This window comes from Lacrimispora sp. 210928-DFI.3.58 (assembly GCF_020554865.1).
GTDB lineage: Bacteria > Bacillota > Clostridia > Lachnospirales > Lachnospiraceae > Enterocloster.
Window position 1 is genome coordinate 1 of sequence record NZ_JAJCIC010000029.1, and the last position, 57102, is coordinate 57102.

A 57102-nucleotide genomic window follows, 5' to 3' on the forward strand; every position below is an offset into this window, starting at 1 on the left:
CAATTATCTCGAATTATCGAGTTGAAGGAAAGTCGACGAGTTATATACCATTTACGAAACGATTTTGAATATCGACAGACAGAAACGGCAGGAACAGGAGAAGAAAACTGTCCGCTAATAAGAAATGCCACGGCTGTTGCTCCGAAAATGGAGTAGCAGTCGTGGCTCTTTTTTATTTGCAAAATTATTTCTGACTGTCCAAAAAGTAGGTTAAGAAGCGTTATAATATATAAAAGAATATTGGAGGTACAATGTAAAAAAAATAAGCAGTTTTACATTTAAATCCGCAATCCTTTGTCTTATATGGACTGTACATTACTATGCCAAACGATATACAGGTGGTCTTGTAGATGAACAAGACAATATCGTTTGCGGTATTGTTTGTTTTGTGTGTATTGTAGTCATTTTAGTAAAAATTGTTGGTATCTGCAAAGACAAAAAAAGGGTTAAGGCATTACATGGTAATCGCCAGGATGCCATGCAGCATTACCATCATAAGGATAATAAGGGACGTAGGAACCAGCCCAAGAAGAATAATTAGCGAGGCCGGCCATGTGCGAACACCAGCCGACCTCATATCATTAATTTACTTTTATCATACGGTAACCCACGCCAATATGTGTTTGGATGTATTGTGGGGACTCCTCTGTTGGCTCCAGCTTTTTCCGCAGTGTTGCCATAAATACCCGCAGAGAAGCTACATCGTTATCCCAACTGCGGCCCCAGATGTTTTGTGTGATAAAGGTATGGGTCAGTACCTTGCCAACATTCTTGGACAGCAGGCACAACAACTTATACTCAATGGGCGTCAGGTGCAGTTCGTTCTCTCCCAGATAAGCGCATCCCCCAGCATAATCCACTTTCAGTTTACCATTAACAAATACAGAACTGGCGGTTACCATTTCCGCCGTCATCAGGGCGAGTCTGCGCTGCGTCACCCGAAGTCGAGCCAATAATTCTTCAACAGAAAAAGGTTTTGTCAGATAATCGTCAGCTCCGGCATCCAATGCATGAATTTTGTCATCATCTTCACTTCTGGCGCTAATTACAATGATGGGGGCGTTGGACCAGGAGCGTACCGTTTGAATGACTTGAACGCCATCCATATCCGGCAAGCCCAAATCCAGCAAGATGATTTCAGGATTGTGCGATGTGGCCTCCATAATGGCTGTCGAGCCATTGGGCGCTACCACATAACGATAATCATTTGTTTTCAATGTGGTTGTAATGAGATTTCGTACAGATGGGTCATCCTCAACCACTAATATCAAAGGTTTATTCATGAAGTTCTACCTCCCCGGCGGGTAATGTAAATGTGAACACAGTGCCATTGGGCTGATTGTCTGATACGGAGATTGTGCCGCCGTGGGCGGTCACGATCGACTTGCAGAGGGACAGCCCCAATCCAAGGCTTCTACGGCTATCGACCACTTTGTTGGCCCCACTATAAAACATGTCGAAAACACGAGGCTTCTGCTCATCGGGAATCCCAGGCCCATTATCGGCAACTGAAACGATGACCCATTTGTTCTTCTGCTCAGTGTGTATTTCGATTACCGAACCGGCAGGGGTATATTTGATGGCGTTATCCACCAAATTGATAATAACCTGAACGATCAGCTTCGCATCAATGTGGGCAAGGATAAAGTCTTTACCGCTGGTCACACGAATGGTGTGTTCTTTACTCTTTCTGTTGATGTGCTTCAGTGCTTCAGAAACGACCTCATCCATGAGTTCGATACTTCGAGTTAGATTGACCTGTCCGCCCTCAATTCGTGTGACTGCCAACAGGTTTTCAACGAGATTAATCAGCCACATGGAATCGTCATAAATATCGGTAAAGGTCTGCTCCCGCAATGCATCGTCCATCTTTTTATAATTTGCAAGCAAATTGCCTGCGCTGCCAGAAATCGCTGTCAAAGGGGTTCGAAGATCATGAGAGATTGCCCGCAGCAGGTTAGCACGAAGCTGTTCATTTTGCGCCAGAACAGCCGCTTCCTCTTTTTCTTTGGCGTTTTTGATGTTTTCAAGTGCCAAAGCGCACTCGCCCAGAATAGAGAGGAGTACGCTGTTTTCGAAAGAGTCCAGCGGAATACCGTTCACCGCAATACCAGCCACTCCATATACATGCTGGTTGACCCGAATCGCAAGGTATAAACACTTTGCACTGGATAATGTATCTGTTGTGGCACCGGCGTGTTTATTGTTTCGGAAGACCCAATCGGCGACTGCTTTCTCGTTCTCAGAAATTAAATCTTCCTGAATGCTATTAACAGCACGAAAAACGTTAGGGGTGGCAAGTTCTTTACCATCAGACAGGTAGACGACAATATCTTTTTTCAGTAGCTTCATGAGCTGCCCTGCCGTAGCGGTGATTACCGCATTCTCATCCTGCTCTTTTTGCAGAAGCTGGTTGGTTTCAAAAAGAATCTTTGTACGGTAAGCTGTATGGGCAGATTGTTTCGCATTTTCTTTCAGCCGGGTAGCGAGAGATCCGGAAAGCAGTGTTACTATAAACATAATGGTAAAGGTAACAATATAGTTCGGATCGTCAAAATGGAATGTCAGTCTCGGAGTGGTAAAAAAGAAATTGAAAACCAGCACACTGACAACCGAGGTCAGAATCCCGCACAGTCGGTTGGTTGTGATTACAGCGGTCACAAGTACGCCTAATATGTAAACTGCGATAATATTACTCTCCGTGAACCCAAGAGCGTCAAAGCCACAGCCAATCAGTGTAGCTACCAGCAATACGACTATACTCTTCAGAACATCACGCAGGGGCATCGCATCTACCTGCGCCTTTCTCTTTTTTTCCTGATAGCTGGTTCCTGTGCTGGCATCCGGTATCACATGAATATCCAGATTAGGTACGCTGGAAATCAGGCGTTCCGTCAAGGTGGGCTTGCTGAAAATATTCTTTCGTGCAATGGTACTTCGTCCAATTACGATTTTTGAGATGCCGGAAAGACGGGCAAATTCCGCAATCTGATAAGGCACGTCATCGCCATAACTTGTCTCAATCGCAGCGCCAAGTTGCTGGGCTAGACGCTTATTATCCTGCAAACGCTTTTTATCATCGTCACTCATCGCCGCTGTATTTGGCGTTTCCACATAAAGAGCGGTAAATGTTCCCCGAAAGGCTCTTGCCATCCTTGCAGCAGTCCGAATGATTTTTGCGTTGGATGGCGACGAGGAAAGACATGCCAGAATGCGCTCGTCTGTATGGTAATCGCCTCGGCTCTGTACTCTGGCGCTTTCCGTCAGCAAGTTCACCCGGTCGGCGCACCGACGGAGGGCGATTTCCCGCAATGCGGTGAGATTTTCCAGCGTGAAAAAATTAACTGTTGCCCGTTGCGCCTGATCTTCCCGGTACACATTTCCACTTGCCAGTCGTTCCAGCAACTCCGCAGGCTCAATATCCACCAGTTCTACCTGATCTGCTTGATCAAAGGTGGAATCCGGAATGCGCTCCCGCACAAGAATTCCGGTGATAGAGGCTACTGTATCGTTGAGGCTCTCGATATGTTGGACATTTACAGTCGTATAGACATCAATTCCAGTATTTAGCAGTTCCTGAACATCCTGATACCGCTTCGTGTGCCGACTGCTTTCGGCGTTGGTATGGGCAAACTCATCCACCAGTATGAGCTGGGGATTTCGCTTGAGCGCAGCATCAATATCAAATTCACGAAGGGTCATTCCTTCGTAAGCAACTTGTTTCACAGGAAGCTGCTCCAAGCCGTCCAGAAGTGCCATCGTCTGGGGTCGGGCATGGGGTTCTATGTATCCAGCAACCACATCGATGCCACGCTCCTTAGCCTGATGAGCCGCCTGAAGCATGGCATAGGTCTTTCCGACACCTGCGGCATAACCGAAAAAGATTTTGAGTTTTCCGCTTTTCTTAATGGATGCATCGTTACGGATCGCACGAAGAAGCTGATCCGGATCTTGTCTTGGCAGTTCCATTTTAACCCTCCTATCTGTCACTCAAGTAAAAGCGATTCCCTTTTTCAATATTATAACACACAACGTCAAAACCTACATCTGCGACTGATCCACGGCAAATTTGTTCAGGCATCCAATGAAAAAATCGATGACGGGTGATTTTTTAGAATTCCTCCATAGTGCTTTTTGCGTGATTTGATTCTGGGTAATCGGCTCAATGGGCAAGTCAGCATATTCCATCACAACCGGGGCGCAACGAAGAAGCACCATCCGTGCATTATAATGAGTTTTTTCTGATATGTCTGTATTCTCTGGTAAAAAAATTATGTCCAATTTGTGCGTTTCCAGTTCTCTGCACAATTCACTTTCTTCTCCACTGAAAATATGGATAGAGACATCCGGATGCTGCTTTCCGTAAGTCTCAAAAGCATCTGCGAGACCTCCTGCCATTAATGGGTTGGAAAAACCAATTCTCAAGCTGTTTTCGCTGTAGGTCAGAGCGGTTTCCTGCTCATTCCAATTGTTTTCCAGAAAAACATCCAGTTTTTTCATCAGAAAATACCCAAAAATAAATATAGCTGATGTACTTACAAGTAAAATAACATCCTGCATGGATTCACCCCCCATTCCCTTGATTTTTCTTGAAATCAAGTATGAAAGCACTTTTGCAAATTTCTGTTACTTCCCAACGCCAACATGGTATCTCCTGCTTTCAGCACTGTGTCTGAAGAAATAGATAACTCCAGCTTGCCGCTTTTCTTGATTCCCATAATGTTAATGTTGAATTTTTTACGAATATCGAGCTCTCCAATCGAATGGTCCGCCCAATCTTTGGGAATGGGAATCTCAAACATGGCATGATTTTCATCCAGTTCTATGTAATCGAGAATGTGATCCGCACTGTAACGGATTGCTGTCCACTTTGCAAGCTGTTTTTCCGGGTAGACTACTTCATTTGCACCGTTACGCAGCAAAAATTTTTCCTGAACGTCAGTTGCAGCTCTGGAAACTACAAACCTCGCTCCTAATTCACTGAGCAGAGAAGTTGTTTCCAATGAACTTTGAAAGTTGTTGCCGATGGCCACAATGCATACATCATAGTTGCGAACACCGAGAGATTCCAAGAAATCGGCATTCGTACTGTCTCCAATCTGTGCGTTGGTAACAAGGGGCAGAACAGCCTCTACACGTTCCTCCGAAGTATCTACCGCCATCACCTGATGACCCAAATGATTTAAGTGCAGGGCAATATGCTTTCCAAATCGCCCCAGACCAATTAGAAGAATTGATTTCATAATGTCTCCTTTATCCTACTGTTATTTTTTCCTTTGGTAGTTTTGAAACTTTCTTTTGTGCACTGGACAAGGCCGCAAAAATCAATGTAAGGCCACCTACTCGCCCAAAAAACATCAGCAGAATCAAAACACTCCGTGAGAGCAGATTCAGTTCCGGTGTAATCCCCAGAGACAGGCCGACTGTGCCAACAGCCGAGGCAGTTTCAAAAAGGCAGGTAAGCATGGGAAGTCCTTCGGAAACGCTGATGATAAGGCCACCGGTACAACATAGCGTAATATACATTAGCGAAATTGTCGCTGCGTTTTTTACAACATCATCATCGATGCGACGTCCAAAGAGGTGTGCATTTTCTCTGCGCCGAAAGGTGGAAATTGCAGTAGTAAGCAAAACAGCAATGGTTGTTGTTTTCAAACCGCCTGCGGTAGACCCGGGACTACCGCCGATCAGCATCAGCGCAATGGTGATAAATTGTCCGGCCTCACTTAAATCCGTTAATTCCACCGTATTAAAACCCGCCGTTCGTGGTGTCACGGCTTGAAAGAGAGAAGATAAAAGCCGTTCCTTTTGGGTAAGATCAGCAAACTCAAAAAAATAAAAGTACATTGCCGGAACGATCAATAAAACCGCTGTGGTACAAAGAATCACCTTACTCTGCATCCGATATTTGTGAAAATGCAATCGATTTGTCCGAATATCATCCCAAGTCAGAAAGCCAATGCCGCCAAACACAATCAAGAACATAATCGTAAAGTTTATGACTGGATTCGCTGCATAGCTGGTCAGGGAGGAAAAGGGAGTGCGCACACCCAACAGATCAAAGCCTGCGTTGCAAAAAGCGGACACGGAATGAAACAGTGCCATCCAAAGGCCAATTTTTCCGAAGTCACGGCAAAACACTGGTGCCATCACGGCTGCACACAGCAGTTCCATCACCAATGTCACCCTAACGATAAAGCCAGTCAGGCGAACGATTCCTCCTACCTTTGGCGCTGAAATCGCCTCCTGCATGGTACTGCGCTGCATCAAAGAAATCTTCCGCCCGGAAATCATTGCAAAGGATGCGGCTACGGTAATAACCCCCATGCCTCCAATCTGAATCAGCAGTAAAATGACAAACTGGCCGAAGGCCGACCAGTATGTTGCCGTATCATGTATAATGAGTCCGGTTACACAGACTGCTGAAGTAGAAGTAAACAATGCCTCCGAGAAAGGCGTTGCCAGTCCGCTGCGACTGGAAAACGGTAGCATTAAAAGGAAGGTGCCGAAAAGGATCACACCGGAAAACCCGAGGATGATAATTTGAAACGAAGTCAACTTCCTTTTTAACAACACTACTCCCATAACTGCAATCCTCCTTTATACCCCTTTATGTGCCCTTAATCATAAATCAAAGGGCGTAAAGAAGGTAAAAGAGAATGCGTATATGTATTAAGGCCGTCTAAAGATGCAGGACTTATTCTTTTTTATCACGAGCTTGTGCCAGAAATTCAATCAGCCGTTTCCTTGTCAGAATCCCGCATAGAACATTCCGGCCATCAACGATGGGGACAAAATTCTGATTCAGCATTGAAGTTACAACCTGCTCGAAATCTGCATCTATTTGTAACGCAGGGTAAAAATTTCTGCGAACAATGCTGCCAAGTCGGTATCCCTCCTGTACTTTCAAGTCTGTTGTCTGGCAAACAAGAAGGTGGCGGAGGAAATCTCCCTCCGTCACGCTTCCAATATACTGTTCCTGATCATTCAGTACCGGGACAGCGGTATAGCCATGTACCATAAACCGTTCCAATCCCTGACGAATCGTATCCTTTTCATAAAGAAATACAGTGGAGATTTTGGGAATCATGATTTTAGCTATGTTCATTTCACCCCTCCAGAATACCGTCCAGCACCAGATTGACTTCCAGCACATTGACGGTCTCTTCACCAAAGATGCCAAGGAATCGTCCGTCGGTGCAGTTTTGGATGATCTCACGCACTTCATCTTCGGTCATATCATTTGCCTTTGCAATGCGTGCTACCTGATATTCCGCTGCTGCCGGGGAAATATGGGGATCAAGCCCACTGCCGGAACAGGTGACAAGGTCCACCGGAACAGCTGTTTCGTCCATTTCAGGATTTGCATTGCGGAGCTTTTCTACACGTTCTGCCACAAGCTGTGCATATTCCTCACTTGCCGGAGAGAGGTTGGAGGGAGCGGCGTACATCAGTGCCTTTCCGTTTTCATCCGTATAGGTTGAAACATCAATATTCATAATGCGCCCCCACATATGGGCTTCATCTGTATATTGCTGTCCAAGTAATTCACAGCCATATTTTTTCCCGTCTACTTCAATGATACTTCCATTGGCATTATCCGAGAAAATAAGCTGAGCAATTCCTGTGACAACACCCGTATAGATCACGCCGCACAGCAGAGTAAAGATTAAAAAGATCATACCTGCCTTTGGTAATACACTTTTTATTGTTTTCATGATATATCCCCTCCTTATACCAGGCCGGTGAACACCAGCAGAACATCAATCAGTTTCACAAAGATAAAGGGAGCCGCCAGACCGCCCAAACCATAAACAAGCAGGTTCCGTGACAGCAGCTTTCCAGCAGCAACTTCACGATATTTCACACCTTTTAGCGCCAACGGAATTAGCGCAATAATGATGAGTGCATTATAAATAATCGCAGAGAGGACAGCGCTTTGCGGGGAATGTAGCCCCATAATATTCAGAGTAGACAGTCCCGGATAAAGTCCCATAAACAGCGCTGGAATAATGGCAAAGTATTTTGCCACATCGTTGGCAATGGAGAAGGTAGTCAGGCTGCCTCGTGTCATCAAAAGCTGTTTGCCGATGCGAACAATGTCGATCAGTTTTGTGGGTGAAGAGTCCAAATCCACCATGTTACCTGCTTCTTTGGCCGCTTGTGTGCCGCTGTTCATGGCAACTGCAACATCTGCTTGTGCCAAAGCCGGAGCGTCGTTGGTGCCGTCGCCTGTCATGGCGACCAAATGACCCTTGGCCTGAAAATCACGAATCATTGCCAGCTTTCCTTCCGGCGTTGCTTCCGCAAGGAAGTCATCCACACCGGCCTCGGCAGCAATGGCCGCAGCAGTAATCGGATTGTCGCCGGTGATCATAATGGTCTTGATGCCCATTTTCCGCAGATCTGAGAATTTCTCCTTCACACCCTGCTTGATAATATCCTTCAAATAGATAACGCCGAGAATCTTGTGGTTCTTAGCCACAACCAGAGGTGTGCCGCCCTTGGACGCAATAGACTTGACAACTCGATCACAGTCTGGAGAATACATTCCGCCTGCATGGGTCACATAACTCTGCATGGCATCTGCTGCGCCTTTTCGGATTTCGTTGCCGTCAAAGTCGACGCCGCTCATACGAGTCACGGCAGTAAATGGGACAAAGTGCATATTCTTGTCCTGAAGGCTTCTGCCACGAATTCCAAACTGCTCCTTTGCCAGCACAACAACGCTTCTGCCCTCGGGGGTTTCATCGGCCAGAGAAGAAAGCTGAGCGGCATCCGCCAGTTCCTGAATATCAACACCATCTACCGGAATGAACTCCGATGCCTGTCGATTGCCCAGGGTGATTGTTCCGGTTTTGTCAAGCATCAGAATGTCTACATCACCGGCGGCTTCAATGGCACGTCCACTCATGGCCAGAACATTTGCCTGGTTCAGTCGGGACATACCGGCAATACCGATGGCGGAAAGCAAGGCACCAATGGTAGTAGGCGCAAGGCACACCAACAGCGCTACCAGAGTTGTTACAGAGGTGGGATTCTCAATTCCCGCCAGCTTTGCAGAAAAAATGGAATAAGTGTAGAGAGAGACTGTCACCAAGATAAAGATAATGGACAAGGCTACCAGAAAAATCTGCAAAGCAATTTCGTTGGGCGTCTTCTTCCGGGCAGCACCTTCTACCATCGCAATCATCTTGTCCAGAAAGCTTTCTCCGGCTTCGTTGGTCACTCTGACAACAATCCAGTCCGACAGTACAGTGGTGCCGCCGGTTACAGCACTGCGGTCGCCGCCTGCCTCACGAATTACAGGAGCGGATTCGCCGGTGATGGCGCTTTCATCCACAGATGCCGCACCTTCTATGATTTCGCCGTCTGCCGGAATCTGCTCTCCTGCTTTGACAATCACCAGTTCCCCTTTTTTCAGCAGGGCGGATGGAACCACAGTCACGCTTTCCTTCTGCGATACGGAGGGAATTTTATGTGCGTCCACATCCTTTCGGGATGCCCGGAGAGAATCTGCCTGTGCTTTACCACGACCTTCTGCAATGGCCTCGGCAAAGTTGGCAAATAGCACGGTAAACCAAAGGATAATGGCAATCGCCAGTGTATATCCGCTTGGAGCGTCTTTTAACCCGAACAGGGATACCACCCAAAGGATACTGGTCAAGATCGCAGACACAAAAACCAGAAACATGACCGTGTTTTTTGCCTGTGTTTTCGGACTTAATTTCGCAAAAGAATCTTTAATTGCCCTGCCGAGCATTTTCCGGTCGGCAAAAGCACTTTTCTGTTTTGTACGCATATCTGTAAACCTCCTTTACGCAATGCTGCCAAAGAACTCAGCAAGCGGACCAAGGGCAAGCGCCGGGAAGAAGCTCAGCGCACCGATCAGCAATACCACAACAATCAGCAGGAAAACAAACATTCCATTTGTGGTAGACAAGGTGCCCGCAGTCGTAGCAATTTTCTTTTTCCCAGCCAGGCTGCCTGCAATTGCAAGTGTGCCGATGATGGGCAGAAACCGGGCAAAGAGCATCATCAGTCCCAGGCTTACATTCAGAAATACGGTATTCGCATTGAAACCGACAAAGGCAGAGCCGTTATTGCCGCCACAGGATGAGTAGGCATACAGCATTTCAGAGAAACCGTGGGCACCGCCGTTATGCAGGCTATCCATGACAGAGGGTACTACAGCGGCAAGGCCGCTGCCGACCAGAATTGCAATGGGTGTTGCAAGGCAAACCAGTACCGACCATTTCATCTCATAAGGCTCAATTTTCTTTCCAAGGAATTCCGGAGTGCGGCCTACCATCAGGCCAGCAATAAACACCGCCAGAATGGCAAAAGCAAGCATACCGTAAAGACCGCAGCCCACGCCACCGAAAATAACCTCGCCGAGCTGCATCAGCAGCATAGTCACCATACCGGCAAGCGGCGTGTAGCTGTCATGCATGGAATTTACAGAGCCGTTAGAAGCTGCTGTGGTGAAGGCTGCCCAGGTAGAGGACGCTGCAATGCCGAAGCGAGTCTCCTTGCCCTCCATATTGCCGCCTGCCTGTTCTGCCATTGACATATTGACTGCGCCGTTTTGTGCAAGCTGGGATGTTCCAACCTGTTCAGTAACGGCGATGCAGCTCAAGGCAACAACCAGACAGAGAAACATTGCCATAAAGATTGCAATACCCTGCCTCTTGTTCTTTACCGCAGAACCGAATGTGAAACACAGTGCCGCCGGAATCAGTAGAATGGAAAACATTTCGATCAGATTGGTAAAGGCATTGGGATTTTCCAAAGGATGTGCGGAGTTGACGCCCATATAACCGCCGCCGTTGGTGCCGGTCTGTTTGATTGCGACCTGGCTGGCCGCAGGACCCATCGGTACGAACTGCTCGGTGACGATCTGTGCATTCGAAACGATTTCGCCATCTACAGTGACGGTTTCGGTGTCTAAGTCAATTACCGCATCCTCAAGGATTTCGCCTTCTGCACTGACGGCAATCGGTTCTACAAGGGATACTGTTTCTGCACTTTTCAGGTTCTGAATCACGCCGCCGCCTACCAGCAACAGAGAAATGACCAGATTCAGCGGGAGCAGGATGTGAACTACAATGCGGGTCAAGTCCACCCAAAAGCTACCCAACCCGGAGGATTTCACCTTGATAAAGCCACGGATCAATGCAAATAGAACGGCGATACCTGTGGCTGCGGAAACAAAGTTCTGAACAGTCAGACCTAAAGCCTGAGTGAGATAACTCAATGTGGATTCACCGGAATATGCCTGCCAGTTTGTATTGGTAATGAAACTTGCAGAAGTGTTAAATGCCAAATCCCATTTCACACCGGAAAGATTCTGCGGGTTTCCGGGAAGAACTCCCTGCAGAAGTTGAAGCAAGAACAGAAAAACAAGCCCGATACCGGAAAAAATCATTACACTTACTGCATATTTTTTCCATGTCATCTGTTCTTCTCTGTCTACACGCATAACCTTGTAAATCAGGTTTTCGCACGGTGTCAGAACTTTGGACAAAAAAGTTTTCTCGCCGCTCATGACGTTTTTTATGTATGCGCCCAGCGGAATTGCCAAAACAACCAGAATGGCAAGGTATAAAACATACTGAATCATGGTGCTCATGCCTGATCATCTCCCTTCATTAAAATATAGACATACCACAGCAGCATTGCTGCCGCACATACACCTATGAGTGCAATTAGCATTTGCATAAGATTCATCCTCCTTTTTTGCTGTCCCCAATATCATAAAACCTTTCCTCTAAAAATGGCATTAGTCATCTTTTGTGCGTTTAAAGATGAAATAAAGATTACAACCAACCCAAAAGCCATGCCATAGGAAAGGCGATAACGATCGTACTGATACAGACACACGCCAAAACCAGTAAGGGCATTCCAACAAAGATGGAGATGAAGCCAAGTAGCGGATGATGCCAAATAAAGCGCTCCGCTTTTGCGTCAAATCTCTGTTCAAATCTTCTCGCCGCATTTGTTATGCTCATAATTGTTCACCTCATTTCTTTCTTGCAAGGCCATAATACCGCTTAAAGTATTAAATGGGGAAAAGGGTCCTGCAATCGAAACTAAGACTGTATAAGTCTTTAAGAAAAAAAGAGCCAGGCCCGGAAGAGGACTGACTCATTCATATAATGATTTTGAAATTGTATTTTCGAGAAGAGAATGCAATCTGAGCGAACTTCCCAAAGGAGAACTTGCAATTTTGCAACTGATCTCGAATCGGTTGTGCGTAGCTGTTGGCGATCCGCACCGATACGCAGAAACAATTATTGAGTTGGACTGTGGCGGCACAGCGTTCTCCGCAAAGGGAAAAACCATCGTGCAGGATGGATGGAAAGCTCTGATTCAGAAAAATGATTCGACAAAATCCGACGAAAATGTGCAGGCACTCCCTTCTGTTTCCGTTGGTGACGAAATGACCGTCAGCGGTACGGAAATCAAGGAAGGAAAAACTTCTCCCCCAAAACACTTTACTGAGGATACACTGCTTTCTGCTATGGAAACTGCTGGTGCAGATGAAATGCCTGATAAGGTGGAGCGCAAAGGTTTGGGAACTCCTGCGACCCGTGCCGGTATCATTGAGAAGCTGGTTCGTATCGGTTTTCTGGAGCGTAAGGGTGATAAGAAAACCAAACACCTGATTCCGACTCACAAGGGTACGGCTCTGGTAACAGTCATGCCGGAACAGATTCAGTCTCCATCCATGACGGCGGATTGGGAAGAAAAATTGTTGCTCATTGAAAAAGGCGAATATGCCAGCGAGGATTTTATGGACGAGATCAAAGATGTGATTGCCGGTCTGATTCAGAACTATGAAGTGATCCGTGATTCCGAGGTTCTGATGTCGAAAGAAGCCAATTCTATCGGCAAATGCCCGCTCTGCGGCAGTGCTGTAGAGGACAAAGCCAAGGCGTTTTTCTGTTCCAACAGAGCCTGCAAATTTGTCCTCTGGAAAAACAATCGCTACTTTGCGAGCATCGGCAAGAGCATGACTTCTGCCACGGCACAGAAACTGCTCGGTTCCGGCAAGGTAAAGCTCAAAAATTGCAAGTCCGAAAGGACGGGCAACACCTTTGATGCCACCGTGTTTATGGAGGTATCGGAGGATGGCAAAACGAAGTTCAGTATGGAATTTGAAAATTGATGTGCGTTTGGGAGCAACATGGATTGATGCCGATTATATTCAGCAGTTCATGGAGGAAACCTTTGAAACTCCGTATTACCTGCGCCGTTCCATTGAGGTCAAGTTCTCCGAGCTGACCGCAGGGTGGCGCATCAATGGTAAGAGTTCGCCCAACTACAACGATGTGGCGGCGTATGTCACCTACGGTACAGAGCGAGCCAACGCATATCGAATTTTGGAGGAAACGCTGAATCTGAAGGATATTCGTATCTATGATACGATTGAAGATGCGGATGGCAAGCAGAAGCGTGTTCTCAACAAAAAAGAAACGACCCTGGCACAGCAGAAACAGCAGGCAATCAAGGATGCGTTCCGAGATTGGATTTGGAGAGATCCACACAGACGAGAAACCCTTTCCACCAAGTACAATGAACTTTTCAACTCCACCAGACCTCGTGAGTATGATGGCTCTCATATCCGTTTCGGCGGCATGAACCCGGATATTACCCTCCGTGAACACCAGAGAAATGCTATCGCTCATGTGCTTTATGGTGGAAATACGCTGCTTGCACACGAAGTTGGTGCGGGCAAGACCTTCGAGATGGCAGCATCGGCTATGGAGAGTAAGCGGCTTGGACTGAGCCAGAAATCCCTGTTCGTTGTGCCGAATCACCTGACCTTACAGTGGGCAAATGAGTTCCTGCACCTCTATCCGAGTGCCAAGCTCCTTGTTGCCACCAAGAAGGATTTTGAAACAGCAAACCGTAAGAAGTTTTGTGCGAGAATCGCCACCGGTGACTATGATGCGGTTATCATCGGTCACAGTCAGTTTGAAAAAATCCCGCTTTCTGCCGAACGACAGGAACGGCAGCTTCGAGAGCAGATTGATGAGATCGAAGGTGCGATTGCGGAGCTGAAATGGCAGCGTGGCGAAAACTTCACCATCAAGCAGATGGAAAAAACACGAAAATCACTGGAAGCCAGACTGGACAAGCTCCTCGCCGCCGACAAGAAGGATGATGTCATTACCTTTGAACAGTTGGGTGTAGACCGGCTGTTTGTAGACGAAAGCCATGCGTTCAAGAATTTGTTCCTCTACACAAAAATGCGAAATGTGGCAGGTCTGTCCACCTCCGAAGCCCAGAAATCTTCGGATATGTTTATGAAGTGCCGCTATATGGATGAGCTGACCGGCGGGCGTGGCGTGATTTTCGCAACCGGTACTCCCGTAAGTAACTCGATGACCGAGCTTTATACGGTCATGCGCTATCTCCAGTACAGTACACTCCAGCAAAAGAACCTGACCCATTTTGATTCCTGGGCATCGACCTTCGGAGAAACGACAACTGCGATTGAGCTTGCACCGGAAGGAACCGGCTATCGTGCCAGAACCCGATTCGCAAAGTTCTTCAACCTGCCTGAGCTGATGAATATGTTCAAGGGAGTTGCCGACATCAAGACCTCTGACCAGTTGCATAGAATTGGCTTCAGCCATTTTTTAATATTTTCTTTCATCTCATATTCCTCCTGCTAAATATTCCTCTGCATAGTGAACAGCGGTTGCCCCATCGGCTACAGCAGTCACGACCTGCCGCAATGCCTTTGTGCGGACATCCCCAACGGCGAATACACCGGGGATGTTGGTGCAGGTACTCTCATCTGCGATAATGTATCCAGCCGGATCAATCGTAATCTGATCTTTCACCAATTCGGTGGAAGGTTTTCTTCCGACGCTGACAAACACACCGTCGCAAGCAAGCGTGCTTTCCTCTCCGGTTTTCACATTCCGAGTCCGGATACCGGTCAGCTTTTCGTTATGGAGCAGTGTGACGATCTCACTGTCCCAGAGGAATTCTACATTTTCCGTTTTCATCAAAGGCTCATGGTAGATCTTTGTTGCTTTTAAGGTATCTCTCCGGTGAACGACGATGACTTTTTTGCAGATACGGGAGAGGATAAGGGCATCCGCCGCAGCGGTATTGCCACCTCCTGCGATGACAACCGTTTTGTTCCGATAGAACATTCCGTCACAGGCTGCGCAGTAGTGGACACCTTTGCCGATTAACTCCTGTTCACCATCAACACCCAGCTCTCTGGGGCCAGCTCCGGTAGCGAGCACAATGGTCTTTGCGTACATAGGGCCTTCGCTGGTCACCGCTTTCTTTATAGAACCGGACAGTTCCAGGGACAGCACCTCAGTCAGCTTGGTTTCCACTCCAAATCGTTCCGTTCCTCGCTTCATCTTTTCTCCCAGGGAGAAGCCGTCGATACCATCCTCGAAGCCGGGATAGTTGTCGATTTGCTCGGTCAGAGCCATCTGCCCACCAGCGGACAACTTCTCTAAAACCACGGTGTTCATACCTGCTCTGGCGGCATAAAGGGCTGCGGTATAGCCGCCGGGACCACCTCCTACCACGATCATGTCGTAAATATGCTGCACAGTAGTTGCTTCCTGCGTCTGGTGCTGTAAAGTTTCTTCAATGAACGCCACCAACTGCGCCCTGGATTCCGGAGCGACGATAGAGCCAAGAGCCTGTCCGCTGTGATAGATCAGCAGAGTAGGGACAACTTCTATAGCTTCGGCCTCAGCCAATTCCGGCTCATCATCAATGTTAACCGCAGTGAATACCAGCGTATCCTTATATTCCTCAGCCACGCTTTCCAATGCCGGAGCCAGACGGCGGCAATATACGCACCAAGGGGCTGAAAATTCCACCAGAACAGTTTTTCCGCTATGCACCATTTCTTCAAATTGATTTCTATTGATATTGATAACTGCCATATTGCCAGCTCCTTTCCTTTGTTTGATCATAGTATAGCCAATCTAAAATAACATTTCGGTGATGATATCACATAAAAAGAGCGGCATTGCTGCCGCTCTAAACTTTTTCGCTATTAAGTAATTCGAGGATATGTTCACTGGAACGGATGATTTGAGACTGCTTTTCTTTTATGGATGTTTTTCTTGTCTCCTCCAGCGAGAGAGAAGCATATAAATGAACCGTGTTTGCTTCCTGCCGGAGAGAATCGCTATACTGTTCAGCGGCAAGATCTTGCTTCTCAAGTATACTAATTTTACTCCGGAGATCACTAATCTGCTGTTGAAGTGATATCACTTTTTTCTTTTGGACATAGAGGAAATAAGCAAGAAGCAACAGGATGAGTGAAAAGATAATAATAATCATTCTTAGTTCTTATCCTCCTTTGTCAAAAGATAAGCCTTAACTGCATTACGGAGAGTTTCCGGTAGAACAGGCAAGGGCAAGACGGTCAATTTACCCGCATTCTTTTCAATCGCTATTTCCGATTCCGGTTGATTGGACAGAAGAATCACGGGTGTTCTTTTATCTGCCCTCCATGGCTGATCTGGCTGTTTTGTCAGAGGTTCTGTAACAATCCAAAGCATAGGCTTTTTCTTGCCAAGTTCTTTTCTTGCAGCTTCCGGGGTTTCAAATACAAGGATATGTTTGGATAAGTTTTGAAGTACCAGTCTCAGTCCGTTCCCATAGGCTGAATCACTGCACATAATAGCAATCGTGGCATTTGATTGCTCATCTTGTGATGCCTTTATAAAATCAAGAACTGGCGTATTATAAAGGTTGAAATCTTTCTCTGTATGTACTGCTTCATAATAAGCTCTGGCCGCTCGGCACATTCTTCGGCAAAACTGTTCAATATCAATACGGATGTCCGTGAGGCTGTTGGCAGAACTTATTCTATCCAGTTGGCAAACTGAGGTTCCGCAATTCACACCCAAGTGAAAACGAATCGAGGTATTGTCCTCAGTATTTGCAAAGCCTTTGTTCTGGTGCAGGTATTCGCATCGAAGCTGCCAGCATCGTTCTCCGCAGATATAGGGAGAGATATCCTGCGCAGAGACTTTAAAGAAAGGTGCTGCGTATGTATCAAACCAACGAATATATTGATTTCCTACATCACGGGTTGGTCTCTGATTTCTGTCCAGAACAGCACGCCCATCCCGATAACGCTTTACAATTTCTGGGAAAGCAATGCCGCCGCAAATATCAGGCAAAGTCAGCGCCAATGCCAAAGCAGATTGCCAGCGTCCATCCTCAATGTTCAGTTCTACTTCCTCTATGCGATGTAAAAAGGTAAAGCTGGCATTGTCTTGACTCATAGGTATCCTCCTGAAAAAACCGCCTGCCGGAAACCGACAGGCGGCATACTTTTTACACTTCAGTCATCCACAGGCCGTGGAGATTGCAATAGGCGTAAACCGCAACCGCTTTATCATCTCCCAAGCAGAAGGTGACATTGGGTTTGTCATCGGGTTTCAGAGCCTTGCGCTGCCCACCGTTTTCGGTCTGGACATAGACCCACTCAATGAAGTGTTCCGAAAGCATCGGATGATCCACGCTGCCCACATTGACGGTGACGGTATTGCCCTCTACCTTAACCACAGGCTTGTGTTTCTCGCCGCTGGCTTCTACGGTGTTGGGTACCAGAGCAGTCATTTTCTGACCGCAGCACATCATAGGAACACCTGCATCATGGATCATACCCACCAGATTGCCGCAGTGTTCACAGACAAAAAACTTTGCCCCCATTTTCATTTCCTCCGTTTTATCAATAGTTTTCCGCACGCACTTCGAAGAATGCCTGAGGATGCTTGCAGACAGGGCAGATCTCAGGAGCCTTGGTTCCTACTACGATATGTCCGCAGTTACGACACTCCCAGATGGTAACGCCGCTCTTCTCAAATACCTGCATAGCCTCGACGTTACTCAGCAGCTTGCGGTAGCGCTCCTCGTGCATCTTCTCAATGGCAGCTACGCCACGGAATTGTTCAGCCAGATCATGGAATCCTTCCTCGTCAGCCTCACGGGCCATGCGGTCATACATATCCGTCCACTCAGCGTTCTCGCCTTCGGCAGCATGGAGAAGGTTCTCGGCAGTATCGCCCAGTTCGCCCAGAGCTTTGAACCACAGTTTGGCGTGCTCCTTCTCGTTCTCTGCGGTATGTAGGAACAGAGCAGAGATCTGTTCGTAACCGGCTTTTTTGGCTACGGAAGCAAAGTAGGTATACTTGTTGCGGGCCTGAGATTCCCCAGCAAAAGCTTCCCACAGATTCTTCTCGGTCTTGGTACCTGCATAGGGATTTTTTGCCGGAGCTGCAGCATCCTCAATCTTCACAAACTTGTCGGCAGGCTGCTTGCAGATGGGACACTTAAAATCAGGTGTCATAGGGCCTTCGTGAATGTAACCGCAGACTGTGCATTTCCATTTTTCCATTTTCTTTTCCTCCATTTTTTCATTGAATAGAATGTTTTTTAACAGAGATTCCACAGCATCCACCGGAATGCCGGGATACGTTTTAATGCTTTCCAAGAATGCCCTGGTGTTACCGCTCTGAGGCAGCATAAAGCCGGCTTCCCTGCACAGATCCTCAGCCATCAAGCGAGAAGATTTTTCCACAGCGACGCTCAAGACATCGGGAAGCTGCGAAGCAATGTTCTCTGCATTGGCTTTGCTTTGAACTAAGCCACGAAGTGCTTCGACAACTTTTTCTTCTTTCGGCTGCTGGGGCGGAAGTTCTTTTGGAACCATAGAGATTGCAGAGGATGGACAGGCTTCGGCACAGGCACCGCAGCCGATACACTTTTCAGGATCAATGATGCTGTTCTCTGTATCAGTCGCTCCGGTAGGGCAGACATAGAGGCAAAGGCAGTCCTTAGTACATAAGCGAAGATTTCTTACTGCATATTTTTCAGCCATAGTTATGCCCTCCCTTCCACTTTTTCAAATTTCCAACTGGGAACCTTACACACGGGACAAAGCTCTGGGGCTGTGTCGCCCACATAGACAAAACCACAGACCGTACAAACCCAGACACCGGTGTTTTCCAACATCTTATCTCCCTCAGATTCATAGCGGGTCAGCAGAGACTGGAGCATTCGGGTAACCTTTTCGCTCCACACCTGACAGCGCAGACCACCCCGATCCAGCTTTTCACCGGCTACTGCATTGCCGTAAGGATATCCCACTGAGAGATCCTGTTCGATGAGTTCCAGCAGCCTGGCAGTGCTGGCCTCCTCGACGGGCACAGCCTTGCTCCTGAAGAACTCTGCCAGTTTTCTGAAATCATCTGCCTGCTGGGGCAGATACTGCTTTTCGCAGCCACGGGCCAAGTTTGAGCAGATGACGCTCATTTCCATGGGAGAGAGCTCCTTGTCTACATGAGGCTTTTCGAGGATCTTCTGGGATGTTGTTTTTTCTTCTTTGGGTTTGAAAGCGTCTTTGCCTGCTCCGCAGAGGGGACACTTCCAATCGGTGGGTAGGTCTTCCCACTTGCCACTGACAGCTTCATCGTGAACGTAGCCACAAATGCTGCAAACATATTGTTTCATAGATTTTACAGCCTCCTTTGTCTATATTTTGCCAAATCACGACACAAATTCCGTGACTTTATCACCTATTCAGCCGCAGGAGTGATGATCGCAGCCGTGGGAACCGCAAGAGTGACCTTCCCCATGGTGGTCGTGATGATCACACCGGACATTGGGGTTGAAGTCCAGCTCACCTGCTACCAGTGCTTCTGCTGCTACATCAGCGCTGCCGGAAACACCACCGTAAAGTCGGATACCCGCATCGCTGAGTGCTATCTGTGCACCGCCGCCAATACCGCCACAGATCAGGGCATCCACCTTCAGGGCGCTCAGAACTCCTGCCAGCGCACCATGGCCGCTGGTGCCCGCATCCACAATCTCAGACGAAATGATATTTCCATTTTCCACATCATAGATTTTGAACTGTTCGGTGTGACCGAAGTGCTGAAAGATTTCTCCGTTTTCGTAAGTGACTGCTATTCTCATAATATGATCTCCTTTCGGTTTTTCGTGCATCGGATGGATTTTTTTCTGATAGCAATTTCTGCACCCGTAGGCTGCGCTGTTTCCGCTGCAGAGCGCAAAATCCCCTCCCTCGATTCGCAGAGGAAGTCCTTCAACCAGCGCATCCGCAAGTTTTTTACGGGCAGCTACATAAATCTGCTGAACCGTTGTTCTGGCAATACGCATATATTCTCCGCATTGCTCCTGAGAAAAACCTTCACGGTCAATCAGGCGAATGGCTTCATACTCATCCACATTCAGGACAATGGGAGTCAGTTCCTCGCCGCCACGAACCGGAACAAAACCATCATTATCCGGCAGACAACATACTTTTCTACATTTTCTCGGTCTTGGCATAGATTCACCTCCATATTATTTGCGGCATATGCCATTTATACAATCATTGTACATCTCCCTTTCCCATATGTCAACGGAATTATTGACATATGCCATAAATTATTTTATACTATGTGTATTCAAGGAGGTGTACCCATGGATTTTTCATCCTATTTTCCAATTTGGAACAAACTGACACCGACCCAGCAGCAGATTTTGGAGCGAAATGCAGTTTTACGAAAAGTGGACAAAGGGACTGTGATTCACAACGGAACTGTGGAGTGTACCGGTCTTCTGCTGGTAAGAAGCGGACAGCTTCGTGCCTATATTCTTTCTGATGAAGGACGGGAGATTAGCCTCTATCGTTTGTTTGATCGGGATATTTGCCTGTTTTCCGCCTCCTGTATGATGAACAGCATTCAGTTTGAGATCACCATTGAGGCGCAGAAGGATACCACGATGTGGGTTATTTCTGCTGACACTTATGGACGCTTAATGAAAGAGTCTGCTGTGGTAGCTAATTTTACCAACGAAATTATGGCTACCCGTTTTTCTGAGGTTATGTGGCTCATGGAGCAGATCATGTGGAAAAGCTTTGATAAAAGGCTGGCAGGATTTCTGCTGGAGGAATGCAGCTTAGAGGGAACAAACATCCTCAAGATTACCCATGAAACCATTGCGGGCCACATGGGTACCGCCCGTGAGGTAGTTACTCGAATGCTTCGCTATTTCCAGAACGAGGGTATGGTCAAGCTGACTCGTGGAACAGTGGAGGTTACAGACGAAGCTGCATTGGAGGAACTGCAAAATGCCTAAGCAACAGCTAATCCTGCTGATTATCGCCTTGGCTGTGCTTGGAATTATCATTTACTAAAGGATAACCCCTTCTCATTTCCTGTGGAATCTGAGAAGGGGTTATTGTTATTTGTCCATACCGCAGGCGGTGGCGGATTCAATAAGGCAGCGATCATTGGTCACAGCATCATAGAGCCGGAAGCCGCCGGAGAAGTTATAGCAGTCAAATCCGTTTCCGGCCAGGATACGACAGGCAATGTAGCTGCGCAGGCCGCTCTGGCAGATGACGTAGACAGGCGTACGCTTGTCCAGCTCATCCAACCGCTCCCGCAGCTCGTCCACTGGGATATTTAAGAAACCGTCAATGTGTCCGTGGGTGAATTCTTCTGCAGTGCGGGTGTCCAACAGAGTTACACTTCGGTCACGAGGAAGATTATATGCTTCTTCCAGATGCCACTGTTTCAGAACACCTTTTGCGATATTCTCAATCATAAAGCCAGCCATATTTACCGGGTCTTTCGCAGAGGAGTAAGGCGGTGCGTAGGCCAGATCCAGATCCTTCAGTTCTGTGGCTTTCATTCCTGCCCGGATAGCGGTAGCCAGCACATCAATCCGCTTGTCCACCCCTTTATAGCCCACGATCTGAGCACCCAGAAGGCGGTAGGTTTCTTTCTCAAATACCACTTTCATGGTCATGACCTTCCCGTCGGGGTAGTAACCTGCATGGCTCATGGGCGACAGGATAACCGTATCAACATCCAGTCCTGCTTTTCTGGCGTTGGTCTCATTCACGCCGGTAGTGGCGGCAGTCATGTCAAAGACCTTGATGACAGAGCTTCCCTGGGAGCCGGTATAATGGCTGTCTCCACCACAGATGTTGTCCGCAGCGATTCGTCCCTGTTTGTTAGCAGGGCCCGCCAAAGAAATCAGAGCATCCTGCCCTGTGACAAAGTGCTTCACCTGCACCGCATCACCCACAGCATAGATGTCTGAAATGGAGGTTTCCATCTGGTCATTGACCACAATACTTCCCTTAATGCCCAGTTCTAACCCGGCATCTTTTGCAAGGGTGGTTTCGGGAGAAACACCAATGGCCAGGATTACCATATCCGCATGGAGAGGCTGTTCGTCTTTCAGCAGCACATCCACGCCGCCGCCCATTTCCGCAAACCCTTCCACGGTATGACCCAGTGCCAGCTTAACACCGTGCTTGCGCATTTCATTGTGTATAAAAGCAGCCATATCGGAATCAAAGGGATTCATAAGCTGTTTTGGACGCTGGACAATGGTGACCTCCATTCCCAGTTCACGCAGGTTTTCTGCCAGCTCCAACCCAATGAAGCCACCACCTGCCAGTACGGCAGACTTAGGATGGTTTATATTGATGTAATCCTTGATGCGGAAGGTGTCCTCCACGGTGCGCAGGGTGAACAGTTTATCAAGACCTAAGCCGGGAAGCCTGGGTTGGGTAGGCTTGGCACCGGGAGAAAGAATCAGCTTGTCATAGCTTTCCTCGAATTCCTCTCCGGTTTGCAGATTCTTGACGGAAACGGTCTTTTTGTCAGGATGGATAGCCGTGACCTCATGGTGTACCTTCATGTTCACACGGAACCGGGAGAAGAAGCTCTCCGGTGTCTGGAGGGTCAGGTCCGACCGATCGGTAATCACATCACCGATATAGTAAGGCAGACCACAGTTGGCATAGGAGATATACCCCGAGCGCTCAAAAACTACGATTTCTGCCTGCTCATTTAGTCTGCGAATACGGGCGGCAGCAGTAGCACCGCCTGCCACACCGCCTACAATGATAACTTTCATATTACCGTTCCACCTTTCCTGCATAAGCGGAAATTCCGCCTATGTTTTCCACATTGGTATAACCCATCTGCTTCAAAATAGCAGCTGCCTGACGGCTTCTTGCACCGCTGAGACAATGAACAAAAATGGGGGTAGCTTTATTGTCAATCACGCCAGCCACTTTGTTAATGGACTGCAAAGGAATATTTTTACTGCCGGGGATATGCCCCTGCCGGTATTCGTCAGGGGTACGAACATCCAGCAGGACTGCGCCATCCGTAGTGCTATATTCTTTGACACCCTGATTGATGTCAGGGCCTTTCAGGAAATCGAAGAATCCCATCTTTGCACCTCCTTACAGCATGGCGAGAATCTGGGCCTTAGGTCTGGCACCGGTGACTTGATTGGCAATCTTTCCGTTCTTCATAACCACCAGAGTGGGAATGCTCATCACACCGAACTGCATAGCCAGTTCCTGTTCCTCATCCACATTAATTTTAACAACCTTGATATCGGAGCGCTCCTTGGCAATCTCCTCTACCAGAGGAACTACCATGCGGCAAGGACCACACCAGGGAGCCCAGAAATCCATCAGGACGGGCTTGTCCGAGTTCAAAACCTCTTGATTGAAATTGTTTTTATTTACATTGATAGCAGACATATTTAAGTCCTCCTGTTTTCTTTTTTATGGCTTTATTATATCCAGTAGTCGTTGCTTTTTCCGTGATTTTGTCACTTATCGTCGGCGACGGTTTCACCGGGCCAACTATTAATCCCGCCGATTTCAACGATATTGGTGTAGCCCAGTTTTACCAGCTTTTCAGAGGCCTGCTTACTCCGATTACCGCTGCGGCAGTATACCAGAATCAACTGATCTTTATCCGGCAGCTCCGGAATGTCCTCTGTGCCGATGGATTCGTTGGCAATATTAATCGCACCTGGAATATGCCTTTCACTATATTCTTGAGCAGTCCGGACATCAAGGATGGTGTATCCGGTTTCCTCCTCCATCATTGTAACAGCTTCCTCCATGGTAATCTGTCGATAGGTTTTTTCAGCGGATTGTGTTGCACATCCGGACAAAAGCAGTAATGCCATTAAAATAGGAATGATTCTTTTCATGTGCATACCTCCACATTTTGAAGATAGGGCAGCCGTTTCCAGCTGCCCTGTTTCCGATTTTTATGTTCTTGCCATGCCGTCTACGCTGAGTACAACACCTGTGATATAGGACGCTTCATCAGATGCCAGGAATACAAATGCATTGGCAATATCCTCTGGCTGACCCAGGCGGCGCAGGGGAATCTGATTGATGAGCGGATCAATTACCTCCTTGGGAACAGCCTTCATCATATCAGTCAAGGTAATTCCGGGAGCGACTGCATTCACTCGAATACCCTTCGGACCCAATTCCCGGGCAAGGGAAACCGTCAGGCCATTGACAGCAAATTTGGATGCTGGATATGCAAAGCCACTGGGCTGGCCGTAAATGCTAACCATTGAGGAGGTGGAGAGAATAACACCGTGACCTTTTGCAATCATGCACTCACTGGCGGCTCTTGTAGCATTGAACACGCCTTTTACATTCAGATCCATAACCTTGTCAAAGGTTTCCTCCGTATACTCGGTAAAGGGAGTGCTTTCGGATACACCGGCATTGTTCACCAGAATATCAATGCAACCGTATTTTGAGGCAGCTTCTCGGAAAGCATTGCGGACAGATTCCAAATTGGACAGGTTAGGACTGATTCCCGCAACTGTTGCATCCGGGTATTTTTCTTTTAGCTGCGCAACCGCTTTATCAGCAGAACCTTGCGAGCTTGCGGTCAGGATTACCGTAGCACCTTCCTTCAAAAATTTGTCTGCGGTAGCGTAACCAATGCCACGGCTGCCTCCGGTGATAATTGCAACTTTATCTTTCAGTCTCATAAGAGTACCTCCTTGTGTTTTTGTACTCGTATTATAACCTGTCTCGGTGGTACTCTCCGTGATAAAATCACATTTTTCCAAGAAGGAATGATAGAAAAATCATTCCCGTGCATAAATAAAAAAGTCATAGTCATGCTCCGATTTGAAGTGTAGATTGTGGTTTTTTATTTTACAGGTTCTGCACTTTCAGCCATCTTGATGATTTCGGAATCATCAAGTTTGCTTGGAGTGTATTCCAGAACATAAGTGACTTCCGGAGAATAAGTCCAACAGAGAAATGCCGTGTCATCTTTCTTGTAAAGAGCGCCCGGCCAGTCCTGAATCATCATTTCCTCACAACTGTCCATATTGTCAACAGGGAAAAGCACACCCAGGGCTTCCGTATGTAATCCGGTGATTTCTTCCGGATCTCCTTCGTAAAATGTGGTTTTAAGGATACGGTAGTAGATGTTGTTATCCTTGTCATTTTGGTCTCCATAGGTCAGTGTGGCTACGAGTTCTGTTTTGGGGACTTTCCCTACATCTTCTCCAAGAACTTCTTCTGCGCTCTTTTCAAAACGGTCAGCAAATTCATCGAAGTCCATTTCCTGTTTCTGATGTGATGCCACCGCAATTATAATTCCAACTGCCACAACAATAATGACGGCAAGTAGAATGGCTATTCGTTTCTTTTTATTCATGTTCTTCCTTTCCGAGAAAAATAATACGAAAGTCAACGAGGTACATCTGGCAGATTCATGATCTTTGCATCTGCCTTTTTTGCATATTGCATGGTCCGATAAGCTCCGCCAGAATTGCGTTTTACGCAGAAAATAACTAAATCCGACCGGTCAACCATGGACCGGTTTCTGACTTGATGGGCGGACTTGAAGTGCTTTTCTGCGGATTCGAGACAGATTTCAATTTCATCATAATACTCATGAAATGCCTGTTCATTGTCCCGATATTTTGCCGTCATATATGGCAGTACAAGAACGAGAGAACTGTTGTCATCACGGATGGTTCGCTTGCATCTGCGAACCGTTGATGAAACAAGCTGATCAAATTCTCCGTCTCGCCCAACAAGGAATTCGACATATTCTTTGGTAAGAAGCAGCTCACGGATGATTGATTCCAACTGTCGCTCAATCAAAAACGGATCATCAACTTGTCTGTGTCCAAAGAAACTGACAGCGAATAAATTCATAAAAATCTCTCCTTTGGAGATGATTGGTATTGATATCACCAACCAAACCCAGATATTGATAATTATATCACCAATACAAGAAAGGATAAAGAGAAAATTCGTTTTCTCGCTACCAACATCGCCTTCTGATTCATATTACAATAGTTGAGGAAGGAGGGACAGGAATGGCCAACACGCAGTATGATGAATTTATTCGTATCAGGATTACAGAATTAAGAATAGCAAAGAATATTTCCGAACACAAAATGAGCTTGGATTTGGATAAGAGTGGCTCATACATTCGTGGAATAACCAGCGGAGCAGCCTTGCCGTCTCTCAGGGAACTGTTCAATATCATCTCGTATTTTGATATGACACCGGCAGAATTTTTCGCCCCGCTGGACGATGCGAATACCCCGTATCGTGAATTGTGCGAGAAGCTGAGAACCATGAATGAGGAAGAACTCGAAAAGGTCAGCACCTTTATTGGTTGGATTGAGAAGAAAGAATAATCAAATGGAATTAAGATTTTAACCTGGATGCCAAATGGCAGTCCAGGTTTTTTCTTTCTCAGGAAAACGTTCAGAATGAACGAGCAGCCGGTATCGTAGATACCGATCAAAGGGGATTGGGGATGCTGCCCCAACAAGCAAATTTGCGAAGATTGCACCGAAGGGAAAATCGAGAAAATGAGTGAACCTGTACAGGTTTACACTGCTTGCCAATTTGTGAACCCTCCATAGGCGGCCTCTTGAAACGTATTCACATGAGAAAAACTCATATCTGCATATTATCTTTAGTTTTATAAATATATTTTCCAGTTTACTTGAACTAAGATTGTGAAATCTGGAGGTCTATGATATGATAGAGGAAAAATGTATAGCTCCAGAATTGCTAAGTGAAAGATATTGAGGTGAGTGTATGGCGGTATGCTACAAAAAACTGTGGAAGCTACTGATTGACAAGAACCTAAACAAATCAGACTTAAGAGCCAGAACGGGAATCAGTACCACTACAATTGCTAAAATGGGCAAGGATGAAAATGTCAGCATGGATGTAATTTCAAAAATCTGTGCCACTCTCAGCTGCGATGTCGGTGACATCATGGAGTATGTACCCGATAAAGCTGAGAACTCTTGAGTTTGTGCATTGGGAGTCCAAACTATGGAGAAGACTATGTACTATAATGGAGAATAGAGAAACAGTAACCTTTAACGGAGGAAGATAAAATGCCAGAGAAACAAATGATAGATGCGATGTGGGATGATAGCCCCGTTGATGTATCGACCGAAGTAAATTTTATCTGGTCCATTGCCAACAAGCTGCGTGGAACCTATCAAAGTGACAAATACAAAGATGTGATTATTCCAATGGTGATTATTCGTCGCTTTGAGTGCGCCCTTGCACCAACAAAGCAGAAAGTTGTAGAGAAATTCAAGGGCAACCCGGCATATCCCGCCAAAGCTATGTACCGGATTTCTGGTTATCAGTTTTACAATACAAGTGAGTTCGACTTGGCTGAGTTGGTCAACGATACTGACCATCTGGCTGCAAATTTCAAATCCTACATTCAGGGCTTCTCTGCGAACATTCAGGATATTGTCAAGAGTCTGGACTTTGATAAACAGATCGATAAGATGGACAAGAACAACCGTCTGCTTTCTGTGGTCAAAGCATTTTCCGAGTTGGATTTAAATCCGGTGACCATCGACAATGTGAAGATGGGCTATATCTTTGAAGATTTGATTCGGAGATTTTCTGAAAATGCAGAAGCTGGCGATCACTACACTGGTCGTGACATCATCAAACTGATGGTCAATATTCTGTTAGCTGAGGGTTGTGACGATATTTTCGATGATGGAAAAGTCATCACCGTGCTGGATCAGGCCTGTGGAACCGGCGGTATGCTCTCCACCAGCTACAACTTCATCAAACGCTATAATCCTACAGCCGATGTGCGTCTGTTTGGTCAGGAAATCAATCCGGAATCTTACGCAATTTGTCTTGCCGAGATGATGATTAAAGGACAGAATGCGGAAAATATCTGCTATCAGGACACCATGAAAGCTGACCGTTTCAAGGGAATCAAGATGCGGTTTGTCATCGAAAATCCACCGTTCGGAACTCCGTGGGGCGGCAAGGATGCAGCAGAAGGCGTGGAGCAGGCTGTGAACGCTGAATATCAGAAAGGCTTTGGTGGGCGCTGGGGGGCTGGACTTCCTGGCTCCGGTGATATGCAGATGCTTTTCGTTCAGTCAGCCATTGACAAAATGGATGACAAGCTCGGTCGTGCGGCGATTATCGAAAACGGAAGTCCGCTTTTTACTGGCGGTACAGCATCCGGTGAAAGTCAGATTCGCCGCTGGCTGCTGGAGAATGATTTGATTGAATCCATCATCGGTCTGCCTACTGATCTGTTTTACAACACTGGCATTGCAACCTACATTTGGGTGCTGTCAAAAAACAAGCGACCGGAACGTAAAGGAAAGATTCAGCTGATTGACGCATCCTCTTTCTCTCACAAGCTGCGCAAAGCGCTGGGGAATAAGAAGAATGAAATTTCTGCGGAAGATCGTTCCGCTATTACGAAGCTGTATGCGGATTTCAAAGAAAATGAGTACAGCAAGATTTACGACAATACCGAATTTATCTACCGTGAGTATGCTGTGATGCAGCCACTCCAGAGAAGCTACACTATTACAGAGGAACGAATTGAAGCGATGCTGTCCAAGGGATGCTTGTCCTCTCTTTACGCTGAAACTAAGGTCGCTGAGTTGGAAAGTGCGGAAGAACTGACCGGAAAGGAATTGAAAAAGCTGGAATCCTACCAGAACAATAAGCCGGTTTACGATGCAATTCTGTCTACGCTGAGCAGCGCTGTTTCTGATGTGGTCTATTATTCGCTAAAGGCTTTTATGCCAGTTCTGACTGAAGTGCTGGCTGATGCCACTGTCGATAAAAAGTTGATTGAGAAAATTGCGGATGGTCTTTCCGTGATGGACAAGAAAGCGGAAATCCAGAGAGACAAAAAGGGCAATATTCTGTACGATAAAGAAACCAAGGATATCGAGATCGTCAAGTACGAGGAAGATATTGAAGCCTACATGGCTCGTGAAGTGCTTCCTCACGTGCCGGACGCCAAATGGTTCTTTGAAGAAAATGCGGGAGCAAAGAAACCGGTTATCAAGACAGGTGCAGAGATTCCATTCACCCGCTATTTCTATAAGTATCAGCAGCCTACACCAAGTGAAGAACTGGAAGCCAAGTTCCTGGAGCTTGAGCGTTCGGTTTCGGAACGAGTGTCTAAGCTGTTTCGCTAAGGTGGTGACTATATGCGTGAAATGAGAAAAAGTAGATTTGAATGGTTGGATTCTGTTCCGGTATATTGGTCAGAGTGCCCTTTTCGTCATATTGTGAATACAAGAGATGGAGGAATATGGGGAGTAGAACCAGTCGAAGGCGAAAGTGGGACTATATGTCTTAGAATTGCAGATTTTGATTATGGAAAAAGAAGATTCAAGGATATACCGATAGAAGAACTAACGAAAAGAAGCTACACGGATGTCCAGATTGCGAGACTAAAATTAGAACCTGGTGATATTTTTAAGAAATCATTTAATAGATTTCCAATTATCTCGTTAGATGTTCTTATATGCCGGTATAGCCCTTAACTTCGGGCTTTTCCGGCATTTTTCCTATCGGAAGAACCTCACAAACATTCTTATTACCCCTCATGTTTTCGTTCTCAAACGTAGTACAAACAGTAGTACATTCTGCGTATCTTATGCGGCCTTGGATTCCTGGGCGCTCTCTGACGCAGGCTGCGCGTTGACTGCGGCGGCGGTCTGTGACTTGGCTTGCAGCCGTTCCATTTCCTCCTGTGCGGAATGGAACGTGGCGTGGGCGTAATAGTTCAGCGTCATAACGATATTGGAATGCCCCATAATGTACTGCAATGCCTTGGGGTTCATGCCCGCATTTGCCATTCTGGTACAGAATGTATGCCGCATGGTGTGTGGCGTCATGACCTCCGGCAGCGGTTCCGCATGGAACTTGTTGAACTTCTTGGCAAGGCCCTGAAACATGGAATCATAGTTGACAGCCGCTTTCGGCAGTCCGTCCCGATTTAAGAACAGGAATCCCTTATACCCGTCCACCACAACGCCTTTGCCGTCCTTTCGCCTGTGCAACACACGCTGAAATGCTTTGTAGGCCGCTGCGCTCATAGGCACCTGGCGATAACCGCTGTCTGTCTTTGGCGCTTCGATGTAGTAGCCGTCCTCGGTGCTTCTCAAAAGCTGGTGGTCTACATTCACAAACCGCTTGTCAAAATTCAGGTCGGCAGGCGTCAGGCCGCAGAGTTCGGAAACGCGAAGTCCGGTTTCCAGCAGAATCAATACCTCGTCATAATACTTGGCATAAACGGGGTCACTCTGCATGAAGCCCAAAAGCTCCTTTTCCTGTGCAGGGGTAAGCGGCACCTTTGGTACGGTATCGTCGTTGATAACCTCATTGATCTGGAAGTCAAAGGGATTCTTGCGGAGGCAATCGTCCTGTACGGCCATGTGAAAAATGGCTTTCAGGGAACGCTTGCCGTTGCAGATGGTATGATAGGCCACGCCCTTTTCCTGCATACGCAAGGCCCATTCTTTGGCGTCAGACAGCTTCACGCTGTCGATGCTGGCCCCTCCGATTTTATCCTCGGACAGAAGTTTCATTAACTGCTGGCGGCTCTTATGGGTTCCCCGTTTCACATTGCCCCGCTGCCGGATATACTTTTCATATAGCTGGCACACGGTCATTTTCTTACCGATGGTGTCAATCCCATCGTCAAGGTCTTTTTGTATCTGCTTGATTTTCTCACGCAGAGAAATATCCGGGCGTTTTCCGGCAGGGATTTTGTCCGTAGGGACTAACTTCCATGAGTACACAAACTTCGGTTCTCCAAAGGTATCCGTATATTTGTAGGCGTATCTTCCGTCTGTTCGCTGGCTCTCTCCAGATTTCAAAAGGCGGCCTTTGCTGTCCCGCCTTTTTTCATCTCGTTCTTTTTTTGACATTTCGTCATGCTCCTTTCCATGACGGAAAGAGCCTTGACACGCTTTAAGAGTATTATAGCATAGTCAAGGCTCTTTTTCACTAGATTGTGTCAAGAGAATCAATGATTTTTTCAAATTTTTGCCGTTTGATCTGGATGCGGTTGCCGTTCAAAATCACCCAGCCAGCGGATGGGTTTTCCTCGGCAAGCCGACGCAGTTTGTTTTCTCCAATGCGAAAATATTTCGACGCTTCCTCAATGGTAAGCGTATACTTTTCCCAAATAGGCACATCGTTATTACTCATAATATGGCCTCCTTCTGTTCAAAGCAAAGGTTCCTTGTAAATGTGGGCAAAACACGGACGGCTGGCGGCCCAGCTCCACGGGCTTTTCACCCCCGTGTGGTTCTCACACGGCCCTACCCATTGCCTGTGACGCTTTTAACGCTCGGACTGTGGCTGTAAGGGAGTATCATTGTCCTGCCTGCACGTCATCGCCCATAAGCAGCTACGCTTATTTTGCGGCTGGGTGGTTGTCGCTCCGCTGTTTTCGTAGAAACCAGCATCATGGCGCACCCGCCGTCCGGCTCGGTGTAGACAGAATGTGTCCGTATGCCCTATGACGCGCCGCCATTGTCCTGCGGGCGTATTTGTCAAGGTACATACATCAGCCACCGAGCCGGCGGAAATGCGGAAAGAGAGTAATAAGACATTTCCGTTACCGTGGCCGGGTCGTTACTTCAAGGCAACGATGATGGAATGAATGAGCTTGATTTCCAAACGGTGCTTCATATACTCGTCCACGCACACATAGGGGATGCCGTTGCTGTCATACAAGGTGCGGATGCAGAGCTTGTTTATGTAGTCCTCATAGTACCGCAGCACTTGCTCCATAGCCATTGCATCCCCAGCGTGGGCAGCTTCCATCACCGAAAGGGGAAGAAGCTCTCTGCCGTTGAATGTAGGTTCCTTCATCCGCGTTTACCTCCCTCTGGCATGAACGCCATCAATTTCATACGCAACTGTTTCAGGGTCCTTGTCCTGTGACGCTGTACGGCGCTGCGGGACATTCCCATGAGGCTGCCGATTTCTCCGTCTGCCAAATCCAGAACACAGTGCAAAATCAAAATGCTTTGTTCCTGTTCCGGCAGGCTGGCGAACGCCTCGGCTACAAGCTCGTTGTCGATCAGCAGGTCATACCCATACGACGAAAAAACGTAGCTGTCGCTGGGGTAATCATCCACGACTGAGCGCTTGTCCATTTCCTCTTGTGTCAGAGCATCCAGCGACTTTTCACGTTCGCGGCGATGCGCCATCTCCGACCAGTAGCTTTTAGCCTCATTGCGGAGTACCGCTTTGCAGAAAGCATCATAGCGGTGCCGCAGGATAAAATCATTGCGGGGGATCGTTTCCATCTTTTCACCCCCTTTCTGTGGGGGATTTCGGTGGTTTTCTCCCTTTCCGCCAAAGTTACTGTTGAAAGGCCTCCAGCTACCCGCCAAACACCACTTTTTTAAAAAAATTTTGAAAAAGTGTTTGACCGATAGAGCGGGCCGAAGGAAATAACAAAATTCGCCCGGAAGGGCATAAACCCTCCGGGCGAACAAAAAAATAGTATGATATTTTATTGCATACGCAAATTCATGGTTCCGGCCACATTTCCCACGGGCCGGGGGATGTTTTTTTTAACGGTGTTACTCCCATTTCCGTTGGTCGATATCCCGTTCTACACATGACGGCTCCCTCCTGAAACCGCCAATGGGATCAGCGTTAGGGGGAATTGCTCCCATCCAATACCTTACGAACCGCGGTGTGGTTGCTCGGGGCGATCCGGCTGATGTAATGACGGCCTGATTGCGCAACGTTCCTTTGGTTTGATGTTCCATCTTTCACTTTCTCCATTTTTTTAGAAAATAACTTCGATACAAAATCCAAGGACAACAAACAGTAAAATGCTGATAATCGTTCCAACTCTCGTCATGATCTGATACTTTGTAAACTTCTTATTTCGCACAAATGTAATCCCTCGCATTCTCAATAAATGTATCTAATATCAATTCGCAATCTGTAAACTTGTATTGTCTTGCACTTTCTAGATCTTGATTTAAGAAAATAAAACCGATGCATTTATCGTAGGTTCCAAGATAATCAAAAACAGATTGTATGTATTCATTGCGAACTTCATCACTGGTGCTATGCTCCGCGATCTCTCCAAAAATAATTGGCTTATTATATGCTTCCAAATAGTCTCTTTGACCTTCATTTTCATAGAACTGCTGAAAACTCTCACGGGAATCCAATGTGTTATTCAATGTCAATCCGACATAATCAACATACTCATCACCTGGATAATATTTCGTTGTGTATTCGTCTGCCCTGTTGGGAGACCATACCCACTTAACATTGGGAGCATATTCCCTACCCAAGTTCACAATGTGAACCCAAGCGTTTACATATGCGTGAGCATCATCTGTTTGCCAACTGTACCAACCAGATTTGTAAGAGGGCCTCATTTCCATTTCATGCGCTAATCGAACAAAAAGTTCTGTATTGGCTCTGTTATCCGAAGAGAGTTTCTTAAAATATTCAATAATTAAATCATCATAATACCCGTCAGAAACCAATTTTAAGTCCCAGTCGGTAGGCTGCAAAGTGATAAACGCTATATATTTATTGTCGTCTAAACATAAAGAAATCTTGTAATCACTTGTCTGATCAAAACGATCAAACCAAGCTAAAGTATTGATGCTGTCAGCTAAAACATCAGTCTCTTCGGGGCCTTGAACATAAACGCCCAAATATCTTTGTCCCTCTGTAATAGGATAATATTCAGACTCGACAACTGAGGATTCTGTTACAATAGATTCCGTAGTTGGTTCTTCCAGTGTAGCTTGACTATTACTCGGAGCCTCAATAGACGCAATGCTGTCAGAGCCATCGGCCTTCTCGGTATCGACAGGCTGTTCGTTGCAACCAACCCATAATATAAATATAGCAGCCGCGAATATACAAATGCAATTAAGGAACTTCCACTTTATCATTGTCCTCCTCCAATTTCCGGGTGCCCCATTCCATATCGTCAGAGCAGAGCATAAGGCCTAGCAATCGGATAGGAACCATGACAACAGTTAAAACAAGGATGAATACTGGAAGCAGTAATGTATAATACCACTTCACACTTCTCATAACCTTAATATTTCGTGAACCAAAACTAATGATACAACCAAGAAGAATAAAGAGAATGATCTGCCACCATGGAGCGGTATATGCCAATGTTGGAATCGCGCAGCCAAGTATATTTAACACCTTGCAAATTATAGTATTGGCATAAACGCTAACCAGCATCATCGGACTAATCATATCTGACCAGTAAATAAAGCACATCAGCTTGGCGTTTTTTAACATCCAAGGAGTCATTCTCAGATTGTTATACTGTGAACCTTCCGACCATCTTAACTGCTGCCTGATAAATTTTTTCCATTCGGTGGGCGCATCTGTATAAATTACTGAGGTGTCTTGCATAACTGTTTTGTACCCCTTTCGGAGCGTCAGGTTTGTGAGGCTTCTGTCATCGGATACTTCTTTGTGAAATCCCATGAATGTCTCATTCATAAAGTCATACATCACATCTATCAAAATCTGAGTACGGAAAGCAATTGTCCTGCCGGGAAGGCAGCCCACTTTGCCTGTAACGCTCATTGCTTTCATCGTTCCTTCAGCTCTGATCTCTTCAAGCAAATTTGCAAACATGGTTACGAGTTTGCGGTCAGGATCAAGTATTTTCTGTCTGGTTGTAACACCGCCAATTTTTTGATCACAAGCAAAAGGCTTCAGCAACTCGGACAAAGTATCCTCTGTCCATACCGTATCACTATCCACAAGCACTGTTATATCGGAATTCGGATTAATGTGCTCCATTGCCACACGGATCCCATTTCTCTTACCGGCAACAGGTGTATAATAATGCTGAACAGGAGTAAAGCAAATTGGTAAATTCCTGTTGAAATCTACACACAGGTTTTCAAGCCCCTCGTTTTTTGGCCCATTAATGACAACTATAATCTCAGACGGATTCTGGCGTGCTATTTTCATCAGAACACTATAAAATAGATCTAATGGTTCGTCAACGACTGGGAGCAGCACCGATGTAAAATAATTTATTTCTTTATCTTCATAATCATATGGCTTATATCGAATAGCATGGAAAAATACTATTCCCCATCGAATGAAAATGAATGCGAAGAAAAACATAAAGAGGTGAAGGTTATGAGTTTTGATATAATCCTCGACCATCAAGAAAAATGTGTACATTACAATCACCGCCTCGCCGGGTCAATCTCTTCCAAAGATGTCTCTTGTATAAACCTTATACATAACTTCCGAGAGTTCACTGGAAACTCTATTAGCAACAATAACATCACATGAACGCTTAAACTCCGCAAAAGAATGTACAACCTTATAACCCATAAACTCTGCGGCATCGCCTAATAAGGGTTCATATATTACAATTTCTTGTTTTTCTTTGGAAAGCCCCTCCATAACACCCCAAACAGCACTTGAACGGAAATTGTCAGAATTAGACTTTGCCGTTAAGCGGTAAATACCAACTGTGCCAGGATGTTTATTCAGAATTCCCTTTATGACATGGCCTTTTTTGGTGTGGTTTGCCTGACACACAGCGGTAATCAAATTTTCAGGAATATCATGAAAACTTGATTTCAACTGCTTTGTATCTTTCGGGAGGCAATATCCGCCATAGCCAAAAGATGGATTGTTATAATGCTTACCAATTCGAGGATCATGACAAATTGCATCTATGATGTTCTTTGTACTTAACCCATTCATTTCTGCAAAGGTATCCAATTCGTTAAAGAACGCAACACGCATGGCTAAATAAGTATTAGCGAAAAGTTTAGCGGCTTCTGCTTCATCAAGCCCTATAATCAAGACGGGAATATCTTCTTTATTTGCGCACTCTTGCAAGATGGTTGAAAAAACCTGTGCATGGATAACCATAGCAGGGTCTGCAATATCTGTACCAACAACAATTCTGGAAGGGTACAAATTGTCGTATAGGGCTTTCGTTTCTCTTAAAAATTCAGGGGAAAATAGAATGTGGCTGGTGTTATATTTTTTTCGCACACTCCTTGTATACCCAACAGGAACCGTACTTTTGATGATCATAATGCAATGATCATTATTTGCCATACAAATTTCTATGGTGGAATCAACCGCATGAGTATCAAAGCTATTGGTTTCATCCTCATAATTAGTAGGTGTTGTAATAATTACATACTCGGCGTCTTTATATGCTATTGCCGTATCTACAGTGGCTGTCAAATTTAGTTTTCTTTCGGCAAAAAACTTTTCGAGATATACGTCCTGAACGGGAGAAATACGGGAATTAACTTTCGCAACCTTTTCTTCATCAATATCAAGCACTATTACTTCATGCTTTTGGCCTAACAGAGTGGCAAGAGATAACCCCACATAACCTGCGCCTACAACAGTAATTTGCATAGCATTCTAACCACCTTTCTATTCAAATTCATTCTCGGCTCGGATGACGTTGCAAACCGCTGCAGTGTTCCGATAGATGCTTCATCAACGTTTCTTTCGCGGCGGATGCATCCGCTTGCTGGGAAAGACCCGTCAGATAAGCCAAGGCGTCATTCCACGTTTTTAGCGAAAAGGCTTCCGAAGGAACATGTAAAAGCTCCCTGGACAGATGGAATTGCTCCCATGGGCTGAGATACCGCAAATCCGACAGATACCCACATCCGGCCTTCTGGGCCAAGCACTCCAACAATTCTACCGACCATCTTTCTTCCACTTTATTCACCTCCTGCCATTTCAAAGGGAATATCCTAACCACAAACTTTCCTTTTCTGAACGATTCAATTACCGCAGAATAATGATTCTGGGGTAATCGTTACTGCTTCTAGGAAGAAAATTATTATTTTAATCAACTAAGGGCGTTCTGACAGGCATAAAAAGCAGACCTGCGCACATATTTCGCGGTGCAGGTCTATTTTTCGTATTTATTTTGCTGTTCTATATGTAATAAATGGTTGAAAATCTGCTCTGATACACTTATAATAGAGCTAATCAGTTCTACTTGTAACTGAGCAAGGGGGCCATGGAACCACAGAATCATTATTCCGTGGTGCTATGAGATCAGATGCATCCGCTGTAAGGTTCGCTCATGTTCCCGTGTGCCCATAGCTACATAGATACGCGTGGTGTCCACGGAGGCGTGTCCTAAAATATCCGCAAGATATGCCAGATTCTTTTTGATGGCATAATAGCATTTTGCAAACAAGTGCCGCAAATTGTGGGGAAAGACCTTTTCAGGATTTACCCGCGCCGCCCGGCACAGCTTTTTCATATCATGACAGATATTGCTTCGATCTAAGGGCTTTCCGGTACGGGTGCAGAACAGATACCCCGTTCGGATGCCTTTTTCTTTGGCATAGGCGTTCAATTTCCGGCACAGCTCTTTTGTCAAGAGAATGGTGCGGATTTTGCCTTTCATGCGGATTTCCGCTTTTCCTTTGTGCAATGCCTCCACAGTCAGAAAGGAAAGCTCACTGACCCGGATTCCGGTGGTGCAAATGGCAAGCATCACATGATACAGGCGGCTGTCCTTTTTCCTTTTGGCAGCGTCTAACAAGCGGTGGTATTCCGCTTCGGTCAAATCTCGGCTGTCATCCACAAATACCGTATGCTGGATTTTCAAAAACCTCACCTTGCAGGCCGCCAGCCCCAGGTAGTCCAGATAGGAATGAATGGCGGACAGCTTGGCATTTACGGTGCGGGCATGGTGGCTCTGTTGCAGTTGCTCTCGATATTCCAGCACCTTTGCTTTTGTAGGTTCTTCCCCCTGTAAAAATGAAAGAAACCAAACCAACTCACGAACATACTTTTGTATGGTTGCGTGAGATTTTTCATGTTCGGTCAAGTAGATGCGGTACTCCCGCAAGATTTCATTGTAATTTTGTTTCATCGTGTTTTACCTCTTCTAAATTGATAGTATGAAAGTAGTATGACAGAATCTTTTATACCGTATTCTCTGCAAAGGTAAAACAAAAGAACGGGTAAGTTTAACGATGTGCTGTAGACACGGACCGTCAAGCGAACGCGTCAAACGGATTCGGCATTTGTTTATCATTTGTTGTATGGAGGCCAAGGGCCTCTTATTTTTTTGCAAATTTTTCTTTCCAAAGCGCTATTTTGCGGGTAGTTTGATGGCTTCTCAGAGTATTAGGAGTGGAGGAAAAGAAAAACAGCAAGCATAGGGAGTGTAGCCACACTCCCGGCAAACGGCTTCCCGTTTGTATCTTGGGGAAGTCCCCAAACCCCTGAATGAATGGAGGTGAGAAAGTGGCAAACCGAAAACGGAAGTTTGTGCTGCGCGTCCCAGTGACGCCGGAGGAACGGGCGCTGATCCAGCAGAAGATGGCCCAGCTTGGCACAAAAAACTTTTCTGCCTACGCCCGGAAAATGCTGATCGACGGCTATATCGTCCATATCGACACCGGCCCCGTCCGGGCGCAGACCGCAGAGCTGCAAAAGATCGGCGTCAACATCAACCAGATTGCAAGGCGTATCAACAGTACCGGGACTGTGTACGCGCAGGACTTGGAGGACATCAAGGGGGCGCTGGCACAGATATGGCAGTTACAAAGATCCATCCTATCAAGTCAACGCTGAAAAAGGCGCTGGACTACATCGAGAACCCGGACAAGACCGATGAAAAGCTGTTCGTTTCTTCCTATGGCTGTTCCTATGAAACGGCGGATATTGAATTTCAAATGCTATTAGATCAGGCGTACCAAAAGGGCAATAATCTGGCCCACCACCTGATACAAGCCTTTGAACCGGGGGAAACCACGGCGGAGCAGGCCCACGAGATCGGGCGGCAGCTTGCCGATGAAGTGCTGCAAGGCAAGTACCCCTATGTAATTACCACCCACATTGACAAGGGCCATCTGCATAACCACATCATTTTCTGCGCCGTGGATATGGCGAACCAGCGCAAGTACATTTCCAACCGCCAGACCTACGCCTTTATCCGGCGCACCAGCGACCGGCTGTGCAAGGAACACGGCCTGTCTGTGGTAAAGCCCGGCAAAGACAAGGGCAAGACCTACGCCGAGTGGGACGCACAGAAAAAGGGTAAGAGCTGGAAAGCAAAACTGAAACTTGCTATCGACGCGGCCATTCCGCAGGCCAAAGACTTTGACGGCTTTTTGCGGCTCATGGAGGCGCAGGGCTATGAAGTCAAACAGGGCAAGTTTATTTCATTCCGCGCGCTGGCAGACGGCCTCCGTCCCGGACAGGAACGCTTTACCCGCTGTAAGACCTTGGGGGAGGATTACACCGAGGAACGGATCACCCAGCGGATCAAGGGCATTGCCATTGACCGGGGGCCGCGCAGAAGAAGCGCCGGGGAAATCACCCTGCGGATCGCCTTGGAGGACAGTATCAAGGCCCAGCAGTCGGCGGGCTATGCGCGGTGGGCGAAGCTGCACAACTTGAAGCAGGCCGCCAATTCCTTAAACTTCATCACGGAACACCAGATCGACAGCTACGAGGGCTTGGAAAGCAGGCTGGCCGAGATCAGCGCGGCAAATGACGCGGCGGCCTCCGCCCTGAAAGACGCAGAACGCCGCCTTGGGGATATGGCGCTGCTGATAAAAAACCTCTCCGCCTACAAGCAGCTCCGGCCTGTGGCGCTGGAACTGCGAAATGCCAAAGACAAGGCCGCGTTCCGGCGGCAGCATGAAAGCCAACTGATTTTGTATGAGGCGGCGGCAAAGGCGCTCAAAGAGGCCGGGATCACAAAGCTCCCCAACCTGTACGCCCTCAAAACCGAGTATAAAAAGCTGGACGCAGAACGGGAACGGCTGTCCGCACAGTACAGCGAAGCGAAACAGAAATTGAAAGAATACGGCATTGTCAAACAAAATGTAGACAGCATTTTGCGGACAGCGCCGGGAAAGGAGCATACGCAGGAACGATGAACATACCGAGAATGAGTTATCCCCAATACCGCAAGGCCCGCAGGCTCACCCATGAGTGCTGCAACTACTGTAACGGAAACTGCCTCCTGCTGGACGATGGGGAGGAATGTGTCTGTGTGCAGAGTATTTCCTATTCGCTGCTGTGCCGGTGGTTCAAGGTGGCCGTCCTGCCGCTGGACGCGGCCCTGTGCGCCGAGATCACCAAAGGTCGGGACGAGATCAAACGCTGCGCCGTCTGCGGGGCGGCGTTTACGCCCAACTCCAACCGGGCCAAATACTGCCCGGATTGCGCGGTGCAGGTACGCCGGAAGAAAGAGGCGGAGCGCCAACGAAAAAGATACCTCCTGTCTACGCATTTAGGGCGGTAAAAGTCCACGGAAATCAAGGTTTTTTCCGCATGGTCGGCAGGCAGGTGGATAAAGTTATCCAGTTCCCCTCAAAACGGGGTTCTAAATGCGGGAAAATGGACAAAAAAGAAGCGCCGGGACAAAGACAGCTTTTTAGGTCTTTGTCCCGGCTGAATGATTTTGGTATGGACACTGATTTTGTGCAATGCTATAATTGAGTAAATTTGAATTGAGGTGTACTTATGCTTTATTATAGAACTCTGGAATTAAACCAAATAGAAGATTTTTGGAAGTTATTAAACACTTTGGACGCTGAAACAGATTATATGATGTATGAACCAAATGAGAGAACCCAGACCACAAATGTTCAAGAACTAAAAAATGATATTGAAAATAATGTGATTTGTGGAAGTGATTTTTTACAAGTGGCAATGGAAAATCAAAAAATGGTTGGCTATATTCGGGCAGAACGGGGAAAGTTTAATCGGATTCTTCATACAGCATATATTGTAGTAGGCATTTTGAAAGATTATAGAGGTAAAGGAATCGGTACATCTTTTTTTGAAATGCTGAATTGTTGGGCAAAGGAAAATGGAATTAAGAGACTGGAACTTACTGTTGAATGTTGCAATGAAACAGCAAGACACTTGTATGAAAAAAGTGGTTTTAAGATTGAGGGAACAAGGGAGAAATCCATGTTCGTCAACGGCTCCTTTGTTGATGAATTTTATATGGCAAAAATTTTGTGAAAAAGAAATGCCGGACGCAGAGGCTTTGACACCTCCGCGCCCGGCATTTTGCTTATTCGTCTGTGAAGTGGAACCGCTGCGCCGCAAAGTCGGCGTCGCTCATGGCGTCCAGCTTATCGGCGGTCTGGCAGGCCAGCGCCGCCATTTCCTTGTCCATGTCCGGCAAAGCTGCCCGGAGATTTGCCGCCGTCCTGCGGCGGTCAGCATTGTGGTACAGACAGATCAGGTTTTCTTCTTCCACGGTGAAATACATTCCTCATACCTCCATTTCTTTTGATTTTTCCCGCGCCGGGGGCTTCTTTTTCTGTTCCTCCTTGGCGGCGGCAAGCTGCGCCCGGATGGACGGTTTCTTTTGTTTCTGCGTCGTCTTTCGGGTCTGCTTGGGCTTTTTGGCCTCCGCCTTGGCTGCCTCGGCCACATCCAAAAGGGAAATCTGTTCCCCGGCTTTTGTCCTTGCTTCCAGTTCCTCCATAGATGGGGCGTTGTTCATCATGCCGTCGATCATGTTGTAATTCTGTTCGGTGGACATTTCCGCCGTCTTGATATGGCTTTCCTGCTGGGAGGGGATGGCAAAGGCCCTTGTGCCGTTTGCCATAATGAGATACCTGCCGTCCTCCGACTGGTGGTGGAATCCATACCCGGCGGCCTCCATCTGTTCCCGGCTCCTGTCGGTCAGATAGAAACGGCCCCTTGGCGTCTGGATTTGTTCGCTGGTCATGCACTCGTCCGGCGTGAGCTGCTTTTCCGGCTGGGCGAAGAACTCCGGCACCTGCCGGTAGTCGGCTCCCTCGTCCACATAATAGGCGGTCTGTTTCCCATCCTGCCGGAACACCACAATATCCCCCGTAGAGAGGGAATGTCCCTTGTAATCGGAGGGACGTTCTATGTTGAAGCGGCGGTAAATCTCGTCCAGTGTGGTGTCTTTGTCCAGCGGTGCGGTGTAGACAAGCTGGTAATTCTTCCTGTCCACCGAAAGCCCATCCGCCTGCAAGTCCTCATAGGAACGGTAGCGGAAGTCGCGCCCCTCCGGGCCGGGCGGCACTTGGTAGATGGAAAAGTTGGGCTGCGCCGGTGCTTCATAATCAGAGGCAACATATTCCTCCACCGTCAGCCCGGCAGCGGCGGCCTCCTGTTCCAGCTCTGCCTCGATCTGTTTTTTGTAGTCCTGCAAGCTCTGGTCGAAGTCGGCAAGCTGCGGCGGCTCCGGCAAGTGGTACTGGCCCTGATTGAGAAGTGGGCGGCACTCCTTTACATAGTCTAAAACCGCGTTGAAATAAGCGGTCTGTTCCGGCGTCAGGGTTTCCCCGGATCGCAGGGGACGCCGGGCCTCCTGCTCCATAGCGGCCAGATTGCAATGCAGTTCCATATACGGGATGAACTCATGCAGCAGCATATCCCGCTGGGCCTTGTCCGCCTCCCATGCCTCCGGCCCCTCATGGTGCAGCACATGGTTTTTCCAGCTTTCATCCTGTGCGTAGTATTCGTGATAGCCCCGGATATGCTGGATCAGGGAACCGTCCCCGTCGCCAAAGTCCTGCCGCCCCTCGTAGCTGTCCGGCTGGCCCTGCATGGTAAAGTCAATGCGGAACTTGGTCTTGTCGTACCAATGGCCCGTATAGCCCGGCTGCTTCCGGTCATGGCGTCTGGCGCTGTCCAGCTCCTTGAAAACGGCCTCGGCTTCATGCAGCGGCATTTGCTGGCCGTCTTTCAGATGGGGGCTTTCACTCCAAAGGATCGTGACAACCGGCTCCGCTGCCGGATTCTGCGCGATCTGCCGCTGGGCGTTGGCAACGGCAATCTCACTTTCGATCTCGCTTTTCACAAAGGAATCCATCTGGCCCTTTTGCAGCTCGTAGCCCTGTTCACACAGACGGTTGATAAGCCCGATCACCTTGTCGTTATCGTCCACGGCCTCGGCATAGGCCACGATCAACTGCCGTTCCTCGCTGCCCAAACGCGGGGCGTTTTTCTCCGCCAGCTCGATCAGGGCGGCGGCTCGGTCAACCGGGGACGCCTCCGGCATGAACGGCTTTCCATTCAAAAGGCCGTCGATCCCGTTCCATGCCTGCGGCTGGGGAATGGCGTTGGTCTGTTCAGCAGCTTCCAGAAAATCATCCAGCCTGTCGCCGGTCAGGGGTTCCATTGTCCCAGCCGGTAACTCATGGATAGCAAGGATTTCCTTTCCGGCTTCCGCAAGGGACAGGCTGGAATTGTCAAGCTGGCCTCCGTCCAGTTCCTTGTAGTCGGGGCCATACAGTGTGTAATCATAGCCGGTTTCCGATGTCTGGATATACAGGTAATCGCCGCTTTCCAGACGGTAGGCGGCCTCCTGCGGGGCTTCTGCCTGTTCCAGCGTTCCATCCCCGGCAATGGTAAAGCCCTGCGCCTGCGCCGCCTCCTTGGTTCCCTGCGACACTTCGCCGGTGGATTTCAAATCCGCTTCAATCAGGGTTTGCAGCATAGCTTTTACGCTGTCGGTCATTTCCTGCTGTTGCTCCGGGGACAGCTTGGAAAATACGCTGTCCGGGTCTGGCTGCTCGGCGGCCTGCTGTTCCTGCTGGGCCTGCCGTTCTTTCTGAAGCTGGGCAAGGTGGCCGTCAATGGTGGTAATCAGTTCATGGGCGGTGGCCCGGATGGTTTCAAGGGAGGCTTTCAGCTCTTTCAAGTCCTTGCCGGAACTCCAACCGGCCACATAGCCAAAGGAATAATCGGAGGTATCCAGCCCGTAGTGCTGGCAGACGGCATAGGCCACGCTTTCGGCCTGTACCTCGCGGGTGCGGCTGTCGGGGCGGTCGGCCTGCTCTATGGCCGGGGCTTCCGGGTCGATGGCGTGGAGCTTGGAATGGGCGATCTCGTGGATGGCCGTCTTTAGGGTCTGTAATTCGCTCATGCCCTCCTGAATGGCGATTCGCTTTTCCGTCAGGTGGTAGTAGCCGTGGGAACCGCCCGGAATGTCCTCAAAACCAATGGGAACCGGGGATGTCTGTTCCAGCGCCTTGAAAAACTCCCCGTAGCGTTCCACGCTGCCGGTCAGTTCTTCCACGCCGATAGAGGGCAGCGGTTCCCCCTCGGTCTGGCTCACATCAAAGACGGAAACGATCTTAAAGGCCGGAACCTGTATTTCCTGTACTTCGGTAACAGGCTTTCCGTCCTTTCCCATCACCGGCCTGCCCTGTGCGTCCAGCTTTTGCACTTCCTTTTTCGCCTTGAACGGGGCCGGGGCCAGTATCTTGATGGCCTTTTCGCCTTTCTTTACATTGCGGTGAAAATCGTCCCGCCACTTGTTGTAGCCCGCCACAAGCTGTCCGCCCTGCATGGCGATCAGGAGGGTGTTGTTGAAGCTGTAACTGTGGAACTTGGACATGGTGGTGAGATAGGCTTTGTAGCGTTCACTCTCGAAAAGCTCCTGTATGCCGGTTTCCAGCCGGTCGGTGATCTCTTTCATGCGCTCGGCGCTGTTCTGGCCGTTTAAGAGAATGGGGGTGACAGGCTGCGGGGCCTTTGTAGGCGCTGCCGCCTCCGGCTGCACCTTGCTTTCCTCCCGCAGAATTTCCGGTGCGGGATAGGCCATCACCCGGTATTGTTCCGGCACTGGCTGGCCCTCATGGACGCGCTGCCATTCGTCGCTGGTTCGCAGGATATAGCCGTAATCGGTAAAGGTTCCCTGTTCCTCGTTGGCGATAAAGTTCCCCAGCCGTTCCGTGTCAATGGCCGGTTTCCACGGGTCGGGGACGACAAACAGCCCGGAATCATTCAGATAATATTCCCCCAGACTGCGGTTGTCCTTGGCATTGATTAAGACAAAACAATCGGTGTTTTCGGCGTAGTCCAAAAGCTGCCCGATGGTCTGCATTTTTGCCGGGGACTGCATGGCGGCGTTCAGCTCCGCCAGTTCCACGGCGTCCAGCTTTTGAAGCTGGGCGGCAAGGAAGTTCAGTTCGTCCACGCTGGCGGCTTTTATCAAAACCTCTGGCAGTTCCAGCGGTTTTCCCTCCGGGGCGGAAAAGCCGCCAATGAACAAGTCCTGCTGGTTGTCGGCAGTGATGTGGATTTCCTTTAGGGCTTCCTGTACCTGTTCGGCGGTAGTCGGCAGGGAAAGCCAGTACCCATGCGGCCCGCCGGTCTGCGCTTCGGCGCGGTTATCAAGAAAAATGGAAAATACTTCGTTCACGGGTTCCCTCCTTTCCGGGGTGGTTGTGGTCTGCTGCGGCTGCGCGGTTTCTTCCTGCGCGGGAAGCTCTGCGGCTTTTGCCGGTTCCTCTCCCTCGATGGTGTAGCCGGGGAGCAGGCAGCCGTTGACCTTGAAATAGTCGGCGTATTCCTTGGGGATGGCCGGGGAAATTTCGGTAAAGTAATGTTCGTGGGCTTTGATCCGGCCATTCAGGTACTTGTCCAGTTCTTCCCGGCTGGCAAAGACTTTCCGATCCTGTCCGGCGATCTTGGCCTGCCGGTAGCTGCCCGGCGCGTTAGTACGGAGGCTCCAGCGGAGTGTCCACGAGTAGGGGACGGATTTTTGGGCGGCGCTGTCATACCGGGTATTCTCGGAAATGGAATAATCCATCTGGTAAACCATGTTGCTGCGGATATGGCGGTATTCGTCCGGGGCCTCCCACTGGTTTGCAGTGTGGGTGACGGGAAGCGTCCGGGCATATTCAAGGGCTTTGTCCAGAAACAGGGTTCTTCCGGCCTGTTCCTCCCATGCGGCGGCCTGTTCTTTCAGGCGGTCAAACACTTCCTGTTCTGCGGCGGCGCTTTCCGCCCGCAGGGAAAGAAGCTCCGCAAGGGGCAGCTTTACCGCTTCGGAAAGATCGGCCTTGCCGCTTTCAAAGTAAATCTGGCGCTCGATCCGCATAGTGCTGGCCGGTTCTAAATCGTCATGGTCGTAGGAGCTGTAAGACATTTGGGGTTCACATCCTTTCTGAAAAATGGCATAAGAAAAGCAGGAAACCTTTGAAAGATTCCCTGCTGGGTGGGCCGATAATAAGCGGCTGATATTCAATTTTGAAAGTTTAGGTTAGATTGATTGAAGCTGGGGACAGTCTAACAAATTAAAGTTTTCTACTTCTTCAACATCAATAACTTTGATTCCTCGTTCTTTTAATGCCTTTGCAAATAATCCCATTCCAGAAATCAACTTTCCGGTAAAGCTACCATCATATATTTGGTTTACTCCGCAGGTAGGACTTCTGGATTGTAGTATAGCTAACTCAATATCTTCATGTTGAATTTGGGATAATGCCATTGATACTGCTCGTTTATATTCCAAATCAACATCATTTCCATTTTCGTCTGTTACTACACCATTCACAATCTCTGCACAAGGTCTGGGAGTAGCCATACCTGCTAATTGCTCTGGACAAATGCAAATAATTTCTTTATCTTTTAAGTAGTTGATAACTGCCAGATTTTTGTTGTTTTTTCCATTGTATTTACAATCCACTCCCATAATACAAGCACTAACTAATATTTTCACACTTATCACCTCAAACGGATATTATCGTTGGCTTTATTGTACTATTTTACATATTAAGTATGGCAGCAATAGCTTCTGGCGCATCTTTGTTAATTTCATGGCCTGCGCCGGGGACGATTTGCAAAGTCGCTTTGGGAAGTATCTCATTTAACTTTTTCGATGCTTTTAGATTAGCACTATCTTTTTCACCGCACAAAATATTGACGGGGCAAAGAATCCCACTTAATTGTGCAGTAAAATCCAATGCCCGCATAGAGTGAGCCAATTTTATGGTGTTGCTTTTTGATAGTCCCATACTTTCAAATGCCTTGTTTGGCATACAACGGAAGATAAGATTTTGAAAATCTATCAACAAACTTGGAACTTTATATTGTGTGCCAATCAAAACCAGAGAAGCTACTTTATCTCCATGCCGAATAGCAAAATCAATCGCAAGAAGCGCTCCCAACGAAAGACCACAGATACGAAGCGGTTCTTTTGCGTTAGAATATCGCCGTTCTAAATCCCCCAAAATCTGGGGATATGATATTTCATTCTCCATTGAAGAAAAAAGTTCTGGACACTCAACATTAGAAGATGAAAGCTGGCAAACTACTTCTTTCCAGTCCTGTGCTGTTTGTCCTAATCCGTGTAAAAGAATTGTTTTCATTTTTTGCCCGATCCTTTCCTATGACAGAATAAATAATCTGCCCCAAAACATACAAGCGGAAATCGCCGCAACAAACCATTGCGGCGTCGCTCTTTAACGCATAATCATGTTTCTTTGATTATACCAGCGCAAGCAGATTTTTGAAACATAATAATTGTAAACATGGAGAGAAAAAGGGGGTTGGGGCTTCCCCAAAGAGAAAATCCCCGGCCCGGCAGGTGCGCCGGGTCAGGGATTTTGCCGGGAGTGTGGCTACACTCCCTATGCTTGCTGTCTTTAGTTTTTGCCCCTCTGTTCCACGCGGTAGTTCACATACTTGCCGCCGGTATCGGCCAAAAGCACCGTCCCGTCATAGGTCTTGCCGGTTTTTAAGGAGCGTAGGCCCTTTACCTTTGCCTTTCCGTCTTTAAGGAGTGCGGCGGCGATCTTCGGGGTAAACGCCTTGCCCCGTTCCTCAAAAAATCGGTCATTCTTCCACATGACAAACTGGCAGCTTCGGTTTCCGCAGTAGTAGTTCTTTTTGCCCTCGTAGACGCTTTCCCCGCAGCGCGGACATTTGCCGATAAGCACACGCTCGGCTTGAAACAACTTCTGCGCGTCCTCGCTGATCTGGGAGTAGTTTGCGATCAGGCCCCTTGTCATTTCTGCAATTCCAGCCATAAAGCCCTCCGGGTCGGCCTGCCCCTTGGCAATGGCCGTCAGCTCCGTTTCCCACTGTGCCGTAAGCTGGGGAGAGGTCAGCACCTCCGGCAACACACAGGCAAGGTTGTGGCCGTCCTTGGTGGGAAATAGCTGTTTTCCCCTGCGCTCCACAAAGCCCATCTGTACCAGCTTTTCTAAGATGGAGGCGCGGGTTGCCGGGGTTCCCAAACCTTGGCGCTCGGCGTCCTCCGGCATATCCTCGGCCCCGGCACGTTCCATAGCGGACAGCAGCGTATCTTCGGTATAGGGCTTGGGCGGCGTAGTGAAATGCTCGGTGATGCTGGCCTCCACCGGGTCAAAGGTCTGGCCCTCGGTGATCTCCGGCAGCTCCCTTGCCAGCTCCGGCGCGTCCTCGTCGGCGTCGGTCTTGAACGACGCCTTGAAGCGGCGCTCAATCTCTTTCCAGCCGGGGGTGAGAATGGTTTTGCCCTTGGCGGTGAACTCGTTCCCGGCGCAGGTGAATGTGGCGGTGACAGCCTCATACACATGGGGCGCGGCCACAGCACACAGCAGCTTGCAGCACACAAGGGACAGCAGTTTCTTTTCGCCCTCGGTCAGCCCGTCAAAGCCTTTCTGCACAAACTCCATCGTGGGGATAATGGCGTGGTGATCGGACACCTTTTTGCTGTTCAGCACCCGGCCAAACTGCGGGGCAATGTCCAGCCCTGCCGCAAAGGAAAGCAGCGGCCACAGGCCGGACACAATGCTTTCCGCTGTGGGCTGCATATCGTCGGTAAGGTACTGGCTGTCGGTGCGGGGATAGGTCAGCAGCTTCTTTTCATAGAGCTGTTGGGCATAGTCAAGGGTCTGCTTGGCGGTAAATCCAAACAGGCGGTTGGCCTCCCGCTGCAAGGTGGTGAGATCGTAAAGGCGGGGCGGCTGCTCCGTCTTTTTCTCACGCTTCACCGATACACAAACGGCCTGCGCTCCTGCACAGGCCGTCTTGGTGGCGTCGGCGTCGTCGGGGTTCAGAAAGCGGTCGCTTGCCGCCTCCATGCCGCCCGCCGCGATATGGACAACGTGGTATTTCTCTTTCTTAAAATTGCTGATCTTGGCCTCCCGGTCAACCAGCATATTGAGGGTAGGCGTCTGGACACGGCCCACGGTCAGGGTCTTGTGATAGAGGATGGAGAAAAGCCGGGTGGCGTTGATCCCCACCAGCCAATCGGCCTGCGCCCGGCACAGGGCCGATTGATACAGGTTGTCGTAGTCGGCCCCCGGTTTCAGGTGGGCAAAGCCCTCGCGGATCGCCGCGTCCTCCATGCTGGAAATCCAAAGGCGCTTGAACGGCTTTTTGCAGCCCGCCATCTGATAGACGAAACGGAAAATCAATTCGCCCTCGCGCCCGGCGTCGGTGGCGCACACAAGGCCCGTCACGTCGGGGCGCTCCATCAGAGAGCGCAGCACGGCAAACTGTCCTTTCTTCTCGGCGGGGATGATGTACTGCCACTCCTGCGGCAAAATCGGCAGGTCGTCATAGCGCCACTTCTTGAAACGCTCGTCATAGGCTCCGGCGTCGGCAAGGGAAACAAGGTGGCCGATACACCAGCTCACCAGATAGCCGTTTCCCTCCATGTAGCCGTCCCGTTTCTGATCCGCACCGATCACGCCCGCAATGCTGCGGGCGACGCTCGGTTTCTCTGCAATTACCAACTGAATACTCATTCCTTATTCCTCCTTATCCTGCGCGGGTTCCTCGTCCTCCGGGGCTGGTTCGTCCTCGTCGTCCTCGTCCTCGCCAAAATCGTATTCGTCCAGCTCGTCGCCGCCCTTGGTGTCGGCCTTGGGCTTCTTAAATTTCAAGAAGTAGAGGGCCGCGCCGCCGCCGATCAAGGCCACCACAAGGAACACCACAAGGCCGCCCATGCCGGTGCTTTTCGCTTCATCTTCCTGCGGCTGCTCGGTTTCCTCCGGCTCCTGCGGCTCCGGCTCCGGGCCGGTACACTCGGTCATATTGGTTTTACATACCGGGCAATTCGTGTTGACGGCTCCTGCCGCGCACTTGGTCGTACAGGTACAGGTTTCCGGGGCGGCTTTGCCGTCCTCCAACAGTGCTTGCAGGTCGGCGTCGTCCACTTGGTTGAGGAAGTGAACGGCGGTTTCCTTGTCCTCGTTGGCGCGGTCGATCAAGATATAAAAGTAGTTGCCCGCCTTGGTGGTAACGGTGATAAGCTGCGTATCCCCGTAAAAATCATCCACCAGTGTTGCGTTGCCCTCCGGGGTGACAGGTACGCCCTCCGGCTCCATGCCGCCGGTGGTAGGTTCTTCCTCCTGCGGTGCCTCGGTGGTTTCCGGCAAAGGCTCCGGGTTGGGGTCAGTGCCACCGGCAAAAGCGGTGGTGGAAAAGGCCGTCAGGCAAAGCACGGCGGCCAGCGTCACGGTAAACGTGCGAATGATCTTATTCTTCATCGGCATTGTCCTCCTGTTCAAAATCCGGCTGCGGGGCCGGGGCGCTCTGCAAAGCGCCGCCGCGCAGGAACGCCGCAAATTCCTCCGGCTTCATGTTCAGGCTGCGCACAAGCTGGATGATCTGCAAATTCTCCTGCTCGGTCTTTGCCGCTTCCAGCTCACGAAGCTGCTTTTGCAGCTCCGCGATCTTGGCCTTGGTTTTCTCAATGTCCTTTTCAATACGGTCAAGTTTGTTTGCCATCGTCAAAACTCCTTTCTGGCGTCACGGCAGACGCCCGTAACAATAGAAATGCTGCTGCCAATAACTCGAATTGAGGTTGGTGTAAGAAATAGGGTCGCCACAGTGCAACATCACGGAATTGCCCACATAAATACCGACGTGGGAAACGCCGGGGGTGTCGTAAGTGCCGACGAAAAATACAAGGTCGCCGGGCTTGGCCTGCTCCGGGGAAACAGGGGTACAGATATTGCAAAGGCCCTGTGCGCCCAGCCGTCCCACGTCCCATCCGCTGTGATTGATTACCCAGCTCACAAAGCCGCTGCAATCAAAGCTGGTGCTGGGAGAGCTGCCGCCCCACACATAAGGATAACCCACATACTTTTCCGCCTCGGCCATCATTGCGGCAAAGGTGGCGTCCTCCAAAGCCTCCGGGGGAATGTCGTAATAGGTCGGCTCCTTGACGGTGGAAGCGTTGGGATAGGTGCCGTTTGGGAACAGGTCAGGCCGGTTGCCCAGCGTGTGCATATACACCGCATACAGGCTCATTTGTTCCTCGCCCATGATGTAAACAGGCAGATGGGACATATCGAAGTTTTCCAGCTTCACGTTGCAGATGTAGTAGGTGTAGGGAACTTGCACGGTGTAGGTGTTGCCCTCGCTGTCCGTCCGGGTTTCGGTGCGGTATCGGGTTTCGGTTTCAATGGTTTGTGTCAGGGTGTATTGCTTCTCAAAGAGCATGGCAAGGTCGCCTTGCACGTCGCCCAGCGTATAGATGCCCTCATGCAGCGCCGACAGGATGGAAGTCAGCACATAGGGGTCATGGCCGATCTCGTCCAGATCGAAACGGTATTCGTCATAGCCGGGGTGCAGGCTTTCGTAGTGGTCGATCTCGTACTGCAAATCGGCCTCCATGTCCGCATAGGCGGCTTCGGCCCCCAGCATATCGCTGTCCTCGGACAGATAGGACGTGGCCGCCACGCCGGTTCCGGCGCTGCCGAACATGGCCGTACAGGATTGCAGGCCGCCCATAATCAGCATGAGCATAAGGCCCACGCCGCCGATCAGCAGCACACCTTTCCAGTGCCGAGCCACAAAGGACGCGGCCTGTTTGCTTTTCTCGGCGGCTTTCTTGGCGGCTGTGGCGGTGGTTTTGGTGGCGCTGGCTGCGCCCTGTGCCGTCTGGCCCGCCGCCCGTGCTGCCTTGGCATAGTCCCGCTTGATTTTCTGTTTCTGCCAGAACCGGGCCACCGGGTTTTTCACCGCCTGCGCCATTTCCGGGTTGTCCCGCAAGGATTTCTGGTAGATGTACTCCGCATTGGCGGCAATGGCCTTTTTCTCGGCCTTGGCTGCGGCCCGGTAGGGTTTGAGCTTATGACGCCGGATGCCGCTGCGGATGGCTTTTCCCGCTTGGCGCTCGGCAAGTTCTTCTCCCTTATGGCCGCCCTCGACGCCCACATTCTCATGCTCAACCTCATGGATTTTTCCATGCAGATACAGGCCCGCTTCCTCCATCGGACGGCTGGCCGGGTTGGGTTTGAGCTTGGGGGCCGGTTTCTCCACCTTGTCAAAATGCAGCTTGGTTTTGGCCTTGCCCTTGGCCTCGTCATAGACGGTTTCCGTGGTGACGACGCGCTTTTTCGGCAGGGCTTCTTTGGCTGCGTCCAGCTTATCCGCCCGCTTTTCCGCCTTGTGGACGTACTTGGAAAGGGCGGGATCGGCCCGTTCCTCGGCGGTAAATTGCAGGCGGGACGCGGGGCCGGTGGCCTGCGCCGCCGTATTCGCGCCATCCTTGGCGGCCCGCTTCGCCTTGCTGCGCTCCCGGATGTCCCCGGCACGTTCCAGCACCTTTTCAGCGGTGCCGCCCGGCTCGGCTGCGGAATAGTCCTGTTCGGCCTCCCGGCTGGAAATGTTGATGCTCTCGCCGGTGGTCTGGTTATCCAGCGTCAGGCCGTCGCGGGTCATGTGCTGCGTCACCTTGTCACGGGGTTTCAACTGCTTCATAGGGCGTCACCTCCTTGCCTGTCATACTGTTTCGCCCTCACCTAACCGGGTCGTCATAATCTTGTAGAGCTGGCTGCGCTGCGGGATGGGGTTGCGGAACGGCAGGATCACATTTTCATAGATCAAAAGCCCCTCGCCGGGTTCGGAATTGTCCACATACCGTAATTGCTGCGGGGAAATGTTCAATCGCTCCGCAAGGATACGCCGGTCGCCGGACGCCTGATTGAGCAGGCAAATGAAGTCGCTGTTTTCCAGAATGTTTTCGATCTCCGGGGAAGAAAGCAGGTCTTTGACGTTCTGGGTCGCCCCGGTCGGGATGCCGCCCCATTTTCTGAACCGCTTCCAAATCTCGCAGGAGAAAGCTGCCGTCTGTTCCTCTCGCAAAAGCAAATGGAACTCGTCGCAGAAGTACCACGTCGCCTTGCCTTGGCTGCGGTTTTGGGTCACACGGCCCCAAATCTGGTCTTGGACAATGAGCATCCCCAGCTTTTTGAGTTGTTTTCCCAGCTCTTTAATATCAAAGGCCACAATGCGGTTCTCGATGTTGACATTGGTACGGTGGTTAAAGACGTTCAGGCTGCCGTTTACATACAGGTCAAGGGCCTGCGCCACACGGTCAGCCTCCGGGATATGCTGGTCTAACAGGGCTTTATGCAGGTCGGAAAGGATCGGCATATTCTCCGGGCGGGGGTCTGCCAGATAAGGCCGGTAGATCACCTGCACGGCCCGGTCAATGACCGTCTTTTCAATGGCTTCCAGCCCGTTCTTGCCGCCCATGACAAGCTCACAGAACGACAGCACGAAATCACTTTTCAAGGCCAGCGGATTTTCGTCCTCGCTGTAATTCAGGTTGATGTCCAGCGGGTTCACATAGGATTTGCTGGTAGGCGACAGTTTCACCACTTGGCCGTGGAGCCGCTTCACAAGGGGATAATATTCCGCCTCTGGATCGCAGATATATACATCGTCCGGGGTACAAAGGAACACACTGACGATCTCGGATTTACAGCTCATGGACTTGCCAGAACCGGGAGTACCCAGCTTCAAGCCGTTGGGACACCGCGCCCGTTTTCTGTCCAGCATAATCATGTTGCCGGTCTTGGCATTGACGCCGTAATACATGGCGTCGCCGCCCATGAAAAGCTCCTGTGTCACGAAAGGCACGAACACGGCCACGCTGGAAGTCGTCAAGGAACGCTCGATCTTGATGTGGTTGGCCCCCAGCGGCAGGCTGCTCATAAGACCCTGTTCCTGCTGGTAGTCCAGACGGACAAGGGAACAGTTGTATTTCTGCGCCACGCCTGCGGCCCAAAATACATCGTTCTCCAACTTCTGCCGGGTATCAGCGGTGTTCATCACCAGAAAGGTGATCTGGAACATTCGTTCATTCCGGCTTTGCAGGGTTTTCAAAAGCTCCTTGGCGTCCTGTCCGTAGGTGGCAAGGTCGCTGGGCAGGATGTCCATGTCGTAGCCGCTGCGGACAGCTCGTTTCTGTTCCTGTATCTTCATGGCGTCAAGGTCGGTGATCTTGCGCTTAACCGTCTTGATTGCCTCGCTCTGGTCGATGGCCTGCACATGGAGATTGACGACAATGCCGTTTTCCGTGTTGAGGAAGTCGGCCAGCATTTCGTCCGACAGCTCCGGGGACAGGATGTTTAAGAAGCTCACGGCCCCATACTTGCCGCCCAGCCCGAACATCCGGGAATTGCCGAAACGGAACGAGGACGGGGCAATAAAATCTTTGGTGGAGAGGCCGGACGGGGCCAGCCATTTCCATTCAAATTGAAACGGCTCGGCGTCGGGGTGAAGTACCCCATGCAGCACTTCCAGACGTTCCTTGGCGTCCAGCACATGAGCCACGGCCCCCATCGTCTTGAAATAGCCCAGCAGGTCGGTTTCAATGCGGGTCAGACGGGCGCGGGCCATTTTCAGGTTGTCGGCCTCAATGGTGAATGTCAGGAACTTTCGCTTGGTGAGGCCGTTGTTGCCCCGCACAAGCTGGTCTTGCAGGATGCCGGAATACTCCGCCCGGATGTCGTCGAAGTCGTCCCCCTGCGCCTTGATCTCAAAGCTCTTAGCGTACTGCTCGGGGTCGGTCTTGCGGTTGACAAAGGAAAGCTGGACGTGGATAGAGGCGTCCAGATAGTTGTAGAGATCGCACAGGTTTTCAAAAATAGCCGTCTTGGTGTCGGCCTGTGCAAGCTGATAGCTGATGTCGGCAAACTCGATGCACTTGCTGAACGTGTTGGCCGTCACCTTACAAATCCCGTCCGGGTACATGGCCTGATACGGGATGCTGGCCTGTGCGGAATGGGCTTTGCCGTCGCCCTTATACTTGCGGATGATGGCCTGTATTTCCCGCTTTTCGGCGCGGGTGAGCTTTACAGGCGGCTCGTTTCTTTGCTTTTCGGACAATCGCATTTACCTCCTTTTCCATTTGGTGCTGCCGCATAAGGGCAGTATAGGCGTTGTCGGTTTGGTAGGGCCTTTCCTTGGGCTGGATAAAGCAGCACTGGACGATCTGCCATACCACCACTTCAAGGGGCTGGCCGTGGCGCTCATACAGGGCCAGCAGGAAGCCCGGCAGCATGGCGAACACCATAATCAGGGCCGCCGCGCTGCCAGTCACCCGGCCCCGGAGCAAAAAATAAAGCGGGACGCCTACGAGAAGCGCACCGCCGAAGCAGATCAGTTGCCGTTTGGTAAGGCCAAACACAATCTTGGATTTTACACGGGTCAAATCCTTTGGCACGGTCACATAAGCCATTCAAATCACCTCGTTTCTGATACAGTTTCTTGTGGGGTCAGGGAAAGATCACTGTCCACCTCGTTTCCCCAAACGTCCCAGCCGGGCGCTTTCTGTCTGGCAAACAGCTCCACGCGGGGCAGGTCGCCCGCCAGCTCAATGATTTTGTCACGGGTCACGTCCGGCTTTTTGCTGTGTTCCTCCACAGGGGAAATAATAAACTGATGGACACCGGCGCTGCGGCGCTTGGGCTTGCCTCGTTTGGCAAGCAGGCAGATTTCCGCATTGCCTCTCGTCCAGTAGCCCAGCCCATAAAACCATGTGGGGCTTTTCTTGTTGAGCTTCAACCAGACAAAGGCCACCGTCTTGAACGTAAAGCCCCATGCCCGGATCAGGCGCAGGGCTTCCGGGAGCTGCGGGAATGTGGCCCACAAAAACAGCAGACAGTCCTTTTCCGCCAGTGTTTCCACCGGCAGGGCGCACAGCTCGTCAATGCTCATGGTGGGATAGTGATGTTCCGCCGCACCTGTTTTCTTGCACTCATACCGCCACGGCGGATCGGCGTAAATGATGTGGTATCGTTTCTTTTGTACTTCCTCGATGGTTGGTAGTCCTCCTGTCTGTTAATGTGCAGTAAAGACGGCTTTCGATATGCTGCCGGTCTTGAACAGACAGAAGCAGAGTAGAACCGTGTAGCCCATACAGCCCCAAATGGCCCCGGATATATCCGCTGCCTGTCCGATTTGCTGGATCAGCACCGCATAGATGCCGACAACCACCATAATCAAAAAGGCTTGGAAGCCCAGCGCCAACAGGGATTTCAAGTAGTTCTGGCCGACGCCGCGCCACTCCGCATTGCCCAGCGTGGCAAGGGGGATCGGCCCCAGCGCGGTCACGGCATAAATCTCAATCATTCTGCCGTAGGTCACAAGGAAAATACAGATGGAAAGAATGTTCATCGTCAGCCCCACAACAAGGGTCTGGAACCACAGGCCGAGCAGCGGCCCGATGTCCATAGCTTCCAGTTGTGCTTCAAGGTCGGGAATGAGGGTGTCAAAGTCAATGCTGGTTTCCCCGATAATCACCCCGGCGCTCTGGTTGACGACGGCTTGGGTGGCGTCGAAAACGCCCATGACGATATTCCATGTGTTCGTCACTATGAGAATGGCAAAAGCACTTTTGAAAATCCAGCGAAAAAACATGGACGTGTCAAAATCGTGCATATTGTTCTTTTCCACGATCATGTCTATCAGTTCATAGCACATGATAACGGCAAGGATCGCCGCTGCAATGGGGACGATCACCGTGTCCGACAGGGATTGCAGCATATTGAATATGCCGCTGTTCCACGCTTGCGGCGTCGTCCCCACATCCGAGGCGATTTCCCCGACTTTCGTATTGACCGTGCTGAACAGCCCGGACAGGTTGCCCATGATGCCGTCGATTAAAATGCCTTTGATCCAATCCCCTATGAGTTCGCCTATCATGTGGGTTCACCTCCTTTGCCGCGCCCTCCCGCATGGAACCGGGAGAGCGCGGCGGGGTTTCAGGATTTAACAGTTATGGTTGGGTTGGTTGGCGGACAGCCGGGCCGATCAGCCCAGCAGACCAGACAGCAGGGGAACCAGAGTGACGCCGATCAGGGCAACACCACCGCCCGCGACGAGCTGTTTTATCCCCAATTAGGTGTAAAACTCTGCTCGATGGCGGGCGGCGGCGT

Annotated in this window: 55 protein-coding genes and 4 pseudogenes; 11 read left to right on the forward strand and 48 right to left on the reverse strand. The window is 49.2% G+C overall.

Translation table 11 applies throughout. The features are described from left to right. Nucleotides 1–581: 581 nt before the first annotated feature. The 10 genes from LIZ87_RS16185 to LIZ87_RS16230 all read right to left on the reverse strand — a co-directional run bounded on the left by LIZ87_RS16185 (nt 582) and on the right by LIZ87_RS16230 (nt 12011). A complete protein-coding gene (locus LIZ87_RS16185) occupies nt 582–1283 on the reverse strand; it encodes a response regulator (protein ID WP_227148421.1) in 702 nt (233 codons plus the stop codon). Next, entirely contained in the window at nt 1276–3969 is a 2694-nt protein-coding gene (locus LIZ87_RS16190) for a sensor histidine kinase (RefSeq protein ID WP_227148422.1), read from the reverse strand. Before LIZ87_RS16190 ends, LIZ87_RS16185 begins: the two co-directional genes overlap by 8 nt. A 72-nt stretch (nt 3970–4041) precedes the next feature. Beyond that, nucleotides 4042–4560: a LysR substrate-binding domain-containing protein gene (locus LIZ87_RS16195; protein ID WP_227148423.1), complete on the reverse strand. Its 519-nt coding sequence runs from the start codon at nt 4558–4560 to the stop codon at nt 4042–4044. A 35-nt stretch (nt 4561–4595) separates the two neighbouring features. Beyond that, complete coding sequence (locus tag LIZ87_RS16200) at nt 4596–5243, reverse strand: potassium channel family protein (RefSeq protein WP_117785753.1); 648 nt, start codon at nt 5241–5243, stop codon at nt 4596–4598. 10 nt (nt 5244–5253) lie between these two features. Next, a complete protein-coding gene (locus tag LIZ87_RS16205; protein ID WP_227148424.1) occupies nt 5254–6585 on the reverse strand; it encodes a TrkH family potassium uptake protein in 1332 nt (443 codons plus the stop codon). A 112-nt stretch (nt 6586–6697) separates the two neighbouring features. Then, nucleotides 6698–7108: a CBS domain-containing protein gene (locus LIZ87_RS16210; protein ID WP_227148425.1), complete on the reverse strand. Its 411-nt coding sequence runs from the start codon at nt 7106–7108 to the stop codon at nt 6698–6700. A gap of 1 nt (nt 7109) precedes the next feature. Further along, complete coding sequence (gene kdpC / locus LIZ87_RS16215; protein ID WP_227148426.1) at nt 7110–7718, reverse strand: potassium-transporting ATPase subunit KdpC; 609 nt, start codon at nt 7716–7718, stop codon at nt 7110–7112. Between the two features lie 14 nt (nt 7719–7732). Beyond that, nucleotides 7733–9802: a potassium-transporting ATPase subunit KdpB gene (gene kdpB / locus LIZ87_RS16220; RefSeq protein WP_227148427.1), complete on the reverse strand. Its 2070-nt coding sequence runs from the start codon at nt 9800–9802 to the stop codon at nt 7733–7735. Nucleotides 9803–9817: 15 nt separating this feature from the next. Further along, on the reverse strand, nt 9818–11632 hold the full coding sequence (kdpA, locus tag LIZ87_RS16225; RefSeq protein ID WP_227148429.1) for a potassium-transporting ATPase subunit KdpA: 1815 nt from the start codon (nt 11630–11632) through the stop codon (nt 9818–9820). 187 nt (nt 11633–11819) lie between these two features. Beyond that, a complete protein-coding gene (locus tag LIZ87_RS16230; protein ID WP_186871672.1) occupies nt 11820–12011 on the reverse strand; it encodes a hypothetical protein in 192 nt (63 codons plus the stop codon). A 185-nt stretch (nt 12012–12196) separates the two neighbouring features. On the opposite strand from LIZ87_RS16230, the gene LIZ87_RS16235 reads away from it, so the two are divergent. After that, nucleotides 12197–13171 carry a DNA topoisomerase gene (locus LIZ87_RS16235; RefSeq protein WP_227148472.1) on the forward strand — a complete coding sequence of 325 codons (975 nt, stop codon included), beginning with the start codon at nt 12197–12199 and terminating at the stop codon, nt 13169–13171. Further along, nucleotides 13164–14627: pseudogene (locus tag LIZ87_RS16240) on the forward strand (SNF2-related protein); the annotation flags it as partial. The gene LIZ87_RS16235 and the pseudogene LIZ87_RS16240, both read left to right, overlap by 8 nt. 39 nt (nt 14628–14666) lie before the next feature. Here the strand turns inward: LIZ87_RS16240 and trxB are convergent. From trxB to LIZ87_RS16280, 9 genes and pseudogenes are all read right to left on the reverse strand, one after another. Then, a complete protein-coding gene (gene trxB, locus LIZ87_RS16245) occupies nt 14667–15572 on the reverse strand; it encodes a thioredoxin-disulfide reductase (RefSeq protein ID WP_227148473.1) in 906 nt (301 codons plus the stop codon). A gap of 63 nt (nt 15573–15635) precedes the next feature. After that, nucleotides 15636–15962, reverse strand: a pseudogene (locus LIZ87_RS22930) (thioredoxin family protein); the annotation flags it as partial. 67 nt (nt 15963–16029) lie between these two features. Continuing rightward, a complete protein-coding gene (locus LIZ87_RS16255; protein WP_227148431.1) occupies nt 16030–16335 on the reverse strand; it encodes a hypothetical protein in 306 nt (101 codons plus the stop codon). Between the two features lie 2 nt (nt 16336–16337). Then, a complete protein-coding gene (locus LIZ87_RS16260; protein WP_227148433.1) occupies nt 16338–17288 on the reverse strand; it encodes a hypothetical protein in 951 nt (316 codons plus the stop codon). A gap of 52 nt (nt 17289–17340) precedes the next feature. Further along, nucleotides 17341–17718, reverse strand: a complete 378-nt coding sequence (locus tag LIZ87_RS16265; protein ID WP_227148435.1) for a desulfoferrodoxin family protein — start codon at nt 17716–17718, stop codon at nt 17341–17343. Between the two features lie 19 nt (nt 17719–17737). Then, entirely contained in the window at nt 17738–18298 is a 561-nt protein-coding gene (gene rbr / locus LIZ87_RS22935; protein ID WP_334301016.1) for a rubrerythrin, read from the reverse strand. A gap of 18 nt (nt 18299–18316) precedes the next feature. Further along, nucleotides 18317–18886: pseudogene (locus tag LIZ87_RS22940) on the reverse strand (4Fe-4S binding protein); the annotation flags it as partial. Nucleotides 18887–18888: 2 nt separating this feature from the next. Then, the gene (locus LIZ87_RS22740; protein WP_227148439.1) at nt 18889–19518 is read right to left on the reverse strand and encodes a rubredoxin-like domain-containing protein; all 630 of its coding nucleotides are present in this window, start codon (nt 19516–19518) and stop codon (nt 18889–18891) included. 69 nt (nt 19519–19587) lie between these two features. Beyond that, a complete protein-coding gene (locus LIZ87_RS16280) occupies nt 19588–20358 on the reverse strand; it encodes a DUF134 domain-containing protein (RefSeq protein ID WP_227148441.1) in 771 nt (256 codons plus the stop codon). A gap of 135 nt (nt 20359–20493) precedes the next feature. On the opposite strand from LIZ87_RS16280, the gene LIZ87_RS16285 reads away from it, so the two are divergent. Then, nucleotides 20494–21153, forward strand: coding sequence for a Crp/Fnr family transcriptional regulator (locus LIZ87_RS16285; RefSeq protein ID WP_227148443.1), 660 nt, complete (start codon nt 20494–20496; stop codon nt 21151–21153). 105 nt (nt 21154–21258) lie between these two features. Here the strand turns inward: LIZ87_RS16285 and LIZ87_RS16290 are convergent, their stop codons facing one another. From LIZ87_RS16290 to LIZ87_RS16320, 7 genes are all read right to left on the reverse strand, one after another. After that, on the reverse strand, nt 21259–22950 hold the full coding sequence (locus LIZ87_RS16290; protein WP_227148445.1) for an FAD-dependent oxidoreductase: 1692 nt from the start codon (nt 22948–22950) through the stop codon (nt 21259–21261). Nucleotide 22951: 1 nt separating this feature from the next. Next, nucleotides 22952–23272 carry a rhodanese-like domain-containing protein gene (locus LIZ87_RS16295; protein ID WP_227148447.1) on the reverse strand — a complete coding sequence of 107 codons (321 nt, stop codon included), beginning with the start codon at nt 23270–23272 and terminating at the stop codon, nt 22952–22954. Nucleotides 23273–23284: 12 nt separating this feature from the next. Continuing rightward, nucleotides 23285–23590, reverse strand: coding sequence for a thioredoxin (gene trxA / locus LIZ87_RS16300; RefSeq protein WP_227148449.1), 306 nt, complete (start codon nt 23588–23590; stop codon nt 23285–23287). Nucleotides 23591–23661: 71 nt separating this feature from the next. Continuing rightward, a complete protein-coding gene (locus LIZ87_RS16305; protein ID WP_227148451.1) occupies nt 23662–24051 on the reverse strand; it encodes a rhodanese-like domain-containing protein in 390 nt (129 codons plus the stop codon). Between the two features lie 60 nt (nt 24052–24111). Further along, nucleotides 24112–24858, reverse strand: a complete 747-nt coding sequence (locus LIZ87_RS16310) for an SDR family NAD(P)-dependent oxidoreductase (protein ID WP_227148453.1) — start codon at nt 24856–24858, stop codon at nt 24112–24114. Nucleotides 24859–25022: 164 nt separating this feature from the next. Next, a complete protein-coding gene (locus tag LIZ87_RS16315) occupies nt 25023–25538 on the reverse strand; it encodes a hypothetical protein (protein ID WP_227148455.1) in 516 nt (171 codons plus the stop codon). A gap of 32 nt (nt 25539–25570) precedes the next feature. Further along, a complete protein-coding gene (locus LIZ87_RS16320; RefSeq protein WP_227148457.1) occupies nt 25571–26044 on the reverse strand; it encodes a hypothetical protein in 474 nt (157 codons plus the stop codon). A gap of 164 nt (nt 26045–26208) precedes the next feature. Here LIZ87_RS16320 and LIZ87_RS16325 point away from each other — a divergent pair, with 164 nt between their 5' ends. From LIZ87_RS16325 to LIZ87_RS16340, 4 genes are all read left to right on the forward strand, one after another. After that, complete coding sequence (locus LIZ87_RS16325; RefSeq protein ID WP_008982557.1) at nt 26209–26535, forward strand: helix-turn-helix domain-containing protein; 327 nt, start codon at nt 26209–26211, stop codon at nt 26533–26535. A 409-nt stretch (nt 26536–26944) separates the two neighbouring features. Then, a complete protein-coding gene (locus LIZ87_RS16330) occupies nt 26945–27163 on the forward strand; it encodes a helix-turn-helix domain-containing protein (protein WP_227148459.1) in 219 nt (72 codons plus the stop codon). A gap of 89 nt (nt 27164–27252) precedes the next feature. Then, complete coding sequence (locus tag LIZ87_RS16335) at nt 27253–29343, forward strand: type I restriction-modification system subunit M (protein ID WP_227148461.1); 2091 nt, start codon at nt 27253–27255, stop codon at nt 29341–29343. Between the two features lie 12 nt (nt 29344–29355). After that, nucleotides 29356–29694: a hypothetical protein gene (locus tag LIZ87_RS16340; RefSeq protein WP_227148463.1), complete on the forward strand. Its 339-nt coding sequence runs from the start codon at nt 29356–29358 to the stop codon at nt 29692–29694. A 111-nt stretch (nt 29695–29805) separates the two neighbouring features. Here the strand turns inward: LIZ87_RS16340 and LIZ87_RS16345 are convergent, their stop codons facing one another. The 9 genes from LIZ87_RS16345 to LIZ87_RS16385 all read right to left on the reverse strand — a co-directional run bounded on the left by LIZ87_RS16345 (nt 29806) and on the right by LIZ87_RS16385 (nt 38066). Next, nucleotides 29806–31083, reverse strand: a complete 1278-nt coding sequence (locus tag LIZ87_RS16345) for a site-specific integrase (RefSeq protein ID WP_002566647.1) — start codon at nt 31081–31083, stop codon at nt 29806–29808. A gap of 79 nt (nt 31084–31162) precedes the next feature. Beyond that, on the reverse strand, nt 31163–31366 hold the full coding sequence (locus LIZ87_RS16350) for an excisionase (protein ID WP_002566648.1): 204 nt from the start codon (nt 31364–31366) through the stop codon (nt 31163–31165). 429 nt (nt 31367–31795) lie between these two features. Then, nucleotides 31796–32035 (reverse strand): helix-turn-helix domain-containing protein, encoded by a 240-nt coding sequence (locus LIZ87_RS16355; protein ID WP_002566649.1) that lies wholly within the window; start codon nt 32033–32035, stop codon nt 31796–31798. Next, entirely contained in the window at nt 32032–32475 is a 444-nt protein-coding gene (locus LIZ87_RS16360) for an RNA polymerase sigma factor (protein WP_227148466.1), read from the reverse strand. Before LIZ87_RS16360 ends, LIZ87_RS16355 begins: the two co-directional genes overlap by 4 nt. A gap of 588 nt (nt 32476–33063) precedes the next feature. Then, a complete protein-coding gene (locus LIZ87_RS16365; RefSeq protein ID WP_002573989.1) occupies nt 33064–34101 on the reverse strand; it encodes a glycosyl hydrolase in 1038 nt (345 codons plus the stop codon). Continuing rightward, on the reverse strand, nt 34079–35371 hold the full coding sequence (locus LIZ87_RS16370; RefSeq protein ID WP_002566653.1) for a glycosyltransferase family 2 protein: 1293 nt from the start codon (nt 35369–35371) through the stop codon (nt 34079–34081). The genes LIZ87_RS16365 and LIZ87_RS16370 overlap by 23 nt, the downstream gene beginning before the upstream one ends. 21 nt (nt 35372–35392) lie before the next feature. Beyond that, entirely contained in the window at nt 35393–36580 is a 1188-nt protein-coding gene (locus LIZ87_RS16375; protein WP_002566654.1) for a nucleotide sugar dehydrogenase, read from the reverse strand. Between the two features lie 28 nt (nt 36581–36608). Further along, a complete protein-coding gene (locus tag LIZ87_RS16380) occupies nt 36609–36893 on the reverse strand; it encodes a hypothetical protein (protein ID WP_018595755.1) in 285 nt (94 codons plus the stop codon). 336 nt (nt 36894–37229) lie between these two features. Next, the gene (locus tag LIZ87_RS16385; RefSeq protein WP_002573990.1) at nt 37230–38066 is read right to left on the reverse strand and encodes a tyrosine-type recombinase/integrase; all 837 of its coding nucleotides are present in this window, start codon (nt 38064–38066) and stop codon (nt 37230–37232) included. A gap of 377 nt (nt 38067–38443) precedes the next feature. Between LIZ87_RS16385 and LIZ87_RS16390 the strand changes: the two genes are divergently transcribed. From LIZ87_RS16390 to LIZ87_RS16405, 4 genes are all read left to right on the forward strand, one after another. Further along, nucleotides 38444–38773: a plasmid mobilization protein gene (locus tag LIZ87_RS16390; RefSeq protein ID WP_002566656.1), complete on the forward strand. Its 330-nt coding sequence runs from the start codon at nt 38444–38446 to the stop codon at nt 38771–38773. Further along, nucleotides 38734–40086 carry a relaxase/mobilization nuclease domain-containing protein gene (locus tag LIZ87_RS16395; RefSeq protein WP_069154499.1) on the forward strand — a complete coding sequence of 451 codons (1353 nt, stop codon included), beginning with the start codon at nt 38734–38736 and terminating at the stop codon, nt 40084–40086. The genes LIZ87_RS16390 and LIZ87_RS16395 overlap by 40 nt, the downstream gene beginning before the upstream one ends. After that, nucleotides 40083–40454, forward strand: a complete 372-nt coding sequence (locus LIZ87_RS16400; protein ID WP_008689659.1) for a cysteine-rich VLP domain-containing protein — start codon at nt 40083–40085, stop codon at nt 40452–40454. The genes LIZ87_RS16395 and LIZ87_RS16400 overlap by 4 nt, the downstream gene beginning before the upstream one ends. A 221-nt stretch (nt 40455–40675) precedes the next feature. Further along, nucleotides 40676–41182 (forward strand): GNAT family N-acetyltransferase, encoded by a 507-nt coding sequence (locus LIZ87_RS16405; protein ID WP_004070792.1) that lies wholly within the window; start codon nt 40676–40678, stop codon nt 41180–41182. 52 nt (nt 41183–41234) lie between these two features. Here the strand turns inward: LIZ87_RS16405 and LIZ87_RS16410 are convergent, their stop codons facing one another. The 13 genes and pseudogenes from LIZ87_RS16410 to LIZ87_RS16470 all read right to left on the reverse strand — a co-directional run. Further along, entirely contained in the window at nt 41235–41435 is a 201-nt protein-coding gene (locus LIZ87_RS16410) for a transposon-transfer assisting family protein (RefSeq protein WP_003509281.1), read from the reverse strand. 3 nt (nt 41436–41438) lie between these two features. Then, the gene (locus tag LIZ87_RS16415) at nt 41439–46082 is read right to left on the reverse strand and encodes an LPD25 domain-containing protein (RefSeq protein WP_069154500.1); all 4644 of its coding nucleotides are present in this window, start codon (nt 46080–46082) and stop codon (nt 41439–41441) included. 114 nt (nt 46083–46196) lie between these two features. Beyond that, nucleotides 46197–46655: a DUF523 domain-containing protein gene (locus LIZ87_RS16420; protein ID WP_069154501.1), complete on the reverse strand. Its 459-nt coding sequence runs from the start codon at nt 46653–46655 to the stop codon at nt 46197–46199. Nucleotides 46656–46701: 46 nt separating this feature from the next. After that, nucleotides 46702–47304 (reverse strand): alpha/beta fold hydrolase, encoded by a 603-nt coding sequence (locus tag LIZ87_RS16425; protein WP_069154502.1) that lies wholly within the window; start codon nt 47302–47304, stop codon nt 46702–46704. A 276-nt stretch (nt 47305–47580) separates the two neighbouring features. Further along, complete coding sequence (locus tag LIZ87_RS16430) at nt 47581–49671, reverse strand: DNA topoisomerase 3 (protein ID WP_069154503.1); 2091 nt, start codon at nt 49669–49671, stop codon at nt 47581–47583. 3 nt (nt 49672–49674) lie between these two features. After that, nucleotides 49675–50415 carry a DUF4366 domain-containing protein gene (locus LIZ87_RS16435; protein ID WP_227148468.1) on the reverse strand — a complete coding sequence of 247 codons (741 nt, stop codon included), beginning with the start codon at nt 50413–50415 and terminating at the stop codon, nt 49675–49677. Then, nucleotides 50405–50656 carry a DUF4315 family protein gene (locus LIZ87_RS16440; RefSeq protein WP_069154505.1) on the reverse strand — a complete coding sequence of 84 codons (252 nt, stop codon included), beginning with the start codon at nt 50654–50656 and terminating at the stop codon, nt 50405–50407. The genes LIZ87_RS16435 and LIZ87_RS16440 overlap by 11 nt, the downstream gene beginning before the upstream one ends. Nucleotides 50657–50677: 21 nt before the next feature. Next, nucleotides 50678–52636 (reverse strand): C40 family peptidase, encoded by a 1959-nt coding sequence (locus LIZ87_RS16445; protein ID WP_227148470.1) that lies wholly within the window; start codon nt 52634–52636, stop codon nt 50678–50680. 21 nt (nt 52637–52657) lie between these two features. Next, the gene (locus LIZ87_RS16450) at nt 52658–55057 is read right to left on the reverse strand and encodes a VirB4-like conjugal transfer ATPase, CD1110 family (protein WP_227148471.1); all 2400 of its coding nucleotides are present in this window, start codon (nt 55055–55057) and stop codon (nt 52658–52660) included. Then, the gene (locus tag LIZ87_RS16455; protein ID WP_076939157.1) at nt 54966–55403 is read right to left on the reverse strand and encodes a PrgI family protein; all 438 of its coding nucleotides are present in this window, start codon (nt 55401–55403) and stop codon (nt 54966–54968) included. Before LIZ87_RS16455 ends, LIZ87_RS16450 begins: the two co-directional genes overlap by 92 nt. Nucleotides 55404–55408: 5 nt before the next feature. Further along, on the reverse strand, nt 55409–55984 hold the full coding sequence (locus LIZ87_RS16460; protein WP_227148474.1) for an MT-A70 family methyltransferase: 576 nt from the start codon (nt 55982–55984) through the stop codon (nt 55409–55411). A 21-nt stretch (nt 55985–56005) separates the two neighbouring features. Continuing rightward, nucleotides 56006–56869: a VirB6/TrbL-like conjugal transfer protein, CD1112 family gene (locus LIZ87_RS16465; RefSeq protein ID WP_002574003.1), complete on the reverse strand. Its 864-nt coding sequence runs from the start codon at nt 56867–56869 to the stop codon at nt 56006–56008. Between the two features lie 108 nt (nt 56870–56977). Beyond that, nucleotides 56978–57061, reverse strand: a pseudogene (locus LIZ87_RS16470) (Maff2 family mobile element protein); the annotation flags it as partial. Between the last annotated feature and the right edge of the window lie 41 nt (nt 57062–57102).

Bases quoted from the DNA above. Each gene is read 5' to 3' on its own strand.
- LIZ87_RS16450 (WP_227148471.1), bottom strand. From the start codon at position 55,057: ATGCGATTGTCCGAAAAGCAAAGAAACGAGCCGCCTGTAAAGCTCACC.
- LIZ87_RS16395 (WP_069154499.1), top strand. From the start codon at position 38,734: ATGGCAGTTACAAAGATCCATCCTATCAAGTCAACGCTGAAAAAGGCG.
- LIZ87_RS16280 (WP_227148441.1), bottom strand. From the start codon at position 20,358: ATGCCAAGACCGAGAAAATGTAGAAAAGTATGTTGTCTGCCGGATAAT.
- LIZ87_RS16370 (WP_002566653.1), bottom strand. From the start codon at position 35,371: ATGTACACATTTTTCTTGATGGTCGAGGATTATATCAAAACTCATAAC.
- LIZ87_RS16310 (WP_227148453.1), bottom strand. From the start codon at position 24,858: ATGAGACTGAAAGATAAAGTTGCAATTATCACCGGAGGCAGCCGTGGC.
- LIZ87_RS16400 (WP_008689659.1), top strand. From the start codon at position 40,083: ATGAACATACCGAGAATGAGTTATCCCCAATACCGCAAGGCCCGCAGG.
- LIZ87_RS16335 (WP_227148461.1), top strand. From the start codon at position 27,253: ATGCCAGAGAAACAAATGATAGATGCGATGTGGGATGATAGCCCCGTT.
- LIZ87_RS16355 (WP_002566649.1), bottom strand. From the start codon at position 32,035: ATGAAGGAACCTACATTCAACGGCAGAGAGCTTCTTCCCCTTTCGGTG.
- LIZ87_RS16415 (WP_069154500.1), bottom strand. From the start codon at position 46,082: ATGTCTTACAGCTCCTACGACCATGACGATTTAGAACCGGCCAGCACT.
- LIZ87_RS16365 (WP_002573989.1), bottom strand. From the start codon at position 34,101: ATGATAAAGTGGAAGTTCCTTAATTGCATTTGTATATTCGCGGCTGCT.
- LIZ87_RS16285 (WP_227148443.1), top strand. From the start codon at position 20,494: ATGGATTTTTCATCCTATTTTCCAATTTGGAACAAACTGACACCGACC.
- LIZ87_RS16200 (WP_117785753.1), bottom strand. From the start codon at position 5,243: ATGAAATCAATTCTTCTAATTGGTCTGGGGCGATTTGGAAAGCATATT.
- LIZ87_RS22740 (WP_227148439.1), bottom strand. From the start codon at position 19,518: ATGAAACAATATGTTTGCAGCATTTGTGGCTACGTTCACGATGAAGCT.
- LIZ87_RS16345 (WP_002566647.1), bottom strand. From the start codon at position 31,083: ATGTCAAAAAAAGAACGAGATGAAAAAAGGCGGGACAGCAAAGGCCGC.
- LIZ87_RS16210 (WP_227148425.1), bottom strand. From the start codon at position 7,108: ATGAACATAGCTAAAATCATGATTCCCAAAATCTCCACTGTATTTCTT.
- kdpC (WP_227148426.1), bottom strand. From the start codon at position 7,718: ATGAAAACAATAAAAAGTGTATTACCAAAGGCAGGTATGATCTTTTTA.
- LIZ87_RS16305 (WP_227148451.1), bottom strand. From the start codon at position 24,051: ATGAAAAGAATCATTCCTATTTTAATGGCATTACTGCTTTTGTCCGGA.
- trxB (WP_227148473.1), bottom strand. From the start codon at position 15,572: ATGATCGTGGTAGGAGGTGGTCCCGGCGGCTATACCGCAGCCCTTTAT.
- LIZ87_RS16375 (WP_002566654.1), bottom strand. From the start codon at position 36,580: ATGCAAATTACTGTTGTAGGCGCAGGTTATGTGGGGTTATCTCTTGCC.
- LIZ87_RS16330 (WP_227148459.1), top strand. From the start codon at position 26,945: ATGGCGGTATGCTACAAAAAACTGTGGAAGCTACTGATTGACAAGAAC.
- LIZ87_RS16195 (WP_227148423.1), bottom strand. From the start codon at position 4,560: ATGCAGGATGTTATTTTACTTGTAAGTACATCAGCTATATTTATTTTT.
- LIZ87_RS16315 (WP_227148455.1), bottom strand. From the start codon at position 25,538: ATGAATAAAAAGAAACGAATAGCCATTCTACTTGCCGTCATTATTGTT.
- LIZ87_RS16430 (WP_069154503.1), bottom strand. From the start codon at position 49,671: ATGAGTATTCAGTTGGTAATTGCAGAGAAACCGAGCGTCGCCCGCAGC.
- LIZ87_RS16185 (WP_227148421.1), bottom strand. From the start codon at position 1,283: ATGAATAAACCTTTGATATTAGTGGTTGAGGATGACCCATCTGTACGA.
- LIZ87_RS16230 (WP_186871672.1), bottom strand. From the start codon at position 12,011: ATGAGCATAACAAATGCGGCGAGAAGATTTGAACAGAGATTTGACGCA.
- LIZ87_RS16295 (WP_227148447.1), bottom strand. From the start codon at position 23,272: ATGGGATTCTTCGATTTCCTGAAAGGCCCTGACATCAATCAGGGTGTC.
- LIZ87_RS16445 (WP_227148470.1), bottom strand. From the start codon at position 52,636: ATGAAGCAGTTGAAACCCCGTGACAAGGTGACGCAGCACATGACCCGC.
- LIZ87_RS16290 (WP_227148445.1), bottom strand. From the start codon at position 22,950: ATGAAAGTTATCATTGTAGGCGGTGTGGCAGGCGGTGCTACTGCTGCC.
- LIZ87_RS16190 (WP_227148422.1), bottom strand. From the start codon at position 3,969: ATGGAACTGCCAAGACAAGATCCGGATCAGCTTCTTCGTGCGATCCGT.
- LIZ87_RS16385 (WP_002573990.1), bottom strand. From the start codon at position 38,066: ATGAAACAAAATTACAATGAAATCTTGCGGGAGTACCGCATCTACTTG.
- LIZ87_RS16425 (WP_069154502.1), bottom strand. From the start codon at position 47,304: ATGAAAACAATTCTTTTACACGGATTAGGACAAACAGCACAGGACTGG.
- LIZ87_RS16435 (WP_227148468.1), bottom strand. From the start codon at position 50,415: ATGAAGAATAAGATCATTCGCACGTTTACCGTGACGCTGGCCGCCGTG.
- LIZ87_RS16350 (WP_002566648.1), bottom strand. From the start codon at position 31,366: ATGAGTAATAACGATGTGCCTATTTGGGAAAAGTATACGCTTACCATT.
- LIZ87_RS16455 (WP_076939157.1), bottom strand. From the start codon at position 55,403: ATGGCTTATGTGACCGTGCCAAAGGATTTGACCCGTGTAAAATCCAAG.
- kdpB (WP_227148427.1), bottom strand. From the start codon at position 9,802: ATGCGTACAAAACAGAAAAGTGCTTTTGCCGACCGGAAAATGCTCGGC.
- LIZ87_RS16360 (WP_227148466.1), bottom strand. From the start codon at position 32,475: ATGGAAACGATCCCCCGCAATGATTTTATCCTGCGGCACCGCTATGAT.
- LIZ87_RS16465 (WP_002574003.1), bottom strand. From the start codon at position 56,869: ATGATAGGCGAACTCATAGGGGATTGGATCAAAGGCATTTTAATCGAC.
- LIZ87_RS16205 (WP_227148424.1), bottom strand. From the start codon at position 6,585: ATGGGAGTAGTGTTGTTAAAAAGGAAGTTGACTTCGTTTCAAATTATC.
- trxA (WP_227148449.1), bottom strand. From the start codon at position 23,590: ATGTCTGCTATCAATGTAAATAAAAACAATTTCAATCAAGAGGTTTTG.
- kdpA (WP_227148429.1), bottom strand. From the start codon at position 11,632: ATGAGCACCATGATTCAGTATGTTTTATACCTTGCCATTCTGGTTGTT.
- LIZ87_RS16255 (WP_227148431.1), bottom strand. From the start codon at position 16,335: ATGATTATTATTATCTTTTCACTCATCCTGTTGCTTCTTGCTTATTTC.
- LIZ87_RS16265 (WP_227148435.1), bottom strand. From the start codon at position 17,718: ATGGGGGCAAAGTTTTTTGTCTGTGAACACTGCGGCAATCTGGTGGGT.
- LIZ87_RS16405 (WP_004070792.1), top strand. From the start codon at position 40,676: ATGCTTTATTATAGAACTCTGGAATTAAACCAAATAGAAGATTTTTGG.
- LIZ87_RS16260 (WP_227148433.1), bottom strand. From the start codon at position 17,288: ATGAGTCAAGACAATGCCAGCTTTACCTTTTTACATCGCATAGAGGAA.
- LIZ87_RS16410 (WP_003509281.1), bottom strand. From the start codon at position 41,435: ATGTATTTCACCGTGGAAGAAGAAAACCTGATCTGTCTGTACCACAAT.
- LIZ87_RS16440 (WP_069154505.1), bottom strand. From the start codon at position 50,656: ATGGCAAACAAACTTGACCGTATTGAAAAGGACATTGAGAAAACCAAG.
- LIZ87_RS16340 (WP_227148463.1), top strand. From the start codon at position 29,356: ATGCGTGAAATGAGAAAAAGTAGATTTGAATGGTTGGATTCTGTTCCG.
- LIZ87_RS16320 (WP_227148457.1), bottom strand. From the start codon at position 26,044: ATGAATTTATTCGCTGTCAGTTTCTTTGGACACAGACAAGTTGATGAT.
- LIZ87_RS16325 (WP_008982557.1), top strand. From the start codon at position 26,209: ATGGCCAACACGCAGTATGATGAATTTATTCGTATCAGGATTACAGAA.